Here is a 56,115-nt window from a genome sequence, read left to right on the forward strand (position 1 = left end):
GGTCGCGAGTTCGAGTCTCGTTTCCCGCTCCAAATTTCTTCTTATACCTGATTTATCCACAGCGCAATCACGCGCCGCGGATGATTTTCGTCCTGTCCAGAAAATACTGTGAACAGACTTATCCACAGGTTAATCTTTTGCCTTAATCCCGAAAAATACTTCACTATGTAAATAGTATTTATCTATATTGTTGAAATATAAGAATAAAATTTCATTTCAAAGTGTTAACTCGATCGCTTGACGAACGTCTGCATGTTGAAACGCAATGTGTTTTTATTTTTATTCACACCCTGTGAATGAATCAGGCGTCGCGCGGTAACCCTTTTTCAACCACCCTGACCAGCCGTAGCTTTTTCGGTAGTTGCACCTCAATCACATTGGCATTTCTTTTTGCAATTTGCTGCGCAATCGCCCATTCGATATGTTCGTCGAGAAGTGGGTGCTCACCCCGGCGGCTTTCCAGCGCCTGCAGGTTCGCTTCATTCCAGGGCGCATTGCCCAACGCAACGGCGATATTACGCAGCCAGCGCAGATGACCAATACGGCGAATGGCCGATCCTTCCGTCACTTTTAAAAACCAGGGCTCGCTCCAGGCGAACAGTTCTACCAGCGCCGGGGCATGCAGCGCCTGACGCGGGCTGAAATCATCTTCATCGGTTAATTGCGCGAAGCGGTTCCACGGGCAAATCAGCTGGCAGTCATCACAGCCGTATATGCGGTTACCGATCAGCGGACGAAATTCTTCCGGAATAGCGCCTTCCAGTTCGATAGTCAGATAGGAGATACAGCGCCGGGCATCAACGGTATAGGGCTCGACGATGGCGCCGGTTGGGCAGATGGTCATGCAGGCAACGCAGCGTCCGCACTCTTCTTCAACGGGCTGGTCGACGGGAAGAGGGAGATCGATAAGCAATTCGCCGAGGAAAAAGAACGAGCCGGCATCGCGGCTAAGGATGAGTGAGTGCTTACCTGTCCATCCCAGCCCCGCTTTTTCGGCTAAAGGGCGTTCAAGAATCGGCGCGGAATCGACAAAAGGTCTAAAATTGAGCGAAGCACACTGCCCCTGAATCATCTCACCTAATTTTTTCAGGCGATTACGTAACAGCTTGTGATAGTCCCGTCCAAGGGCATAACGGCTAACGTAACCCAACGCGGGATCTTTCAGGGTTCGGGCGAAAGCGGCATTAGCGGGAAGATAGTTCATCCTGACGCTAATCACGCGGAGCGTACCGGGCTGGAGTTCATGAGGTCGCGCGCGCATCATGCCATGACGCGCCATCCACTCCATTTCGCCATGGTATTGTTTATCCAGCCACGCCTGCAGTTTAGGTTCGCTGGCGCTGAGATCGGTATCGGTAATACCGACCTGCTGGAACCCCAGCTCTGTGCCCCATTGTTTGATTTGCTGCGCTAACTGATTGAGATCGAGGGGCTGTGACATGATGGACCATACGATGACGAAAAACGCTGACAGTATACCACATATCATCTGGTCGGCGGATGCGCTACGGCGGGCGGAAAAAGAGGCGGCGGATGCCCTCGGGCTGACGTTATACGAGCTGATGCGTCGTGCGGGCGAAGCGGCTTTTGAACGGGCTTACGAGTACTATCCTGAAAACCGGTGCTGGCTGATTCTCTGCGGTCACGGCAATAACGGCGGCGACGGCTACGTGGTGGCTCGCCTGGCGCAGTCGCGAGGTATTCAGGTCACGCTGGTGGCGCTGGATAGCGAGAAGCCGCTGCCGAAAGAGGCCAGTACCGCGCGTGAAGAGTGGCTCAACGCCGGCGGTACGATTCATGCCGCCGACATCGCCTGGCCAGAAGATATCACGCTAATTATTGACGGCCTGCTCGGGACCGGATTACAGAGCGCTCCACGGGAAAACGTTGCGGAGCTTATCGCGCGCGTTAATGCCCATCCGGCGCCGGTTGTGGCGCTGGATATCCCCTCAGGTCTGAATGCGCAGACGGGGACAACGCCGGGTGCGGTTATCCAGGCCGCTCATACCATCACCTTTATCGCGCTTAAGCCCGGATTGCTGACCGGCAAGGCTCGCGATGTCGTTGGCCGCTTGCATCACCACGCCCTGGGGCTTGAGGGTTGGCTGGCAGGCCAGACGACGGCGCTTAGTCGCTTCGATGCCTCGCAGCTTGCCGACTGGCTACCGCCCAGACGCCCAACGTCGCACAAAGGCGACCACGGGAAGCTGGTCATTATCGGCGGCGAACCGGGTACGGCGGGAGCCATCCGCATGAGCGGCGAGGCGGCTCTGCGCGCGGGAGCTGGCTTGGTGCGAGTCCTGACTCACCGGGACAACATTGCGCCCATTCTGACCGCCAGGCCTGAACTGATGGTCCATGAGCTGACCTCCCGCTCTCTCGAAGAGAGTCTGCAATGGGCGGATGTCGTCGCGATTGGGCCGGGTCTGGGGCAGGGCGAGTGGGGTAAAAATGCGCTGCGCCAGGTGGAGAATTTTCGCAAACCGATGGTCTGGGATGCGGATGCGCTGAACCTGCTGGCAATCAATCCCGATAAACGTCACAATCGCGTGCTGACGCCGCATCCCGGCGAAGCCGCTCGTCTGCTGAACGTGAGTGCGGCAGAAATTGAAAGCGATCGCTTACATTCTGCACAACGTCTGGTAAAACGTTATGGCGGCGTCGTTGTGCTGAAAGGCGCAGGTACGATCGTGGCGAGTGACGCTGGCGAGACGGGTATTATCGATGCCGGCAACGCCGGAATGGCCAGCGGCGGAATGGGCGATGTCCTGACCGGCATAATTGCTGCGTTGTTAGGCCAGCAGCTGACGCCGTATGATGCCGCCTGTGCCGGATGCGTTGCTCATGGCGAAGCCGCCGATCGTCTGGCGGCCAGATACGGCACCCGCGGCATGCTGGCGACCGATCTTTTTTCCACGCTCAGGCGTGTTGTTAACCCGGATGTGATTGACGTAGACCATGATTAATCGAGTGATTCCTTTACCCGACGAGCAGGCAACTCTCAGCCTTGGCAACCGCGTAGCGCAGGCATGCACTGGCGCGACGGTCATCTATTTGTACGGCGATTTAGGGGCGGGTAAGACGACCTTTAGCCGCGGTTTCCTTCAGGCTCTCGGTCACCGCGGCAACGTTAAAAGCCCGACCTATACCCTTGTCGAGCCTTATAGTCTCGATAAGTTGATGGTCTATCACTTCGATCTCTATCGCCTGGCGGACCCTGAAGAGCTCGAGTTTATGGGGATCCGCGATTATTTTACCGACGACGCCATCTGCCTGGTGGAATGGCCGCAGCAGGGTACAGGCGTACTGCCGGAACCGGATGTTGAAATTCACCTTGAATATCAGGCTCAAGGGCGTGAGGCGCGCGTAACTGCGGTCTCCTCATTGGGTGAGTCTTTATTGGCGCGTTTGGCTAATTAGCCTGAAGGACGACGGGATGATGTATCGCTTAACCAGTTGGCTGACCGCCGCACTGATGCTGTTCAGCATTCAGGCCACTGCGGCAAGTTTATCCGATATCCAGGTCTCAAATGGCGATCGGCAGGCCCGTATTACCATAAGTTTTATCGGCGACCCTGAATATTCGTTTAGCCCGCAGGGCAAACGCACCGTCGCGCTGGATATCAAACAGAGCGGCGTACTCCAGGGCTTGCCGCTGCAGTTTAGCGGCAATAATCTGGTAAAAAGCATTCGTTCCGGAGCGCCGCAGGATACCCAGTCGCTGCGTCTGTTGGTGGATTTAACCGCCGACGGCAAAACGCGCGCGGTGAAACAGCAGAACGGTTCTAACTATACCGTGGTGTTTACGATTAATGCCGATGAACCGCCTCCGCCTCCGCCACCGCGTGTCGTGGTGAAACAGGCAGAACGGCCCGTGGCGCAGCCCGTGCGTCCGAGCGAGCCGGCGCGCAACCCGTTTAAAGCCGATAACGACCGCCTGACTGCGGTGACCAGTACGACCAGCGTAACGCGTCCTGCGGCACGTACCGTTTCTAGCGACGATAAAGTGATTATCGCCATTGATGCCGGTCACGGTGGCCAGGATCCGGGAGCGATTGGTCCGAACGGCACTAAAGAGAAGAATGTGACCATTGCTATTGCGCGTAAGCTCCGCGCGCTGCTGAATGCCGATCCTCAGTTCAAACCCGTGCTGACGCGCGACGGCGATTATTTCATTTCAGTAATGGGGCGTTCTGACGTCGCGCGTAAGCAAAACGCCAATTTCCTTGTCTCGATTCACGCCGACGCTGCACCGAATCGCGATGCTACCGGAGCATCGGTTTGGGTGCTTTCCAACCGTCGCGCGAACAGCGAAATGGCCGGCTGGCTCGAGCAACATGAGAAACAATCCGAACTGCTGGGCGGTGCAGGCGATGTGCTGGCCAACAGCCAGTCGGACCCTTACCTGAGCCAGGCGGTGCTGGATTTACAGTTCGGCCATTCCCAGCGCGTCGGGTATGATGTGGCGACTAACGTGCTGAGCCAGCTGCAGCGGATCGGCGATTTACATAAGCGTCGTCCTGAACATGCCAGCCTCGGCGTACTGCGCTCGCCGGATATCCCGTCAATCCTGGTGGAAACGGGGTTTATCAGTAATAACGGCGAAGAGCGGCTGCTGGGCAGCGATGCTTATCAACAGCAGGTCGCAGAGGCCATTTATAACGGTCTGCGTAACTACTTTATGCAACATCCTCTACAATCCGCGCCGCGCGGGGCAGCCGCGCAGACTGCCAGCGCAGGTTCGTCAGATGGGACGCTGTTAAATTAAGGAGACGGCCATGCCGATTCAGGTTCTACCGCCGCAGCTCGCCAACCAGATTGCCGCAGGTGAAGTGGTGGAACGACCGGCGTCGGTGGTTAAAGAGCTGGTGGAAAATAGCCTCGATGCCGGGGCGACGCGCATCGATATTGATATTGAGCGCGGCGGCGCGAAGTTAATCCGCATCCGCGATAACGGCTGCGGCATTAAAAAAGACGAGCTGGCGCTGGCGCTGGCTCGCCACGCGACCAGTAAAATTGCTTCGCTTGATGATCTTGAAGCGATAATTAGCCTCGGTTTTCGCGGCGAAGCCCTGGCCAGTATCAGCTCAGTCGCTCGCCTGACGTTGACCTCGCGTACCGAGGATCAGCAGGAGGCCTGGCAGGCCTATGCCGAAGGACGCGATCAGGCAGTAACCGTGAAGCCGGCGGCCCACCCGGTGGGTACGACGCTGGAAGTACTAGATCTGTTTTATAACACCCCCGCCCGGCGCAAGTTTATGCGCACTGAGAAAACCGAGTTTGGCCATATCGACGAGATCGTACGGCGCATCGCGCTGGCGCGCTTTGACGTGACCATTAACCTCAGCCACAACGGAAAGGCCGTGCGCCAGTACCGGGCGGTATCGCAGGATGGCCAGCGCGAACGGCGTCTGGGCGCAATCTGCGGTTTGCCGTTTCTCGAACATGCTCTGGCTATCGAGTGGCAGCACGGCGACCTGACCCTCAGCGGCTGGGTGGCCGATCCTCTGCATACCAATCCGACGCTGGCGGAGATTCAGTATTGCTATGTCAACGGACGGATGATGCGCGATCGCCTGATTAATCACGCGATCCGTCAGGCCTGCGAAGACAAATTGGGCGCCGATCAGCAGCCCGCTTTTGTGCTGTACCTGAAGATAGACCCGCATCAGGTGGATGTGAACGTGCACCCGGCCAAGCATGAGGTGCGTTTTCATCAGTCGCGCCTGGTGCACGATTTTATCTATCAAGGCGTGCTAAGCGTTCTGCAGCAGCAGCTGAACGCTCCTCTGGCAGAAGAGGGCGCAGAACCCGCGTCGCGTCAGGTACCTGAAAACCGCATTGCGGCAGGCGGCAATCATTTTGCCCAGCCCGCCGTCGCGCGTGAAACCGCCGCTCCCCGTTATCGTGACGAGCCCGTCGCGCCGCGCTTTAATACCAGCACCGGCGGCTCGCGAGAATCCGCTGCCACGGGGTCATCTGGCGGAGCCGGCTGGCCGCATGCGCAGCCAGGTTATCAAAAACAGCAGGGGGCGCTCTATCGCCAACTGCTGGATACTCCGGCCGCGGAGCGAAAACCAAAATCTCCTGCGCCGGTAGCGGAAGGCCTGGCAGGCCATAGCCAAAGTTTTGGCCGCGTGCTGACGATCGTCGATAACGACTGTGCGCTGCTGGAGCGCGACGGTAAGCTTGCGCTGCTGGCCCTGCCGGTTGCCGAGCGCTGGCTACGCCAGGCGCAGCTAACGCCGGGCGCGGAGGCGGTCTGTGCCCAGCCGCTGCTTATCCCGCTGCGGATAAAAGTGTCCGGGGCGGAAAAGGACGCGCTTGAGCAGGCGCAGTCGGCGCTGGCAGAAGTCGGTATTGAACTGCAGTCCGATGCGCACTACGTGACGATCCGCGCAGTGCCTTTACCCTTAAGACAACAAAATTTACAAATCTTGATTCCTGAACTGATAGGCTACCTGGCGCAGCAAAAAACATGCGACGCCGACAATATTGCTCAGTGGATAGCGCGTAATCTGGCGAGCGAACATGCGCAGTGGAATATGGCGCAGGCGATTGCCGTCCTGGCGGATATCGAGCGTTTATGTCCGCAGCTGGTTAAAGCGCCGCCGGGTGGCCTGTTACAACCTGTTGATTTACATTCGGCGATGAATGCCCTGAAAGATGAGTGATGTAACCGAGGCAAGCCTGCCTAAGGCAATATTTTTAATGGGCCCGACGGCCTCTGGTAAAACCGCATTGGCTATCGCCCTGCGTAAAGTTTTGCCAGTAGAGTTGATTAGCGTTGATTCAGCCCTAATCTATCGAGAGATGGATATCGGTACGGCCAAGCCCGATGCCGCGGAGCTGAGCGCTGCGCCGCATCGCCTGCTGGATATTCTGGACCCGGCCGAGGCTTATTCCGCGGCGGATTTCCGTCGCGATGCGCTGGCAGAGATGGCTGATATCGTTGCGGCCGGGCGTATTCCGCTACTGGTTGGCGGAACAATGTTGTATTTCAAAGCGTTGCTGGAAGGATTGTCGCCTTTGCCTTCGGCAGATCCGCAGGTCAGAGCGCGGATTGAGCAACAGGCCGCAGAGCAGGGATGGAACGCGTTACACCAGCAGCTACAGGAAATAGATCCCGTTGCCGCAGCGCGTATTCATCCAAATGATCCGCAAAGACTTTCCCGAGCACTGGAAGTTTTTTTCATTTCGGGTAAAACTTTAACGGAGCTGACGCAAACGTCAGGTGATGCTCTGCCGTATAAGGTGCACCAGTTCGCCATCGCCCCGGCGAGCCGTGAACTGCTCCATCAGCGCATAGAACAGCGTTTTCATCAGATGTTGGCTTCAGGTTTTGAAGCAGAAGTGCGGGCGCTTTTTGCCCGGGGAGATTTGCATACGGATATGCCTTCCATTCGTTGTGTCGGATATCGCCAGATGTGGTCTTACCTTAATGGCGAGATCCCGTATGATGAAATGGTTTATCGAGGTGTTTGCGCCACGAGACAGTTAGCTAAACGTCAGGTTACCTGGCTGCGCGGTTGGGAAGGTATTCACTGGTTAGACAGTGAACAACCTGAACAAGCGTTCAACAAAGTATTACAGGTTGTTGGTGCTAGCCTGGACTGAACGTGTACAATTGAACGGTATCGTGCGTAATTTTTAAGAATCGTAAGGTTCTGAGTACAAAACAAGCATACATATAAGGAAAAGAGAGAATGGCTAAGGGGCAATCTTTACAAGATCCGTTCCTGAACGCTTTGCGTCGGGAACGTGTTCCGGTTTCTATTTATTTGGTGAATGGTATTAAGCTGCAAGGGCAAATTGAGTCTTTCGATCAGTTCGTGATCCTGTTGAAAAACACGGTCAGCCAGATGGTCTATAAGCACGCAATTTCTACCGTTGTCCCGTCTCGCCCGGTGTCACACCACAGCAACAATGCTGGCGGCGGTACTAACAACTATCACCACGGTGGTGGTGCGCAGGGTTCTTCTGCACCGCAGCAAGACAGCGAAGACGCCGAATAAGGCAGATGCTGTTTTTCCACGTCGGGGAGCCAGGTTTTCTGCGTTCCCCGCTGGTATTTTATAAGGGGTTTACGCTTGTTTGACCGTTATGATGCCGGTGAGCAGGCGGTACTGGTACACATCTATTTTTCGCAAGACAAAGATATGGAAGATCTCCAGGAGTTTGAAACTCTGGCCTCTTCCGCCGGTGTCGAAGCAATGCAGGTGATTACCGGTAGCCGTAAAGCACCGCACCCGAAGTATTTTGTTGGTGAAGGTAAAGCTGTCGAAATTGCGGAAGCCGTAAAAGCGACCGGTGCATCGGTCGTGCTCTTCGATCATGCCCTGAGTCCGGCGCAGGAACGAAATCTCGAACGCTTATGCGAATGTCGGGTTATCGATCGCACCGGCCTGATTTTAGATATTTTTGCCCAACGAGCGCGTACCCACGAAGGGAAACTGCAGGTTGAGCTGGCGCAGCTGCGCCACATGGCGACTCGCCTCGTTCGCGGCTGGACCCACCTTGAAAGACAGAAAGGCGGGATTGGTTTGCGCGGCCCGGGTGAAACCCAGCTCGAAACTGACCGCCGATTGCTGCGTAACCGTATTATGCAGATCCTGTCGCGACTGGAAAAAGTTGAAAAACAGCGCGAGCAAGGACGGCGGTCACGGGCCAAAGCCGATATACCCACCGTGTCGTTGGTCGGTTATACCAACGCCGGTAAATCCACGCTGTTCAATCAGATAACTGAAGCTGAGGTCTATGCAGCGAACCAGCTGTTCGCCACTCTGGATCCGACGCTGCGCCGCATCGATGTCCCTGATGTTGGTGAAACCGTGCTGGCGGATACCGTAGGTTTCATTCGTCATCTGCCGCACGATCTGGTGGCCGCGTTTAAAGCGACTCTCCAGGAGACGCGCCAGGCGACGCTGCTGCTGCATGTCATTGATGCGGCGGATGTTCGCGTGCAGGAAAATATTGACGCAGTAAATACGGTACTCGCGGAAATCGAGGCCGATGAGATCCCGGCGCTGCTGGTCATGAATAAAATCGACATGCTGGATGATTTTGAGCCGCGTATCGATCGGGATGAAGAAAACAAACCGATTCGGGTCTGGCTTTCCGCCCAGACCGGGGTTGGCGTACCGCTGCTTTTTCAGGCTTTGACGGAACGGCTCTCTGGTGAAGTGGCTCAGCATACGCTGCGCCTGCCGCCGCAGGAAGGCCGGTTGAGAAGCCGATTCTATCAGCTTCAGGCGATAGAGAAAGAGTGGATGGAGGATGACGGTAGCGTTGGTCTGCAGGTGCGCATGCCGATCGTTGACTGGCGTCGCCTCTGTAAACAAGAGCCAGCGCTGGTTGAATACGTGATTTGACCTTGCAGCTTGCCTGAAGATATTAACCCCTGTGGGGATATCAAAAACAAATATGGAGCATATACATGGCGTGGAATCAGCCCGGTAATAACGGACAGGACCGCGACCCGTGGGGAAGCAGCAATAACCAAGGCGGCAACTCTGGGGGAAATGGCAACAAAGGTGGTCGCGAGCAGGGACCTCCCGATCTGGATGATATCTTCCGTAAGCTAAGTAAAAAACTTGGCGGCCTGGGCGGCGGGAAAGGTGGACTGGGCGGCGGTAGCGGCTCACAGGGACCACGCGGGCCTATGGGCGGACGTATCGTCGGCATCGTTGCCGCCGCTGCGGTTATTATCTGGGCAGCCAGCGGTTTCTATACCATTAAAGAAGCTGAACGTGGCGTCGTCACTCGCTTTGGTAAATTTAGCCATCTGGTTGAGCCTGGCCTTAACTGGAAACCCACCTTCATTGATAACGTTCAGGCGGTTAACGTTGAGTCGGTGCGCGAACTGGCGGCCTCCGGCGTCATGCTGACGTCAGACGAAAACGTCGTGCGCGTTGAGATGAACGTACAGTACCGCGTGACCGACCCGGAACGCTATCTGTTTAGCGTGACCAGCGCTGACGACAGCCTGCGTCAGGCAACCGACAGCGCGCTGCGTGGCGTTATTGGTAAATACACGATGGACCGTATCCTGACCGAAGGGCGTACCGTCATTCGTAGCGATACCCAGCGTGAGCTGGAAGAGACGATTCGTCCGTATAACATGGGTATCACCCTGCTGGACGTCAACTTCCAGACGGCGCGTCCGCCGGAGGAAGTGAAAGCCGCATTTGATGATGCGATTGCCGCACGTGAAAACGAACAGCAGTACATTCGTGAAGCGGAAGCTTACACCAACGAAGTTCAGCCACGGGCTAACGGTCAGGCGCAGCGTATCCTTGAAGAGGCTCGTGCGTACAAGACCCAGACCGTTCTTGAAGCGCAGGGTGAAGTGGCTCGCTTTGCAAAAATTCTGCCTGAGTATAAAGCGGCTCCGGAAATCACCCGCGAGCGTCTGTATATCGAAACCATGGAAAAAGTGCTGAGCCATACTCGCAAAGTGCTGGTTAACGATAAGGGGAGCAACCTGATGGTTCTGCCTCTGGATCAGATGCTGAAAGGCGCTGGCGCGCCAGCGGCAAAGAGTGATAGCAGTGGCGCAAGCGATCTGCTGCGTCTGCCGCCTGCATCCAGCTCAAGCAGCGCCAGTAACGCTTCTACCTCTACGGGAGGCACCATTATGGACCAACGCCGCGCCAACGCGCAGCGTAACGACTACCAGCGTCAGGGGGAATAACGATGCGTAAATCTGTTATCGCGATAATTGTCATCGTGCTGGTGGTGCTCTATATGTCCATCTTTGTTGTCAAAGAGGGCGAGCGCGGTATCACGCTGCGTTTTGGTAAAGTTCTGCGCGACGATGAAAACAAACCGCTGGTGTATGCGCCTGGCCTTCACTTCAAGATTCCATTTATTGAATCCGTGAAGATGCTCGATGCGCGTATTCAGACGATGGACAATCAGGCCGACCGCTTTGTTACCAAAGAGAAAAAGGACCTGATCGTTGACTCCTATATCAAGTGGCGCATCAGCGACTTTAGCCGTTACTACCTGGCTACCGGCGGCGGTGACGTCTCCCAGGCCGAAGTACTGTTGAAGCGTAAATTCTCCGACCGTCTGCGTTCTGAAATTGGTCGTCTGGATGTGAAAGACATCGTGACCGACTCCCGCGGTCGTTTGACCCTGGAAGTGCGCGATGCCCTGAACTCAGGCTCTGCGGGCACAGAAGATGAAGTCAGTACGCCGGCTGCCGATGATGCAATTGCCAAAGCGGCGGAGCGAGTTGAAGCAGAAACGAACGGTAAGGTTCAGGTGATCAACCCGAACAGTATGGCGGCGCTGGGTATTGAAGTCGTCGACGTTCGTATTAAGCAGATCAACCTGCCTGCTGAAGTGTCTGAAGCGATCTACAACCGTATGCGCGCTGAGCGTGAAGCGGTAGCTCGTCGCCATCGCTCACAGGGCCAGGAAGAAGCTGAAAAACTGCGCGCGACTGCGGACTATGAAGTCACCAAAACGCTGGCGGAAGCCGAGCGCCAGGGGCGTATCCTGCGCGGTGAAGGCGATGCGGAATCCGCAAAACTGTTTGCTGATGCATTCAGTCAGGATCCAGGATTCTACGCCTTTATCCGTAGCCTGCGTGCGTACGAGAACAGCTTCAAGAGCAATCAGGACGTGATGGTTCTCAGTCCGGACAGTGATTTCTTCCGCTATATGAAATCTCCAGCGGCAGCGACTCGCTGATAAGCAATGAGTATGCAAAAAGGCGTCCATCAGGGCGCCTTTTTTACATGATGAAAGCGATTAATTACCGCGGTGTTTTTTATTCAATGAACGCACGGATGCTACGTTTTGCGAGAATGCTTCATTTATAAAACCAGCGCTTAATTCATTATCTTCGTTTCTGGGGTTAGTACGCTAATCGATCATTGAAATTAAGAAAAAACAGGTTGTTATGTATTTCGTTTCATAAAGCCGGTTCATAACATTGATGAAATAGCGGAGAATGTGAAGTGAGTGCAACTCAACGCGAGTGAGCGACTGGTGCTGTACTGGCTGCATTTAAATAAAGGTGAATAATGAACTCAACAATCTGGTTGGCACTGGCGCTGGTTTTAGTACTTGAAGGGCTTGGACCGCTGCTTTATCCCCGCGCATGGCGCCGTATGGTCGCCACGATGAGCCAGCTACCGGATAATTTATTACGCCGCTTTGGCGGGGGACTTGTGGTTGCCGGCATCGTCATCTACTACATGTTGAGGAAAACGATTGGCTGAGCGCAAAGTAGACTAATTTACCGTCTTTTGAGTGCAAAAAGTGCTGTAACTCTGAAAAAGCGATGGTAGAATCCATTTTTAAGCAAACGGTGATTTTGAAAAATGGGTAACAACGTCGTCGTACTGGGCACCCAATGGGGTGACGAAGGTAAAGGGAAGATCGTCGATCTCCTGACTGAACGGGCTAAATATGTTGTGCGCTATCAGGGCGGTCACAACGCCGGCCATACTCTCGTAATCAACGGTGAAAAAACCGTCCTCCATCTCATTCCATCAGGAATTCTTCGTGAGAATGTCACCAGCATCATCGGTAACGGTGTGGTGCTGTCTCCGGCTGCGCTGATGAAAGAGATGAAAGGTCTGGAAGACCGTGGTATCCCTGTTCGCGAGCGTCTGCTGCTTTCTGAAGCTTGTCCGCTTATCCTCGAATATCATGTTGCGCTGGATGTTGCGCGTGAGAAAGCGCGCGGCGCGAAAGCTATCGGTACGACCGGTCGCGGTATCGGCCCGGCTTACGAAGATAAAGTGGCTCGCCGCGGTCTGCGCGTTGGCGATCTGTTTGATAAAGCTACCTTCGCTGACAAACTGAAAGAGGTGATGGAATATCACAACTTCCAGCTGGTGAATTTCTATAAAGCTGAAGCGGTTGATTACCAGAAAGTTCTGGATGACGTGATGGCGATTGCCGACATCCTGACCTCCATGGTGGTTGATGTTTCCGATCTGCTTGACCAGGCGCGTAAGCGTGGCGATTTCGTCATGTTTGAAGGCGCGCAGGGTACGCTGCTTGATATCGACCACGGTACCTATCCATACGTAACGTCTTCCAACACCACCGCAGGTGGCGTGGCGACCGGCTCCGGTTTGGGCCCGCGTTATGTTGATTACGTTCTGGGTATTATCAAAGCCTACTCTACTCGCGTAGGCGCAGGCCCGTTCCCGACTGAGCTGTTTGATGAAACCGGCGAGTTCCTGTGTAAACAGGGTAACGAGTTTGGCGCCACCACCGGCCGTCGTCGTCGTACCGGTTGGCTGGATGCCGTTGCGGTACGTCGTGCGGTGCAGATTAACTCCCTGTCTGGTTTCTGCCTGACTAAGCTTGACGTCCTGGACGGCCTGAAAGAAGTTAAAATCTGCGTTGCCTACCGTATGCCGGATGGCCGTGAAGTGACCACCACTCCGCTGGCTGCCGACAACTGGGAAGGTATTGAGCCGGTTTATGAAACAATGCCGGGCTGGTCTGAAACCACCTTCGGTGTGAAAGAGCGCAGCGGTCTGCCGCAGGCAGCGCTGAACTACATCGCCCGCATTGAAGAGCTGACCGGCGTACCGGTTGATATTATCTCTACCGGTCCTGACCGTACCGAGACGATGATTCTGCGCGATCCTTTCGACGCATAATTATCTCCAGGGGCGCCGTTCAGGCGCCTCTTGTTTTTGCTGTTCGCCCGCCCCATTTAAATAAATTAGCGGCCTGAGCGCTGGCTGGTTTATCATCAATAGTAATTACGTCTACCGACGCACTCTGTTTTTCTTTTCCCTGAGGTTGATTGTGCAGTTAACGAGTTTCACTGATTACGGACTACGCGCGCTGATTTATATGGCGTCGCTGCCGGATGGAAGAATGACCAGTATCTCCGAAGTGACGGAGGTTTACGGCGTTTCCCGTAATCATATGGTTAAGATAATCAATCAGCTGAGCCGCGTGGGTTATGTGACGGCGGTTCGGGGAAAGAACGGCGGAATTCGTCTGGGGAAACCGGCAAATATGATTCGCGTGGGTGATGTGGTTCGCGATCTGGAGCCGCTCTCTTTAGTCAACTGCAGCAGTGAATTTTGCCATATTACGCCCGCCTGTCGTCTGAAACAGGCGCTTGCTGAAGCCGCGCAAAGTTTTCTCAAGGAACTGGATAACTACACGCTGGCCGATTTGGTTGAAAAGAATCAACCGCTTTATAAATTATTACTGGTGGAGTGACGTAAACTTCACTGGAGATGACAACGGAGGAACCGACATGTCACAAGATCCTTTCCTGGACCGCGAATCTGAAAAATACGCTAATCCAATCCCGAGCCGGGAATTTATCCTCGATCATTTAGCAAAACGTGAAAAACCGGCCAGCCGAGATGAGCTGGCAATTGAGCTGAATATTGAAGGCGAAGAACAACAAGAAGCATTGCGCCGCAGACTGCGCGCAATGGAACGCGATGGTCAACTGGTCTTTACGCGTCGTCAGTGCTATGCGCTGCCGGAACGTCTCGATCTGCTAAAGGGGACCGTTATTGGCCACCGCGACGGTTATGGCTTCCTGCGCGTTGAAGGCCGTAAAGATGACCTTTATTTGTCGTCCGAGCAGATGAAAACCTGCATTCACGGCGATCAGGTACTGGCGCAGCCGTTAGGCGCCGACCGTAAAGGCCGCCGGGAAGCGCGTATCGTCCGCGTGCTGGTGCCCAAAACCAGCCAGATTGTGGGCCGCTACTTTACCGAAGCGGGCGTAGGCTTCGTTGTGCCTGATGATAGCCGCTTGAGCTTCGATATCCTGATTCCTCCCGAAGAGATCATGGGCGCGAGGATGGGCTTTGTAGTGGTGGTTGAGCTGACCCAGCGTCCAACCCGGCGCACCAAAGCGGTCGGCAAAATTGTTGAGGTCCTCGGCGACAACATGGGTACCGGCATGGCGGTCGATATGGCTCTGCGCACCCATGAAATCCCCTACGTCTGGCCGCCAGCAGTAGAAAAACAGGTTGCTGGCCTGAAAGAGCAGGTACCGGAAGAAGCGAAAGCCGGTCGCGTGGATTTGCGTAATCTGCCGCTGGTTACTATTGATGGCGAAGATGCCCGTGACTTTGATGATGCCGTGTACTGCGAGAAGAAACGCGGCGGCGGCTGGCGTCTGTGGGTGGCGATTGCCGATGTGAGCTACTACGTGCGTCCTGGTACGCCGCTGGATGGCGAGGCGCGCAGCCGCGGCACCTCGGTCTACTTCCCGTCGCAGGTCGTTCCCATGCTGCCTGAAGTACTCTCTAACGGCCTGTGCTCACTGAATCCTCAGGTCGACAGACTCTGTATGGTTTGTGAAATGACGATTTCGGCTAAGGGTCGTCTCACCGGCTTCAAATTCTACGAAGCGGTGATGAGCTCTCATGCCCGTCTGACCTATACCAAAGTCTGGCATATGCTGCAGGGCGATCGGGATCTGCGTGAGCAGTACGCGCCTTTGGTCAAGCACATTGAAGAGCTACACAACCTCTACAAAGTGCTGGACGGCGCGCGTGAAGAGCGTGGCGGTATCTCATTTGAGAGTGAAGAAGCTAAATTCATCTTTAATGCTGAACGTCGTATTGAACGTATTGAGCAGACTCAGCGTAACGACGCGCACAAGCTGATTGAAGAGTGCATGATCCTGGCGAACATTTCCGCGGCGCGCTTCGTTGAGAAGGCCGAGGAGCCGGCGCTGTTCCGTATCCATGACAAACCAAGCACCGAAGCGATTACCGCATTCCGTTCGGTTCTTGCAGAGCTGGGGCTTGAGCTGCCTGGCGGCAACAAGCCGGAGCCGCGCGACTATGCGCAATTACTGGAGTCTATCGCCGACCGTCCTGACGCTGAGATGCTGCAAACTATGCTGCTGCGCTCGATGAAACAGGCAGTATACGATCCGGAAAACCGCGGCCACTTTGGTCTGGCGCTGCAATCTTACGCTCACTTTACTTCGCCGATTCGCCGCTATCCTGACCTGTCGCTGCATCGCGCGATCAAGTATTTACTGGCGAAAGAGCAAGGGCATAAAGGTAATAGCACTGAGACCGGCGGCTGGCACTACAGCATGGATGAGATGCTGCAACTGGGGGCGCACTGTTCGATGACCGAGCGCCGTGCTGATGAAGCGACGCGCGATGTCTCGGACTGGTTGAAGTGTGATTTCATGTTGGATCAGGTCGGTAACGTCTTTAAGGGCGTGATTGCCAGCGTGACCGGCTTTGGTTTCTTCGTACGTCTTAATGAACTATTTATCGATGGTCTGGTGCACGTCTCTTCCCTTGATAACGATTACTACCGTTTCGACCAGGTAGGACAGCGTCTGATCGGTGAATCCGGCGGTCAAACCTATCGTCTGGGCGATCGCGTTGAAGTACGCGTTGAAGCGGTGAATATGGATGAGCGTAAAATTGATTTCTCGCTTATCTCCAGCGAGCGCGCCCCGCGCAACGTCGGTAAGACCGAGCGTGAAAAGGCGAAGAAAGGGGCGGCAGGTAAAGCTTCCGGACGTCGCCGCCAGGCTGGTAAGCAGGTAAACTTCGAGCCGGATAGCGCATTCCGTAAACCGAAAGGTCAATCCCAGCCGAAGGCCGCTCAGCCAAAAGGCGAGAAGAAAGCGAAGAAGCCGTCGGCGAAAACCCAAAAGATAGCTGCTGCGACCAAAGCCAGGCGCGCGGCGAAAAAGAAAATAGCTGAGTAATGAGATTTCCTTTACCCTGGCTTCTTGCGTTATTCCGCAGTGGTCGGGGTGAAGGGAACTGATAACAGAACCTAAAACGAGTAGATAAATGAGTGAAATGATTTACGGCATCCACGCGGTGCAGGCACTGCTGGAGCGCGCACCTGAGCGTTTTCAGGAAGTCTTTATTCTGAAAGGCCGTGAGGATAAGCGCCTTATGCCGCTGATCCATGCTCTGGAAGCACAGGGCGTAGTGATTCAGGTCGCCAGCCGCCAGTTTCTCGATGAGAAAAGCGAAGGCGCCGTTCATCAGGGAATTATTGCCCGCGTGAAGCCCGGACGTCAGTATCAGGAGAACGATCTGCCGGATCTGATCGCTTCTCTCGATCAGCCATTCTTTTTGATCCTCGACGGCGTGACCGATCCGCACAACCTCGGCGCCTGTTTGCGTAGCGCTGATGCTGCAGGCGTACATGCGGTGATTGTGCCCAAAGATCGCTCCGCGCAGCTGAATGCCACGGCGAAAAAAGTCGCCTGCGGCGCGGCGGAGAACGTTCCGCTCATTCGCGTCACCAACCTGGCACGCACCATGCGTCTGCTGCAGGAAGAGAACGTCTGGATCGTCGGTACCGCGGGTGAAGCCGACCATACGCTGTTCCAGAGCAAGATGACCGGTTCGCTGGCGCTGGTGATGGGCGCGGAAGGTGAAGGCATGCGACGCCTGACCCGCGAGCACTGCGACGAATTGATCAGCATTCCGATGGCCGGCAGCGTCTCGTCGCTGAACGTATCGGTCGCCACCGGGATTTGCCTGTTTGAAGCGGTGCGTCAGCGCAGCTAATCTCTTCTTCCTGTATAAGCCATTCTCCGGGATGGCTTATCTTCGTCTTGCCTGTTCATCTTCTCGTTCCGTCTGACGGGCGATTTCCAGACCTCTTTCCACATAGTTCAATAGCTGGCTTAAGGATAACGCCTCTCCTAGTTCATCTCCCGTTTGCTCGATGAATTTAAGCTGCGCGCCCCGATTTTTTAATATCTTGATGAGATTGAGAAAATTTCCAACGGGATTCTGCTCTTCAAGGATATCGTCGCAAATTTTGCTTTCATCAAATGAGGTAACGTAGCCCGAAGCGTTCAGGTTCTGCTTGATGGCGTTAATCGCCAGATGGGGTAGATGCCGACGGATAAGCGGAATATAGGTCAGTGCGTTTTCCCGATCTTCAATAATTAAATGAATCATGAAATTCCCTTTCAGATTGTGAGAGAACTTTATAACAGAGTTCTCTGACGGAAAGTGCGCCGTTGTCCATACTTATCGGCAGAGCCATTGAAGGAGGGAAACATCATGCACTGGCAAACTCATACCGTATTTAATCAACCCGCGCCGCTGTGTAACAGCAACTTATTCCTGTCCGATACCGCCCTGCGTGAAGCCGTTGTCCGCGAAGGCGCGGGCTGGGATGGCGATCTGCTGGCGAGTATTGGCCAACAGCTGGGGACGGCAGAATCGCTGGAGCTGGGGCGTCTGGCTAACGGTAATCCGCCGGAACTATTGCGCTATGATGCGACGGGATCGCGGCTTGACGATGTTCGTTTCCATCCCGCCTGGCATCTGCTGATGCAAGGATTATGCGCTAACCGGGTGCATAACCTTGCCTGGCAGGATGACGCTCGCGAAGGCGCCTTCGTTGCCCGCGCTGCCCGCTTTATGCTGCATGCGCAGGTCGAGGCGGGAACCCTGTGCCCCGTCACGATGACCTTTGCCGCTATTCCATTGCTGCAGCGCTCCTTACCCGGGGCTTTTAGCGACTGGCTATCGCCGCTCCTAAGCGATCGCTACGATCCGCATCTGGCGCCGGGTAACCAGAAGCGAGGGCTGCTTATCGGAATGGGGATGACGGAAAAGCAGGGGGGATCCGATGTCCTGAGCAACACGACGCGTGCGGAAAAAACCGCCGAAGGCTTTTATCATCTTATCGGTCATAAATGGTTTTTCTCGGTACCGCAGAGCGATGCTCATCTGGTGCTGGCGCAGGCGCCGGCGGGACTCTCTTGCTTTTTTGTCCCGCGCCTGCTGCCGGACGGTCAGCGTAACGGCGTACGCCTGGAAAGGCTGAAAGATAAATTAGGTAACCGCGCGAACGCCAGTAGCGAGGTTGAGTTTTACAATGCTTGCGGCTGGCCGATCGGGGAAGAGGGCGATGGCATCCGTCAGATTCTTAAGATGGGGGGCCTGACCCGCTTTGACTGCGCGCTGGGCAGCCATGCGCTGATGCGCCGAGCTTATTCAGTCGCCCTGTATCATGCTCTGCAGCGCCAGGCATTTGGCAAAAATCTGGTCGATCAACCGATGATGCGTCAGGTTCTGGGGCAAATGGCGCTGCGGCTGGAAGGGCAAACCGCCTTTCTGTTCCGCCTGGCGCGTGCCTGGGACAGACGCGGTGATGCGCAGGAAGCGCTGTGGGCAAGGCTTTTCACGCCCGCGGCAAAATTTGCGGTCTGCAAATCCGGGATCGCCTTCGTCGCTGAAGCGATGGAGGTGCTGGGGGGATCGGGCTATTGCGAAGAGAGTGAACTACCGCGTTTGTACCGCGAAATGCCGGTAAACAGTATCTGGGAAGGTTCCGCTAATATTATGTGCCTGGACGTGATGCGTGTACTGATGAAGCAGCCGGCGGCGCTTGAACTACTGGCGGCGGAGTGCGCGGAAGTGAAAGGGCAAAACCGTCATTTCGATCGCGCATGGCGGCAGTTGCAGCAATGGTTGCGGCGACCTGTGGAAGCGCAGGGGCGGGAAATTACCCGGCTGGTCTATAGGCTGGGCGCTGGCGCGCAGGTATTACGCGTTGCTTCACCGCCGTTGGCGGAAGCCTGGTGCCGTATGATGCTCGACACGCGCGGCGGCATGCGTCTGGACGAGCAGACGCTGGACGACTTGCTGCTACGGGCAATGGGGCGTGGACGTCAGGCGCCTCAGGCATAGAGAATGGCCTGTACCCGCCAGTTATCCGGCTGCTGCTCTTCGTACATCTGGACGATGCGATACCAGGACGCGCCCTGCTCATCGGCCTGCAAGGCGATAGCATGTTCAACGTCCTGCTGGCTGCCGGAAATATTGTTAACGCAAATCAGGCCAATTTCGTTCAGGCCAGTCACGCAGTCAGCGCTGGCAAACTCCGCTGACTGCGCGGAGGTATTGGCCGTGACGGTGGTCAACATCAGGCTGGGTAGGGAAAAATTTCGTTTCATCGTCAGCTCCATTTCACATAGTCCTGAGGGCAGTCCGTTGCTAACGTTCTGCCAGGTTACAGCTGGCCGAACGTTATTATGCACAGGAGAACGTGAATGGGCGCAAAGCAGTGTAAAGCTGGCTTAAAGATTGACCGCTATTTACGGTACAAAATCGCCTGCGAATACCACTGGCCGGGAACCATGGTGTCATCAATCATAATGATGACGTAGTAATCCGCCTTAGCTGCTTCAGCTTTGACTTTTAGCGCAGCCTCGACATCCATCGGTGAGCCGTACTTTAAGACACTCACCGTGCCCATCTTCTGCAAGCCCATCGTCTGATTACGTTGGATCTCTTGCGGATGGTCGGTTGCTGGCGGCGGCGCTTCTGGCGTCCCTTGTAGCGCACTACAGCCGCTTAAAGCGATAGCCAATAGCCAGGGTATAAACCTACGCATAGCCATATCTCGTTTCCTGATAGTCATAGTGTAGTGGTAGCCTGAATCTCATTTCTGGGGAATGTTCCCAAATTGTTATCCGGTACGCGATTTTCGAATGAAAATATCGTGAAAGCGTAATCTGGTTCTCAAGATTATGAATCATGTGCGAACAAGAGACTCGAGTAATAACATAGCACCACACCACTATAGAGAAAGGAGACGGTAAATGATTGCACTAGAAATGCGTAACCTTGCGGGTGGGGAAGTTCTCCATGCGTGCCCGCACGGCGCTGCGGATTCACCGCTGCCTTGCATCGTCTTTTATCATGGATTTACCTCTTCTAAGCTAGTCTACAGCTACTTTGCCGTTGCTCTGGCAGAGGCCGGGTTTCGGGTCATTATGCCCGATGCGGCCGAACACGGTGCGCGCTATCAGGGAGATGAACAAGGGCGGATGCAGCGCTTCTGGCCGATCCTGATGCAAAATTTTGCTGAATTTCCGGCATTACAGGAGGCGATTCGTGCGCAGGGATGGCTTGCTGACGATAGGCTGGCGGTTGCCGGAGCATCGATGGGCGGAATGACGGCGCTGGGGATAATGACCCATCATCCAGAGCTGAAAAGCGTTGCCTGCCTGATGGGGTCTGGCTATTTCAGTACGCTCTCGCAGAGGCTTTTCCCTTCGCCTTCATTTGATGCAGCGCAGCTGGCGGATTGGGACGTCAGCCAGCAGCTGGCGACGCTTGCCAGTCGGCCGCTGCTGCTCTGGCACGGCGATGAAGATGATGTGGTGCCTCCGGAAGAGACCTTCCGTCTGCAGCAGGCGCTGCGGCAACATGAAATGACCGATAAGTTAACCTGCCTCTGGCAGAAGGGCGTCCGTCACCGCATTACGCCAGAGGCGTTAGCGGCGACGGTGGCGTTTTTTCAACGCCATCTTTAAACGCGAATCACCTGAACGCCCTGATCCTCAAGCTGCTTGAGGATCGCTTCATCCGCCTGTTTTCCGGTAATCACCAGGTCGATTTGCCCGGCCTGGCTAAACAGCATTCCGGCGCGTTCGCCAACTTTACTGCTGTCGACCAGTACCGCGAGTTTACCGACGACGTTAAGCATTTTTTGCTCCGCCATCGCTGTCAGCATATCGGTTTTATATAGCCCTTCGGCGGTGAGACCTTTGCCGCTGGTAAACATCCAGTGCCCGGCGTACAGGCTGTTTTCGCTGCCCTGCGGGCTCAGGGTGATGGAGTGGCTGCGGTTATACTGTCCGCCCATAATGATGACGCTGTCGTGTTCCTGATCGATCAGGTAATTGGCCAGCGGCAAATAGTTCGTGATGATCTGTACCGGTTTTCCGCACAGCTCTTGCCCAAGCAGGAAGGCGGTAGAGCCGCAGTTGATAACAATACTTTCGCCGGGGTTGACCAGTTGCGAAGCCGCACGTGCAATCCGCACTTTCTCGTCGTGGTTTTGCGCCTGGTGAATATTCATTGGTGACCAGCGCGGGCGCTGCTCGCTGATGGCTTCCGCGCCGTTGCGGACTTTTTTTAGTTTGCCGCTGTCGTCGAGCTTATTGATATCGCGCCGTGCCGTCGCCGGAGAAATTCCCAGTCGGGAAATCACCTGCTCCACGGTGACAAATCCCGTTTGTGCCAGCAAATCCAGTAAAATTTGATGTCTTTGCGCTTCCGTCATGAGCAAATCCGATTAAAAGTGATAAGCAAAGATGATATTTGAAATCAGGTGAAAATACTAATGCTGACGGGGATAATTTCCGGCGGGGGCTCCCGCCGGAGATGCCTTAGAGGAAGGACTTAAAGGGGAGGTCCGGTTCCATGGTGAAGCAATCGTCGAATCCGCGAGGATAGTGGTATTCGAAGTTGTCTTTATCCAGCGGCCAGGTGAACTTCCCGCCGACCTGCCAGATAAATGGCTTAAAGCCATACTTCAGGCGGTCTTTTTTCATTTCCCACAGAACGCGGATCTCCTGCGGATCGGCCTGGAAATTTGACCAGATATCGTGATGGAAAGGGATCACCACTTTGGTATTCAGCGACTCGGCCATGCGCAGGATATCGGCGCTGGTCATTTTGTCGGTAATGCCGCGCGGGTTCTCGCCATAGGAGCCCAGAGCCACGTCGATTTGGTGCTCGTTCCCGTGCTTCGCGTAGTAGTTAGAGTAGTGAGAATCGCCGCTGTGGTACAGGTTGCCGCCCGGCGTTTTAAACAAGTAGTTCACCGCGCGCTGATCCATCCCATCCGGCAGCACGCCCGCGGCTTTTTGTTCCGCGGGTAAGGTGATCAGGGCGGTACGGTCAAAGGCGTCGAGCGCGTGGATTTCAATATCTTTGATTTTAACCACATCGCCCGGTTTCATCACTATGCAGCGTTCTTTCGGAACGCCCCAGCCCATCCACAGATCGACGCAGGTTTGCGGGCCGATAAACGGTACGTCTTCGGCGCAGTTCTGCATGACCGCGGCGGCTACGTTCACATCAATATGATCGTTATGATCGTGGGTAGACAGCACGGCGTCGATCTGGCGAATGGCGAACGGATCGAGGACAAACGGAGTGGTCCGCAGGTTTGGCTGGAGCTTCTTCACACCCGCCATGCGCTGCATCTGGTGGCCCGTTTTCATCAGCGGGTTGCCGTGGCTTTGCTTGCCGGTGCCGCACCAGAAGTCGACGCAGATATTGGCTCCGCCTTCGGATTTTAGCCAGATGCCCGTACAACCCAACCACCACATGGCAAAGGTGCCCGGCGCCACCTGCTCTTGCTCAATCTCTTCGTTCAGCCAGCTGCCCCATTCCGGAAAAGTGTTCAGGATCCATGATTCGCGGGTGATGGTTTGCACTTTACTCATTTATTTTCCCCTCACATATTATCAAAAGTAATCACGTTGTGATTTGTTTTGAAGAATACTGGCATCGTTTGTTCAGGATTGCAATCCTGAATTTTGCCTGTTCTGGGGGCAATCCTAAGGGGTAAACGGAGGTTAAGACAGATTTTATGATATAAGTGGAATTATATTTTATTGATTTTAATGTGTTATTTTTTATTTTATGAAAATGAGAATTAATACGATAGCGGATTGTGTGATTATTTGCGGCGTGCGTCACATTTAATCAAATATAATCTTGTTGTGATTATTTTTGATTATTAGAGTGATCCCAACAACAAACCCTGAGCGTAGCGTGCGTTCAGAGCGTCCACCTTCTGGAGTGTGTTATGGAGATTCTCTACCACATCTTTACCGTGTTCTTTAACCAGGTAATGACTAACGCCCCGCTACTGCTGGGGATTGTGACCTGCCTGGGCTATATCCTGCTGCGTAAAAGCGCCAGCGTTATTGTTAAAGGGACGATTAAAACTATTATCGGTTTTATGCTGTTGCAGGCCGGCTCCGGCATTCTGACCAGCACCTTTAAGCCGGTAGTGGCGAAAATGTCTGAGGTTTATGGCATTAACGGGGCTATCTCCGATACCTACGCATCAATGATGGCCACGATCGAACGCATGGGAGACGCCTACAGCTGGGTGGGCTATGCCGTGCTGTTAGCTCTGGCGTTGAATATTTGTTACGTCCTGCTGCGGCGTATTACCGGTATTCGCACCATCATGCTGACCGGGCACATCATGTTCCAGCAGGCTGGGTTGATTGCCGTCTCTTTTTACATATTCGGCTACCCGATGTGGACGACCATCATCTGTACGGCGGTGCTGGTATCGCTCTATTGGGGCATTACCTCGAACATGATGTACAAGCCGACCCAGGAAGTGACCGACGGCTGCGGCTTCTCCATCGGTCACCAGCAGCAGTTCGCTTCATGGATTGCTTACAAGGTCGCTCCGTATCTGGGTAAAAAAGAGGAGAGCGTTGAAGATCTTAAGCTGCCGGGCTGGCTGAACATCTTTCACGACAACATCGTCTCCACGGCCATTGTGATGACCATTTTCTTCGGCGCGATCCTGCTCTCCTTCGGCATCGATACCGTACAGGCGATGGCGGGCAATACCCACTGGACGGTCTATATCCTGCAAACGGGCTTCTCGTTCGCCGTGGCTATTTTCATTATCACCCAGGGCGTGCGCATGTTCGTCGCCGAACTTTCCGAGGCGTTCAACGGTATCTCCCAGCGCCTGATTCCCGGCGCCGTGCTAGCCATTGACTGTGCGGCGATCTATAGCTTTGCGCCAAACGCCGTCGTCTGGGGCTTTATGTGGGGCACCATCGGCCAGCTGATCGCCGTCGGTATTCTGGTGGGCGTCGGCTCTTCCATTCTGATTATTCCGGGCTTTATCCCGATGTTCTTCTCGAACGCCACCATCGGCGTCTTTGCTAACCACTTTGGCGGCTGGCGCGCGGCGCTCAAGATTTGCCTGGTGATGGGAATGATTGAAATCTTTGGCTGCGTCTGGGCGGTGAAGCTGACCGGCATGAGCGCCTGGATGGGCATGGCGGACTGGTCAATTCTGGCGCCGCCGATGATGCAGGGCTTCGCCTCCATCGGTATCGCGTTTATGGCCGTCATCATCATTATTGCACTGGCTTATATGTTCTTCGCAGGGCGCACGCTGCGTGCTGAAGAGGACGCGGAAAAACAACTGGCAGATGCTTCTGCTCAATAAGGAGTTTTGACTATGACCGTACGTATTCTGGCTGTATGTGGCAACGGGCAAGGAAGTTCCATGATCATGAAGATGAAGGTGGACCAGTTTTTGACCCAGTCAAATATCGATCACACGGTGAACAGCTGCGCGGTGGGGGAATATAAAAGCGAACTAAACGGCGCGGACATTATCATCGCCTCCACCCATATCGCCGGTGAGATTAGCGTCTCCGGCAATAAATACGTGGTTGGCGTACGCAACATGCTCTCGCCAGCGGATTTTGGCCCAAAACTGCTGGAAGTGATCAAAGCGCACTTTCCGCAGGATGTGAAGTAAGGACGCCAAATGAAATTACGTGATTCGCTGGTGGAGAATAACTCCATCCTTTTACAGGCTGATGCCAGCACCTGGCAGGAAGCCGTCAAGCTGAGCGTTGATTTGCTGGTGAAAGCCGATGTGGTAGAGCCGCGCTACTACCAGGCCATTCTGGATGGCGTAGCTCAGCACGGCCCTTATTTTGTGATAGCTCCCGGCCTGGCGATGCCGCACGGTCGCCCGGAAGAGGGGGTCAAGAAAACTGGCTTTGCGCTGGTCACGCTGAAAACGCCGCTGGTTTTCAATCATGAGGATAACGACCCGGTCGACATCCTGATCACCATGGCGGCCGTGGATGCCAATACCCATCAGGAAGTGGGCATTATGCAGATCGTCAATCTGTTTGAAGACGAAGCCAATTTTGACCGTTTACGCGCCTGCCGCACCGCGCAGCAAGTGCTGGATTTAATTGATAACGCCACGGCGGCGGCCGTTTAAAAGGAAGAGAAAATGTCATTACCTATGTTGCAGGTTGCGCTCGATAATCAATCCATGTCTTCCGCGTATGAAACGACGCGCCTGATAGCCGATGAAGTGGATATTATTGAAGTCGGTACCATCCTTTGCGTGGCTGAAGGCGTTCGTGCCGTTCGCGACCTGAAGGCGCTCTATCCCAACAAAATCGTGCTGGCGGACGCTAAAATCGCCGATGCCGGTAAAATCCTCTCCCGCATGTGCTTTGAAGCCAACGCTGACTGGGTAACCGTGATCTGCTGTGCGGACATCAACACCACCAAAGGCGCGCTGGACGTGGCGAAAGAGTTCAACGGCGACGTTCAGATTGAACTGACCGGCTACTGGACCTGGGAGCAGGCGCAGGAGTGGCGCGAAGCGGGTATCCAGCAGGTAGTCTATCACCGCAGCCGCGACGCCCAGGCGGCCGGGGTGGCATGGGGCGAGGCGGATATTAACGCTATCAAACGCCTGTCCGATATGGGCTTTAAAGTCACCGTCACCGGCGGCCTGGCGCTGGAGGATTTGCCGCTGTTCCAGGGAATTCCGATCCACGTCTTTATCGCCGGGCGCAGCATTCGCGACGCCGCTTCGCCGGTGGAAGCCGCCCGGCAGTTCAAACGTTCTATCGCCCAACTGTGGGGCTAAGGAGCGGCTATGCTGTCGAAACATATTCCGCTCGGCATCTATGAAAAAGCGCTCCCCGCCGGGGAGTGCTGGCTGGAACGCCTGCAGCTGGCTAAGGCGCTCGGTTTTGATTTCGTCGAAATGTCGGTCGATGAAACTGACGCCCGCCTGGCCCGACTCGACTGGAGCCGGGAGCAGCGCTTCGCGCTGGTTAACGCGATTGCCGAAACCGGGGTGCGCGTGCCCTCTATGTGCCTGAGCGCCCATCGGCGCTTCCCGCTCGGTAGCGAAGACGACGCGGTACGGGCGCAGGGGCTGGAGATTATGCGCAAAGCCATTCGGTTGGCGCAGGATGTAGGCATTCGCGTTATTCAGCTGGCGGGTTACGACGTTTACTACCAGGAGGCCAACAACGAGACGCGCCGTCGTTTCCGTGACGGGCTAAAAGAGAGCGTTGAAATGGCCAGCCGCGCGCAGGTAACGCTGGCGATGGAAATCATGGACTATCCGCTGATGAACTCGATCAACAAGGTGCTGGGCTATGCTCATTATCTGAATAATCCGTGGTTCCAGCTCTATCCGGACATCGGCAACCTTTCCGCCTGGGATAACGACGTGCAGATGGAGCTGCAGGCCGGGATGGGGCATATCGTGGCGGTGCATATAAAAGATACGAAACCCGGCGTATTTAAAAACGTGCCGTTCGGCGAAGGCGTCGTCGATTTTGAACGTTGTTTCGAAACGCTCAAGCAGACGGGCTACTGCGGCCCGTATCTAATTGAAATGTGGAGCGAAACGACCGACGATCCGGCCGCCGAGGTCGCGAAAGCACGCGATTGGGTGAAGGCGAGGATGGCCAGCGCCGGTCTGGTGGAGGCAGCATAATGCAAACGCTAAAACGGCAGGTATTTGAAGCCAATATGGATTTACCGCGCTACGGCCTGGTCACTTTTACCTGGGGTAACGTCAGCGCTATCGACCGCGAACGCGGGCTGGTGGCGATTAAGCCCAGCGGCGTCGCCTACGAGGCCATGAAAGCGGACGATATGGTGGTCGTGGATCTGGAGGGGAGAGTGGTAGACGGGCGGTATCGTCCCTCTTCCGATACCGCCACGCATCTGGCGCTGTATCGCCGCTACCCGAGTCTGGGGGGCGTGGTACATACTCATTCGACGCACGCAACGGCCTGGGCGCAGGCGGGTCTGGCCATTCCCGCGCTGGGAACGACCCATGCGGACTACTTCTTTGGCGATATCCCCTGCACCCGGGCGTTGAGCCCCCGGGAAGTGGAAGAGGCTTATGAGCTGAATACCGGCCACGTGATTATCGAAACGCTGGGCGACGTTGAGCCGCTGCATACGCCGGGCGTCGTGGTCTATCAGCACGGGCCTTTTGCCTGGGGCAAAGATGCGCACGATGCGGTGCACAACGCGGTGGTGATGGAAGAAGTGGCGCGGATGGCGTGGATTGCTCGCGGGATCAACCCGCAGCTGAAGCCCATCGATAGCTGGCTGATGGACAAACACTTCATGCGCAAGCACGGGCCAAACGCCTACTACGGGCAAAAGTGAAATACGTGCTCCGGAGCATTTCATCTTTATGATGAATCAACCGGTCTGCTCCGGAGCCTTTTTTATCGTTGTTGATAAGCCGACGGCATACAGCGCATACCTATCAGCGTCACGACGCAAATTATCGCGCCAGCATAAAATGTCGAGGCGGCGCCCAACATTTCCCACAGCACGCCTGCACCGGCGCTGGCCAGCAGTAGCGCGATTCCGCTCATCAGGTTGAACATTCCGAACGCAGTGCCGCGCAGTTCAGGCGGGGCGGTATGCGCCACCATTGCCGCCAGTAGACCCTGCGTCATGCCCATATGAATACCCCACAGCGCGACGCCGGCTAAAAGCGTGCTCCAGTGGCTACTCAGCGCCAGCACGATATCGGCGGCAATCAGCACCAGCAGGCCCCACTGCAGCATTTTGCTGTGGCTCATCCTGTCCGATAATTTCCCGAAAGGATAGGCAGTCAGGCTGTAGACCAGGTTCATGGCGACCATTACTAGCGGTATGGCGAATAGCGGGATCGCCATTTGCTGGGCGCGTAGCACCAGAAAGGCTTCGCTGAAGCGGGAGAGGGTGAAAATCGAGCCAATAGCCACCACCCACCAGTAAGCGGCGGAAAGCTTCTTGAGATTCTCGCGGCGCAGGGGATTGGTGCGTTTCTGGACGACCGATGTGTTGGGTTCTTTTAACCCAAAGCCCAACAGAGCGATTGAGAGGACGGCGGGAATCGCCGCGACCCAGAAAATCGACTGGAAATCGTTATCCCAGAGAAACATCAGCGCGACGGCAAGCAGCGGGCCCAGAAACGCGCCGATGGTGTCCAGCGCCTGGCGCAGCCCGTAGGCGGCCCCGCGAATTTCCGGGGGAGTGACGTCGGCAACCAGCGCATCCCGCGGCGCGCCGCGTATTCCTTTGCCGATGCGGTCGATCATTCGTGCGCTAAACACCATGCCGGAGGTAGGGGCGATAGCAAAAAGAGGCTTACTCAGCGCTCCCAGACCATAGCCGAGCAGCGCCAGCCCTTTACGTTTGCCGACATAATCGCTGATGACGCCGGAAAACACCTTCAGCATCAGCGCGGTGGCTTCCGCCACGCCTTCGATAATGCCGATAATAATCACGCTGGCTCCCAACGTGGTGGCCATAAATAAAGGGAGCAGGCTGTGGATCATTTCTGAGGAAACATCCATCAGCAAGCTAACGCCGCCCAGCACCCAAACCCCTTTTGGGATACGGCTGAGCGTGGCAAAACGCGGAACCATGAATCACTCCAGAGAATCATGTAGTTAAAGAGAGATTAAATCAGGTTACGCGCAGGCTGATAAGTCACGAGGAAAAATAATTCTCAATTGCATTAAGCAACGCTCTCTTCCGCGACGCGGCTGACGCCTTACAAACATCAGGTTCTGTGTTTTGTGTCGAATTGAGCAACGTCAGCGGGCCGGGCAGGAGCATCGCTGACTTCCTCTGTTATTGGATGAAGTCAGCGCTCCGGAGGCGTTAGCGGTAAATGACGGCGCTGGCGTGAATTTGCCCATCGCTTCCCGGTTCATGAATAAGGATTGGCTGGAAGTATTTCGCTCCCTGAACATCGCTCTGCTGGCTAAGCGCCTGGTCAGCTTCCTGCTCGGTGGCGATGTTATGGTTGATATAGATAACGCCGAGGCTCTGCACATCATCCATATTGCGGGCCTGGCGGGCATCGATTTTAATAGCAGCCAGCGCGTTGGCGCATAACAAAAGCGCTGCCATCATGGTTATGAGGATGTATTTCATCATCTACGCTCCTTATGACAGTCCTGACGTTCACCCGCTTCCCTGGGGTATGGATTGCTTCTGATCTAATTGTAATCGCTGCCTCTCTGGCGCATCGCGACCATTTCTGATGCAGTTGTTCAAAAAATTGTCGCTTCCGTTGTTGATTAATTTTAAATCACTGGCTTAGGGTCACTTTGCGCTTAGTGCGAATTATTTGCACAATTCACTTGTCTTAAACCCCGCTCGCCCGTATTATGACGCGTCAATTTTTCAGCCGCCCTTTAACACGTTCCTTGCCTCCATGGGCCGCGGCTGACCCAGACAGGAGGCTGAATAATCCGTAAGGAGCAATTCGATGCGTCATTACGAAATCGTTTTTATGGTCCATCCTGACCAGAGCGAACAGGTTCCGGGCATGATCGAACGTTACACTGGTGCAATCACTGCAGCAGAAGGTACGATCCACCGTCTGGAAGACTGGGGCCGCCGTCAGCTGGCTTATCCGATCAACAAACTGCACAAAGCTCACTACGTTCTGCTGAACGTTGAAGCGCCGCAGGAAGCGATCGATGAGCTGGAAACTAACTTCCGCTTCAACGACGCCGTTATCCGCAGCATGGTAATGCGTACTAAGCACGCTGTTACCGAAGCATCTCCGATGGTTAAAGCGAAAGACGAGCGCCGTGAGCGTCGCGAAGATTTCGCTAACGAAACCGCAGATGATTCTGAAGCTGGGGATTCTGAAGAGTAATCCTGATGACCAATCGTCTGGAGCTGTCCGGCATTGTTTGCAGGACTCCACTTCGTAAGGTCAGCCCGTCAGGAATTCCACACTGCCAGTTCGTGCTTGAGCATCGTTCAGTGCAGGAGGAAGCCGGTTTTCACCGGCAGGCGTGGTGCCAGATGCCCGTGATAATCAGCGGACACCAGAACCAGGCCATTACTCACAGTATAACGGTCGGTAGCGCAGTAATCGTTCGAGGGTTCATCTCTTGCCACAAGGCAAAGAACGGCTTGAGCAAAATGGTTCTGCATGCCGAGCAGATTGAATTGATAGATTCTGGAGACTAGCCATATGGCACGTTATTTCCGTCGTCGCAAGTTCTGCCGTTTCACCGCGGAAGGCGTTCAAGAGATCGACTATAAAGATATCGCTACGCTGAAAAACTACATCACCGAAAGCGGTAAGATTGTCCCGAGCCGTATCACCGGTACCCGTGCAAAATATCAGCGTCAGCTGGCTCGCGCTATCAAACGCGCTCGCTACCTGTCCCTGCTGCCGTACACTGATCGTCATCAGTAATCGGTCACGGTCCATTAATACGACTTTGAGAGGATAAGGTAATGCAAGTTATTCTGCTTGATAAAGTAGCAAACCTGGGTAGCCTGGGTGATCAGGTTAACGTTAAAGCGGGCTATGCTCGTAACTTCCTGGTACCACAGGGTAAAGCTGTTCCTGCTACCAAGAAAAACGTTGAATTCTTCGAAGCACGCCGTGCTGAACTGGAAGCCAAACTGGCAGAAGTTCTGAGCGCTGCTAACGCACGTGCTGAAGCAATCAACGCACTGGGCACCGTTACCATCGCGTCTAAATCTGGCGACGAAGGTAAACTGTTCGGTTCCATCGGTACTCGCGACATCGCTGACGCTGTAACTGCAGCTGGCGTTGCCGTTGCTAAGAGCGAAGTTCGTCTGCCGAACGGCGTTCTGCGCACCACCGGTGAGCACGAAGTGGACTTCCAGGTTCACAGCGAAGTCTTCGCTAAACTGGTTGTTAACGTTGTAGCTGAGTAATTTATTACTCAACTCACGTCGAGACGCCGGCCCTGTGCCGGCGTTTTGCTTTTCTGTATTTGCTTAATCTTTTCCTGGTATGGTGGCTATTCTTAGCAACTTTCTGGATAATAAAATAAAACACTATTTTATTTCTGGTAAAGTGAATGGACGCACCCTCAATATTTTCCCGCAAGAATGTGGCTTATGCCTGCGCAACCCTCTGCTGCCTGCTGTGGGGAAGCTCCTATCCGGCGATTAAAAGCGGCTATGAACTGTTTCAGATTGCCACTGATGATGTGCCGTCAAAAATCGTTTTTGCTGGCTATCGCTTCCTGTTTGCCGGAACCCTGCTGCTGCTCTTCGCGCTGGTGCAACGTAAGCCGATTGCCCGCTTAAATCCGCGTCAGTGCGGGCAGCTGGCGATACTGGGCGTTACGCAAACGTCTATCCAGTACGTTTTCTTCTACGTGGGCCTGGCGTTTACCACCGGCGTGAAGGGCTCGATTATGAACGCTACCGGAACCTTCTTCAGCGTCCTGTTGGCGCACTTCATCTATCAGAATGACAAGCTGAGCTATAACAAGGCCATCGGCTGCATTCTCGGTTTTGCCGGCGTCATGCTGGTGAACTTTAATCATTCATTGAGCGATTTTAGCTTTGTCTGGCAAGGAGATGGTTTTGTGGTGCTGGCGGCTTTTATTCTGTCGGCGGCGACGCTATATGGTAAACGCATTTCACAAACGGTTGACCCAACGGTGATGACCGGCTGGCAGCTGGCGTTTGGCGGTCTGGTGCTGGTTGGCGGCGGTTACCTGACCGGCGGAACCCTCGAGGTTCACAGCTCCGCAGCGGTGCTGGTTCTGGCTTATTTGACGCTGCTCTCCTCCATCGCTTTTGCTTTGTGGAGCGTGCTGCTGAAGCATAACCGCGTGAGCATGATTGCGCCGTTCAACTTTGTCATCCCGGTAGCCGGAACCGTGCTGTCGGCCATCTTCCTTGGCGAGAATATTTTTGAACCGAAATATGCGGTTGCGCTGGTGCTGGTGTGCGCCGGGATCTGGTGGGTAAATAAGCCGGGGGCAACATCCGGAAAATCTTCACAGCAGGCCGGGTAAGCTACCCGGCCGGAACGCTTAACGGACGCGAATAAAGCTACCGTTCGACTGGCGGGTAAACAGCACCTGCTGCCCGCCGCCGGTATCGATAGTCAGCCCGGTGACCACGCCGCTGGCATTCTGGCGGATCTGTACCGTCTGCCCGGTTTGCAGCGAGCTTAGCGGCTTACCGGCACCTTCAACCTGGGCCATGGCGTAAACGTCGGTCGGCGGCAGGTTGTGGTCGCGGAACAGCTGCGCGAGGGTTTTGCCGGATTCAATACGGTAGGTCCGCCACTGCTGCTCAATGCCGGGAGTCGACTGCGGCTCCTGATAAGGCTGGGAAGCGGTCTGCTGCTGCGGTTGATCCGGCTGCTCATCCTGAATGGGCTCCGGCGCGACCGGCGCCACCTGATCGGCATCGTTGACCGGCGGCGTGTTGGTGATGGGCGGCAGTGGGACGGCCTGATTACCTGAAGACTGCGGCTGCGACTGAGATTGCAGGTCGAGATTCGCCTCGCGGCTGGCCTGAACTGAACTGCCGTTATCCTCTGAAGGGAGCAGAACGCCGATAACCACCAGCAGCGCTCCGGCAATAATACCGCGGCGGTGCATCGGCGGTAGCGGATCCATGAGGCGAAAATGATCCGGGGCATGCCAGATCTTCTCCAGGGTAGATTTCAGTTCAAAGCGCCCGGGCATGGCTTTCCTCCTGCTCCGCATATTTTTATCCTGCTGTCTCTAGAGTATAGATGGCTAACTTTCTGAAGGACGAGACAAAGATATGTTTCGTGAGGTTAACCTTATCTCTCTATTGTTTCTGTTTCCGTCAGATTTGTCATCATCCTGCCGACAAAGTTTTACCCGTCGTGCTGTGGCTGATATGCTGCCCACCTCTTTATACCCGTCATACTTCAGGTTGCAGATGCGTTGGCTGCAGCTCGAATTATTTAGGGTATATGTTCCGGCTTTTCTGCTTATGCTGCGTGAAGCCGTGGAATATGAAATTCTCACCCAAAAAAGGAACAAAGATGGCAACCCCTACTTTTGACACGATTGAAGCACAGGCAAGTTACGGTATCGGCTTGCAGGTTGGACAACAGCTGAGCGAATCTGGCCTGCAGGGGCTGCTGCCGGAAGCGCTGGTCGCGGGTATTGCTGACGCGCTGGAAGGTAAACAGCCGCAGGTGCCGGTGGAAGCCGTTCACCGCGCGCTGCGTGAAATTCACGAACGCGCTGACGCCGTGCGTCGCGAACGTTTCCAGGAAATGGCCGCGGATGGCGAGAAATACCTGGAAGAAAACCGCGAGCGCGAAGGCGTGAACAGCACCGAATCTGGCCTGCAGTTCCGCGTACTGACTCAGGGTGAAGGCCCGATCCCGGCGCGTACTGACCGCGTTCGCGTTCACTACACCGGCAAACTGATCGATGGCACCGTCTTCGATAGCTCCGTTGCGCGCGGCGAACCGGCTGAGTTCCCGGTGACCGGCGTGATCGGTGGCTGGATTGAAGCGCTGACCCTGATGCCGGTAGGCTCTAAATGGGAACTGACGATTCCGCACAACCTGGCCTACGGCGAGCGCGGCACGGGCGCATCCATTCCTCCGTTCAGTACCCTGATTTTTGAAGTTGAACTGCTGGACATTATTTAAATAGCTGGTGCTTCCTCTTCCGTATGGGGGAGGGAGCCGCTTTAAATAGTGTAAAACCCTTAAGTTGAGCATTTGCTGGAGCTTTATATTGCATATCTGCTGAATGGGTGTATTTTTGTGAGCTGTTTCGCGTAACCGGAGTGATATAACACTCACTTTAAACATAAAATTAACATTATCTCTAAATCATAGTATTCATCCCTCCGATTCTTACCTAATATCGATAAACCCTCGTTCCGGGGTTAATACGAATGAAGGGCCAATAGAGCCCGAACAACACAGACAGGTACAACAGGAAAAATCACATGGTAGATCAGGTAAAAGTCGTTGCCGACGAACAGGCGCCGACTGAACAATCGCTGCGGCGAAATCTCACTAACCGGCATATTCAGCTTATCGCTATCGGTGGTGCGATAGGCACCGGGCTGTTTATGGGGTCAGGCAAAACCATCAGCCTTGCCGGGCCGTCAATTATTTTTGTTTATATGATCATCGGTTTCATGCTGTTTTTCGTCATGCGCGCCATGGGTGAATTACTGCTGTCGAATCTCGAATACAAGTCATTCAGCGATTTTGCCGCCGACCTGCTGGGCCCCTGGGCAGGTTATTTCACCGGCTGGACCTACTGGTTCTGCTGGGTGGTGACCGGGATGGCGGACGTGGTGGCGATCACCGCCTACGCGCAGTTCTGGTTCCCGGGACTCTCCGACTGGGTCGCCTCGCTGGCGGTCATCCTGCTGCTGCTGGGTCTTAACCTCGCCACCGTGAAGATGTTCGGTGAGATGGAGTTCTGGTTTGCGATGATCAAAATTGTCGCTATCGTGGCGCTGATCGTGGTCGGCCTGGTGATGGTGCTGATGCACTTCCAGTCACCGACCGGCGTGGAAGCCTCTTTCGCCCATCTGTGGAATGACGGCGGCTGGTTCCCGAAAGGCATCAGCGGATTCTTTGCCGGCTTCCAGATCGCCGTTTTCGCCTTCGTGGGCATCGAACTGGTGGGAACCACGGCGGCGGAAACGAAAGATCCTGAGAAATCCCTGCCGCGGGCGATTAACTCGATTCCCATTCGTATCATTATGTTCTACGTCTTTGCGCTGATCGTCATTATGTCGGTGACTCCGTGGAGCTCAGTCGTGCCGTCAAAGAGCCCGTTCGTCGAGCTGTTTGTGCTGGTCGGGCTGCCGGCGGCGGCGAGCCTGATCAACTTCGTGGTGCTGACCTCGGCGGCCTCTTCCGCTAACAGCGGCGTATTCTCTACCAGCCGTATGCTGTTTGGTCTGGCGCAGGACGGGCAGGCGCCGAAAATGTTCGCCAAGCTGTCGAAACGCGCGGTACCGGCGAAAGGCCTGACCTTCTCCTGTATGTGTCTGCTGGGCGGCGTGGTCATGCTGATGGTCAATCCAAGCGTCATTGCGGCGTTTACCATGATTACTACGGTGTCGGCGATCCTGTTTATGTTCGTCTGGACAATTATCCTGTGCTCGTATCTGGCCTATCGCAGGAAACGTCCGCAGCTGCATGAGCAGTCCAAATATAAGATGCCGCTGGGCAAACTGATGTGCTGGGTGTGCATGGCATTCTTCGTCTTTGTGCTGGTGCTGCTGACGCTGGAAGCCGATACCCGCGAAGCGCTGATGGTGACCCCGCTGTGGTTTGTACTGCTCGGCGCGGGCTGGCTTTTTGCCGGCAAGAAGCGTCTGGCGAAATAAAAAATCCTCGGGAGAGATGTTTAACGTTGCTTGCAACGGCCCGAAGGGGGCAGGGCGCCCGTCATAAAAAAGGCCACCCGGGGTGGCCAATAAGACTGACAATGTCGAGGGCGCCTTCGGGCGCCTTTTTTATTACTTGCTATTTACCTGCGAGGGCACGCGGGAACAGCACGTTATTTTCAAGGCTGATGTGCTCCATCAAGTCATCAATCAGCTCGTTGATACCGTTGTACATCGCTTTCCAGGTGGTGCAGGCTTCCGCCGGCGGCGTCACGTTCTGCGTGATGTGCTTAATCACCTCCAGCAGCTCGCCCGCTTCATCATGCTCGCTTTCCATCACGCTGATAGGACCGCCGGCCTGCGTTCCCATGCCCTGTTTGATCATCGGGAACAGAATCTGCTCCTCTTTCATCATATGGCTGGAAAGCTCCTGGTGCAGCATGGTCAGATACTTGGTTAAGCCTTTCGGAACGTTGGGCTTGTCGGCGTGAACGCGCTCGACTTTAGTGGCCTGTAAAATCAGCTCCGGCAGCTGCTCGCGATGCCTGTCGTGATAGCGAACGATAATGTGATCGATAATTTCCGCATAGGGCGCAACCCGCCAGTCGCGCTCTACCGGCTCTTCCGCCAGTTTTGCCAGCTCGGCTTCAATCACCGCGACGTCCAGCTCTTTGCGAGATGCCGCGCGTTCCAGCGTCTGTTTGCCGCCGCAGCAGTAGTCCATATCGTACTTACGGAACAGCGCGGAGGCGCGCGGAATCGTCAGCGCCAGCTCGCCTAAAGGTTGGTCACGGAAAGCCATAGCAGTTACCTCGTCATCAAGAATATAAGTTGTATTTTAAATGCATCTTATGTTCCAGGGAATACCCCTTTAGGGTACCAGGCTATTTTTTCTCGCTGACCAGTTTCTGCAGCACGGGTTTTTCCGGACGAGCACGCACGGCAGACACCACGCCGAGCACCAGCAGCAGAATACCGCTTAGGGTCAGAAGCGGGGGCAGACTCTGGCGCAGAATAAAGGTATACAGCAGTCCGGCAAGGGTTTCGAAGACGATCAGCGGCCCGAGGATCACCGTTGGCAGACGCTGGCTGGCAACGTTCCAGCACCACGCCCCAACCCATGAACAGAAGATAGCGATCGCCAGCATCAGGGTGACGAACACCGCCGGGCGCGGGCCGAAGGGGAGCGGGAAGTCCGGGTGCTGTCCATGCAGCCACCCGCAGGCGATAAGGTATCCGACCAGCGATACCGGCAGGGTCACCAGCGCCTGCGCGGTAGCCCACATCATCGGCGGTTTATCCGGGTTTTCCCGCAGCCAACGGGCGTTGCGCAGCGCGTACCAGGCCCAGCACACCACCGAGATCAACGCCAGCAAGATACCGGAGCCGTAGCGCCACGGGCTGAAATCGGGTAAGCCCTGATGCAGTTCAGCGATATTGACGCATGCCAGGCCGAAGGCAATACAGACCAGCGCCGGGAACAGTCGCCGCCACGGCAGCTTTCCATCGCGCTGGCTATAGAGCAGGTTGGCGAAAACCGGCAGCACGACCGGCAGAGTGCCGATAATCATGGTCGACACCGGCGCGCCGGTACGCTGAATCGCGCTGGCCAGGCAGACGTAATAGATTAAGTTGCCCATCAGGGTCAGTCCCAGCGCCGTCCACCAGTCTTTCCTGGCGAGCTGGCGCAGCCGTGCGCGGCCCAGCCAGGCCAGCGGCAGGGCGATCAGCCCCAGCGCCAGATAGCGCCCCATCGACTGTAAAACAGCCGGGTATTCCGGCACCAGTAAAGGGCCCACGAATATCAATCCCCACATCAGCCCTGCCAGCAGGGCGTACAGCACACCACTAATCATCATGCTTTCCATTACTCTTTTTGTTGGCGACAGTGTAGGAGAGGCTTTAGCGGGAATATTGTATGAGGTTGCGCATTAGCGCGGGAGAACCTGCTTTTGATAACGTACCGGGGTAATGCCGTAACGGCGGGTAAACGCGCGGGTCAGGTGCGACTGGTCGGTCAGTCCGGCGGCGAGAGCGACGTCGGCAGCGGGCATACCGTGGGTGAGAAACGCTTTGGCGCGCCACAGGCGAATGGCCATTAACATCTGGTGCGGCGTAACGTGGAAGTGCGCTTTGAACTGGCGCTGGAAATGGTACGGGCTCAGCGCCGCCACCTGCGCCAGCTCATCGAGGGTCACCGTACGCATATAGTTATCATGCAGATAGTCTCGTACCCGCTCGAAGCGGTGGCGAGCTTCGGGCAGCGCAGCGGCGTGGTGAGCGAATGGCCGGAAGGTATCGATTAAATCCAGCAGCAGACCCTGCTGCGCGAGCGGATCGTCAGTATGCCACAGGCCGTAGATGAGATTGCCGATTTGCCGGGAGCGAAGCGGGTCCTGACGCACCACTTCGCTGAACCACCAGTGGCGCACGCCGGTCACCTTTTCCAGCGTATCCGGGTCGAGATAAATCATCCGATAGCGCCAGCCGTCGGCAGTCTCCGCCTCGCCGGTATGCAGTTCATCGGGATTCATGGTGACGATAGAGTTAACCGTAGCTACATGCTGGCTGCCGCGATAGCGAAAACGCTCGGCGCCGAGCTCTATCGCGCCGATACCAAAGGCTTCATGGGTGTGCGGTTCAAAGGCGTAGCGGGAGATGTGGGCATGATACAGCTCAACGCCGGGCAGCTGCGCCAGATGGCGAAAGCGCGCGCTGTCTCTTTCATCATTAAACTGTTCCGGTACGCCTTGCATGCGATAACTCCCGACGGACATCCGTACATTATTGAGGATGGTCCGCCGGGATGCTACAAAAATTAACCAGCCTGTAACTTTTACAGGATGCCTTTGATGCTATCAGCGAGGGTGGTGGTCGGGCGGCCAATCAGCGCGCTCAGGGTGCGGCTATCGTCGAACAGCCCGCCTTTGGAGGCGCCGGTATCAGAATTCGCCAGCATATCAGCCAGGCCTGCGGGCAGGCCGACGCCCTTCAGCGCGGCGGCGAAGTCGGCTTCGCTGAGGTTTTGATACACCACGTTTTTACCGCTTTGTTTGCTCAGCTCAGCGGCGAGTTCGCTCAAAGTCCACGCCTCATCGCCCGCCAGTTCATACACTTTTCCGGCGTGGCCCTCTTCGGCGATAACGCGAGCGGCAGCGGCGGCGTAATCCGCGCGGGTAGCAGAGGCGATTTTGCCGTTACCGGCAGCGCCGATAAACACGCCGTGCTCAATCGCCGGCGGCGCGCTGGCGAGATAGTTTTCGGTGTACCAGCCGTTGCGCAGCAGGGCATATGCAATGCCGGAGTCGGCGAGCATCTGCTCGGTGGCGATATGTTCATCCGCCAGCCCCAGCGGGGAGGTATCGGCGTGCAGCAGGCTGGTATAGGCGATAAATTTCACGCCGGCAGCTTTCGCTGCATTAATCACGTTGCGGTGCTGGACGGCGCGCTGACCGACCTCGCTGGAAGAGATTAGCAACAGTTTGTCCACGCCCTGGAGGGCGGCGGTCAGGGCCGCTTCATCGCTGTAGTCGGCCTGACGAACCCCTATGCCCCTTTGGCTCAGCGATTCGGCTTTTGCCGGGTTGCGCACGATAGCCACAACCTGGCCCGCGGGGACGGTTTTTAACAGGTTTTCCAGGACGTGTTGGCCAAGCTGGCCGGTTGCGCCGGTAATTGCGATCATGGGTCTTCTCCTTCGTGTTCATTGGCAGTTATGGTAAGCTAACACCTTAACTAACTTTTAGTAAGTACGTACAAAAAGGTAAGTATGAATATGGCGAATCTGACGCTGAGCGAGCAGCTACGTAACGGCAACCTGTTTGCCGAACAGTGCCCCTCGCGGGAAGTGCTCAAACACGTGACCAGCCGCTGGGGCGTACTGATTTTGGTGTCCCTGCGCGATGGCACCCATCGGTTTAGCGATCTGCGGCGTAAGATCGGCGGCGTCAGCGAAAAGATGCTGGCCCAGTCGCTCCAGGCGCTGGAACAGGACGGCTTTCTTAACCGCGTGTCGTATCCGGTGGTGCCGCCGCACGTTGAATATAGTCTGACCCCGCTCGGTGAGCAGGTGAGCGAGAAGGTGGCGGCGCTGGCGGACTGGATTGAACTGAACCTGCCCGCGGTTCTGGCGAACCACGAACAGGTAGCCTGAGGTTGATGTCAATGTAGCCCCGGTAAGCGCAGCACAACCGGGGAACCGGCAATTATTTACTCAAATCCAGCTGATAAATAGCAAAGCCGATATCGTCGGTAGCCACCTGGCGCATCGGGTATTGCGCTTTCTCTTTGATAAATGCCGCGGCCTTGTCGCCCGGTGAGGTTTCAAAGCGAATATCCAGCGGTACTGTGCTGTGGATCGGCGCCAGGCGCCAGTTGTTATCCGCCGCCGGATGGATCTCGCCGTTTTTCTTCGACTCCGCGCCAATCCAGGCCGCCAGCACCGAGCGGTTTTCATCCGGTGAAGCGAACGCGATATGATCCTCGCCGGTGCCCTGGAATTTACCGCCGTAAGCACGATAGTTGTTGGTCGCGACGAGGAAAGTGGCGTTCGGATCGATTGGCTTGCCGTTAAAGGTCAGATGCTTAATTCGCTCGGCCTGCGGATTCACGCTGTTGCATTCGCCGTCGTAGCGCGCCGGCTGGGTGATATCGATCTGGTAGTTCACGCCGTCAATCACGTCGAAGTTGTAGGTGCGGAAGCCGTCCCAGTTAATCAGCGACTGCGGCTTGCTGCTGGCGGGATCAATTTGATTGAACTGTCCGGCGGAGCACTCCAGCCACTCTTTAACCTCTTTACCGCTGACTTTCATCACCACCAGGGTGTTGGGATACAGGTAGAGGTCGGCGGCGTTGCGGAAGGTGAGCTGCCCTTTTTCCACTTCAACAAAGCTGGCCGGGTCATTTTTACGTCCGCCGACTTTAAACGGCGCGGCGGCGGAGAGTACCGGCAGCTTCGCCAGATCCGGGTCGCCCTGAATGTAGTGCTCAACGTAGGCCTTCTGGGCCATATTGACCACCTGTACGGTTGGGTCGTCCTGCACCAGCGCCAGGTAGCTGTACATATTATCCGAGGATTTACCAATCGGTTTGCCGACAAACTCGCGGGTGGCGTCATGGTCGGCTTTTAATACCGCCACCATGTTGCTGTCTTCTGCCGCCAGCGATTTCTTCGCCACCGAGTCGTAGATCGGCCGCGCTTCGGCTTTCGCTGCGCTGACCTGCCATTTGCCGCTGTCGTTGTTCAGGACCAGATCGACCACCCCAAGGTGATCGCCCCACATGCCCGGCATCACTGCCGGTACGCCGTTCAGCGTACCTTTCGCGATATCCGCGCCTTTGATACCGGCAAAATCTTTGCTCGGGAAGACGGCGTGAGCGTGGCCGAACATAATGGCATCGACCCCAGGCACCTGGCTTAAATAGTAAACGGAGTTCTCCGCCATGGCCTGATACGGGTCGGCGGAGAGGCCGGAGTGGGCAATGACCACCACCACGTCCGCGCCTTTTTCGCGCATTTCCGGGACAAACTTGCGTGCGGTTGCGGTAATGTCGTTAACGGTCACCTTACCGCTAAGATTGGCTTTATCCCAGGTCATTATCTGCGGTGGTACGAAGCCGATATAGCCAATGCGCAGCGTCTGCGTTTTGCCGTCGCTATCCTTCACCTGGGTATCCTGAATCAGATAAGGCGTAAACATCGGTTTGCCGGTTTTGACGTCGATAATATTGGCGTTCACGTAGGGGAACTTCGCCCCTGCCAGCGCTTTATGCAGGAAGTCGAGCCCGTAGTTAAACTCGTGGTTGCCGAGGTTGCCCACGACATAATTCAGGGTATTCATCGCCTTGTAGACCGGGTGAACATCGCCCTCTTTCAGACCCTTTGCGGCCATATAGTCACCCAGCGGGCTGCCCTGAATAACATCGCCGTTATCGACCAGTACGCTATTGCTGACTTCCTGACGCGCTTTCTCAATCAAGGTTGCGGTACGCACCAGGCCAAATTTTTCCGTGGCGGCATCTTTGTAATAGTCAAAGTCCATCATATTACTGTGCAGATCGGTGGTTTCCATGATCCGCAAATCGACCGTTGCCGCATTTACGCTGGCGGCGATCAGCGTGGCCAGTAGCGTTGCGCTAAACTTAATCATCAGTGGCGTCCTTTTTATATGAGCAGTGGCACAGAAGAAAATGTATTTACATTCTGTTGCTTACAGAAATGTGAATCATGCCAGAAAAGCGGTGAAGGAAACCGCCATCGTTATCACAGATAGCGGAACTCACAATGATGCGATATAAATAAAACAACGAGTTAACGCCACTGTAACCAGACGAGGTGGAGAATGTTAGAACAAGTATGTCAGCTTGCACGGAATGCGGGCGATGCCATCATGGAAGTTTACGATGGAAAACAGCCGATGGACGTTACCAGCAAGAAGGACGATTCTCCGGTCACGGCCGCGGATATTGCGGCGCACAAGGTGATTATCAGCGGCCTGCTGGCCCTGACGCCCGATATTCCGGTTCTGTCGGAAGAGGATCCGCCGGCCTGGGAGGTACGTCAGCACTGGCAGCGCTACTGGCTGGTGGACCCGCTGGACGGCACCAAAGAGTTTATCAAGCGCAACGGCGAGTTTACCGTCAATATCGCCTTGATTGAAAACGGTAAACCGACCCTGGGCGTGGTCTACGCGCCGGTGATGAAGGTGATGTACAGTGCGGAAAAGGGTAAAGCATGGAAAGAGGAGTGCGGCGTTCGCAAACAGATTCAGGTCCGCGATGCGCGTCCGCCGCTGGTGGTGATTAGCCGTTCACACGGCAATGACCCGGAGCTGCAGGAGTATCTTGAGCAGCTTGGTGAACACCAGACTACCTCAATTGGTTCGTCGCTGAAGTTCTGTCTGGTCGCTGAAGGGCAGGCCCAGCTTTACCCACGCTTCGGGCCGACAAGTACCTGGGACACCGCGGCCGGTCATGCGGTCGCCAGCGCCGCCGGGGCGCACGTTCACGACTGGCAGGGGCGTACTCTTGATTACACGCCGCGTGAATCGTTCCTCAACCCCGGCTTCCGGGTCTCTATTTATTAAGCAACTTGTGCAGCAGGCCCACTACCTGCTGCACCTCCTGCTGGCTGAGCGCGCCGTCTTTAGCCCACTGCACGCGACCCTCTTTGTCCAGCACCACGATGGCTGAACTCTCTTCTTCGAGCTGCCACGCTTTGCGCACCGCGCCGTTGCTGTCGACGATGAACTGTGACCAGGGGTAGAGCTGCTTATTGTTCTCGATACTGCTGCGGACAAACATTCCCGAGCCTGGGATAGCGTCATCGGTATTGACGATAGTCGTCGTTTGGTAGCGGTTGTGCGGCAGCTTCGCGCTTTTAATGGCTTCAATTAAGGTCGCGTTTTTTTCTTTTGCCGACGAGCGACCGGCAATGTGCATCACGACGCGCACTTTTCCCGCCAGCTGCGCGCTATTCCAGCTTTTATAGCTAAATTTATCGTTATCCAGCACCAGTTCTCCCCGATCCGCTACGCCGACCGGCGCAACGCGCTGACCGTCGACAAAGTTATGCGCCGAGGCCAACAGTGGGAACAGGAGACATGAAACGGCCAGTAATCTACGTAGGGTCATGGTGTTTCCTTTTATTATCTTTGCAGGTGATCCGACCACTTGGTCTGCTTTAATCATAAGTGCGATTTATCGGCATTACCCGCAATGATGGTGCCAGTTTGCGTGTTGACGCACAATTCCGTCTAAAATCGGCGACTTATACTACCTTCATCGGATGCCTGAAACGAAAACTCTGAATTATTGTCATCATAAGGTAAATAAACTTATACAAACTGGGTATCACTCAGATTCTGGACTATAGTTTCAGGGCATTAAAATTTGCGATTCCGGTACGTGGGCTAACTGTGGCACCACAGGAGCGTAACCCTGGCAGGAGACAACAATGAAAATTTTCCAACGCTACAACCCGCTACAAGTAGCGAAGTACGTGAAGATCCTGTTCCGTGGACGTTTGTATATCAAGGACGTTGGCGCTTTTGAGTTTGATAAGGGCAAAATCCTTATCCCGAAGGTTAAGGACAAGCTGCATTTGTCAGTGATGTCCGAAGTCAACCGCCAGGTCAGCCGTCTACAAACAGAGATGGCATAACCTGAAAAGTGGTATGACTACACGGTAAAAAGGCGGCTCCCCCAGGGAGCCGTTGATGTTTCTGGACCCGGCATCAGCCCCAGATTGGTCGGCATACGCAGACTTAAGTGTATATCGATGGGCAATGCGTAATCTGATGAGATTGCGATCTTTATTGGCCGGGCAAGGCGTTAGCCGCCGCCCGGCAACAGGGGGGAAGAACAGTGTTCGCGAGAAAGCGTTACGCTGACTCTTTATCACTGTTCGCCGCGTCCGGCAGCTTGGGCACCAGCACCGTCGGCTTATTGTCGATGCGGGTCACCAGCAGCTGATCGATGCGGTAGTTGTCGATATCCACCACCTCGAATTTATAGCCGGAGAACTTCACCGCGTCGGTCCGCTTGGGAATTTTACGCAGCATAAACATCATAAAGCCGCCAATAGTCTCGTAATTTCCGGACTGTGGGAAGTCATCGATATCCAGCACCCGCATTACGTCGTCGATCGGCGTGCCGCCGTCAATCAGCCAGGAGTTCTCATCGCGTGCGACGATCTGCTCTTCCAGCCCCTGGCCGACCAGATCGCCCATCAGAGTGGTCATCACGTCGTTAAGGGTGATAATCCCGACGACCAGCGCATACTCGTTCATGATCACGGCGAAGTCTTCACCGGCGGTTTTAAAGCTTTCCAGCGCTTCAGACAGCGTCAGGGTATCCGGGACAATCAGCGTATTGCGAATCTGCACGCCGCCGGTCAGCACCAGGCTTTGGTTCGCCAGCACGCGGTTCAGCAGGTCTTTGGAGTCAACGTAGCCGATGATGTGGTCGATATCTTCGTTACACACCAGGAACTTAGAGTGCGGATGCTCTGCAACCTTATTCTTCAGGCTCTGTTCATCTTCATGGAGATCGAACCAGATGACGTTTTCACGCGAAGTCATGGACGAAGGCACGGTGCGCGACTCCAGCTCAAACACGTTCTCAATCAGCTCATGTTCCTGCTTACGCAGCACCCCGGCCAGCGCGCCGGCTTCCACTACGGCGTAAATATCATCGGAGGTAATGTCGTCTTTACGCACCATCGGAATTTTGAACAGGCGGAAGATGTTGTTGGCCATGCCGTTGAACAACCACACCAGCGGGCGGAAGAGAAACAGGCAGAAGCGCATCGGGTTGATGATGCGTAAAGCGACGGCTTCAGGCGCAATCATACCGATGCGTTTCGGGGTCAGGTCAGCAAACAGAATGAACAGGCTGGTGACCAGGGTAAAGGAGATAATAAAGCTCAGCTGCTCGGAGAGCTCGGGGGACATATAGCGACTAAAGAGGCCGTGAAACGCCGGCGAAAATGCAGCATCGCCGACGATACCGCCGAGAATCGCTACCGCGTTGAGGCCGATTTGCACCACGGTAAAGAACATACCGGGGTTTTCCTGCATCTTCAGCACGCGTTGAGCGTTGACGTTGCCGTCATCGGCCAGCAGCTTGAGTTTGATTTTACGTGATGCGGCCAGCGAGATTTCCGATATCGAAAAGAACGCACTGACGGCTATCAGACAAAGTATTACTAAAATACTGTTTAACATATCTTATCTGACCGTTGAGATCAGATCCTCGGAAGGGAAGTGGATAACGCTAAGTGGAATTCACAAAAAGCCGGTCCGAAGGCTCTGGACCGGCGATAACACGGCGTAGTATAGCGTAAGGTACTGTAAAGCCGCCAGAGCGTAAATTATTCAATCCGGCAGCCTGCTATTACGGGTCAACGGCATCAGGGCTGCGGCGGTAAACAAACCCCAATCCCGCCGATACCGCAGTATCCGTAGGGGTTTTTATGCAGATACTGCTGATGATCGTCTTCCGCATAATAGAACGGCTTTGCCGTGGCGATCTCGGTGGTGATAGCGCGCGGGTCGTTGGCTTCCTTCATTGCCGCCTGGAAACGCGCGAGGCTGGCTTTCGCGGCTTCGCTCTGTTCCGGCGTCAGCGGATAAATAGCGGAACGATACTGCGTGCCGCGGTCGTTACCCTGCTGCATGCCCTGCGCCGGGTCGTGATTTTCCCAGAAGACCTGAAGCAGCTGCTCATAGCTGATAACCTGCGGATCGTAGACCACGCGCACGGCCTCAGCATGGCCCGTCTCGCCGCTGCAAACTTCACGATAGGTGGGGTTTGGCGTGTAGCCGCCGGTGTAACCTGCGGCGGTGCTATAAACGCCGGGCAGTTGCCAGAACAGGCGTTCGACGCCCCAGAAACAGCCCATGGCGAACAGAGCGACTTCCATTCCGGCGGGGACGTTGGTCATCGAATGGCCATTGACGGCGTGGAGCGTAGCCACCGGCATCGGCGTATTGCGTCCCGGCAGCGCGTCCGCTTGGGCGACAAGATGCGTTTTATCAAATAGACTCACGGTGGGCCTCTCTAACTGAAAATGTGGTTAAGGTTGTAACCAAGCGTGACTTTTAACACAATAACCACGCTTAATACGTCTAGATTTAAACATAAGAATTATTTGGGTTAACGTCTATTTTTCAACCCTTAGTTGTTAGGGTTTTGTTAAGCCGTGGAGCGGCACTTTCGTTTCCTTCGGGGGGAAACAAGGATATTCAGGAGAAAACGTGCTACAAATCCGCCAGTTATGTATCACCAGCCTTTTGCTGGTCAGCGGGGTCGCCAGCGCAGCGAACGTGCGTTTGCAGGTTGAGGGGTTATCCGGGGAACTGGAAAAAAACGTCCGCGCCCAACTCTCTACGATCCAGAGCGATGAAGTTACGCCGGACCGGCGCTTTCGCGCGCGCGTGGATGATGCTATCCGCGAAGGTCTGAAAGCGCTCGGCTACTATGAGCCCACCATCGATTTTGATTTACGTCCGCCGCCGGCGAAGGGGCGCCAGGTACTGATCGCCAAAGTCACGCCCGGCGAACCGGTGCGCATTGGTGGTACGGAAGTCATTTTACGCGGCGGAGCCCGAACCGATCGCGACTATCTGGATTTGTTAAACACGCGACCGGCCATCGGTACCATCCTCAATCACGGTGATTATGACAGCTTTAAAAGCTCTCTGACCCGGGTCGCGCTGCGTAAGGGCTACTTCGATAGCGAGTTTAATAAAAGCCAGCTTGGGGTTTCTCTTGACCGTCATCAGGCCTTCTGGGATATCGACTACAACAGCGGCGAGCGCTACCGCTTTGGCCCGGTGACCTTTGAGGGCTCGCAAATTCGCGACGAATATCTGCAAAATCTGGTGCCGTTTAAGCAGGGCGACTATTACACCTCGCAGGATCTCGCCGAACTCAACCGCCGCCTGGCGGCGACCGGCTGGTTCAGTTCCGTCGTCGTGGCGCCGCAGTTTGAGAAGTCCCGCCAGACGAAAGTGTTGCCTTTGCAGGGCGTGGTTTCTCCGCGCAAAGAGAATACTGTTGAGACCGGGGTCGGCTACTCAACCGACGTCGGGCCGCGCGTCAAAGGGACCTGGAGAAAGCCGTGGATGAACTCCTACGGCCACAGCCTGACCTCCAGCCTCAGCCTGTCCGCTCCTGAACAGCAGCTTGATTTCAGCTACAAGGTACCGCTGCTAAAAAGCCCGCTTGAACAGTACTACCTGATGCAGGGCGGCTTTAAGCGTACCGATCTCAATGATACCCAGGCGGATTCTACCACCCTGGCCGTGTCGCGCTATTGGGAGATGTCGAGCGGCTGGCAGCGCGCGCTGAACCTGCGCTGGAGTCTCGACCACTTTACCCAGGCCAACGTCACCAATACCACGATGCTGATCTATCCCGGCGTGTCGGTGAACCGGACCCGTTCTCGCGGCGGCCTGATGCCGACCTGGGGCGATTCACAGCGCTATTCGGTGGACTACTCCAACACCATGTGGGGCTCGGATATTAACTTTATCGTGATGCAGGCGCAGGACGTCTGGATCCGCACCCTTTATGACCGCCACCGCTTCGTGGTACGCGGCAACCTTGGCTGGATTGAGGCCGATAACTTCAGCAAAGTCCCGCCGGATCTGCGTTTCTTCGCCGGTGGCGACCGCAGCATTCGCGGTTATAAATACAAATCTATCTCGCCAAAAGATGATGACGGCAAGCTGATGGGGGCTTCGAAGCTGGCCACCGGCTCGCTGGAGTATCAGTACAACGTGAGCGGCAAATGGTGGGGCGCGGTGTTCGTCGATAGCGGCGAAGCGGTGAGCGATATCCGCGAAAGCAACTTTAAAACCGGCGCTGGCCTCGGCGTACGCTGGCAGTCCCCGGTCGGTCCAATCAAGCTGGATATCGCCAGACCGATCGGTGACAAAGAAGAACACGGTTTACAGTTTTATATCGGCCTGGGGCCTGAATTATGAGTTTATGGAAGAAGATAAGCCTCGGCGTACTGATTTTTCTGGTGCTGCTGCTGGGGACGGTAGGTTTCCTGGTGGGGACGACGACTGGCCTGCATCTGGTTATCAAAGCCGCCGATCGCTGGGTCCCTGGGCTGGAAATTGGCAAAGCCACCGGCGGCTGGCGCGATCTGACGCTGGAGAACGTGCGCTTTGAGCAGCCGGGCGTGGCGGTCACCGCCGGGCAGTTCCACCTTGGCGTTAAGCTACGCTGCCTGTGGGACAGTAGCCTGTGCGTCAACGATATTTCTCTGCGCGATATCTATGTGGCGATCGATACCAGCAAAATGCCGCCAGCGGCGCCGGTTGAAGAAGAAGATAGCGGACCGCTGAATCTCTCCACGCCTTACCCCATCACCCTGAGTCGGGTGGCGCTGCATAACGTCAACGTGAAAATTGACGATACGGCCGTTTCGCTGCGCGATTTTTCCACGGGGCTTAACTGGCAAGAGAAAAACCTGACCCTGACGCCGACCTCGCTGCAGGGGCTGCTTATCGCGCTGCCGAAGGTGGCGAAAGTGGCCCAGGAGCAGGTCGTTGAGCCGAAAATTGACAATCCGCAGCCGGAAGAAAAGCCGCTCGGCGAGACGATGAAAGACCTGTTCTCGAAGCCGGTGCTGCCGGAAATGACCGATGTCCATCTGCCGTTGAATCTCAATATTCAGGAGTTTCGCGGCGAGCAGCTGCGTCTGACCGGCGATACCGATATGACCATCTACTCGCTGCTGCTCAAAGTCAGCAGCATTGATGGGCAGATGAAGCTGGACGCGCTGGACGTGGATTCTGACCAGGGCAAAGTGACGGCTTCCGGTAATGCACAACTGCAGGATAACTGGCCGGTCGATATCACCCTCAACGGTACGCTGAATGTAGACCCGCTCAAGGGCGAGAAAGTGCAGCTCAAAGTGGGCGGCGAAGTGCGTAAAAAGCTCACGCTCGGCGTGGATCTGAACGGCCCTGTCGCCATGACGCTGCGCGCCGAAACGCAGCTGGCGGAGGCCGGCCTGCCGCTGGATATGGAGGTGAAAAGCAAGCAGCTTTACTGGCCATTTACCGGCGAGAAAGCGTATCAGGCTGACGACCTACTGCTGAAATTTAACGGCAAGATGACCGACTACACGCTGGCCTTCAGCACCGCGGTGAAAGGGCAGTCGCTGCCGCCAGCGAAAATTAGCCTGAACGCGAAGGGCAACGAGCAGCAGGTGAATCTCGACAAGCTCACCGTCGCCGCCCTCGAAGGAAAAACCGAGTTGAAAGCGCTGCTCGACTGGCAGCAGGCGATCAGCTGGCGCGGCGAACTGACGCTTAACGGTATCAACACCGCTAAAGAGGTACCGGACTGGCCGTCGAAGCTCAACGGACTGATTAAGACCCAGGGCAGCCTGTACGGCGGCAGCTGGCAGATGTCGGTACCGGAGCTGAAAATCACCGGTAACGTGAAGCAAAACAAAGTCGACGTGAGCGGTTCGCTGCAGGGCAACAGCTATATGCAGTGGAAAATCCCCGGCCTGCATCTGGCTCTGGGCCCCAACAGCGCCGACGTGAAAGGCGAGCTGGGAGTTAAAGATCTTAACCTCGACGCCACCATTGACGCGCCGCATCTCGATAACGCCCTGCCGGGCCTGGGCGGGACGGCGAAGGGATTAGTAAAAGTTCGCGGCACCGTCGATGCGCCGCAGCTGCTGGCGGATATCACCGCCCGGGCGCTGCGCTGGCAGGAGCTATCGGTGGCTCAGGTGAACGTGAAGGGCGATGTGAAATCCACCGACCAGATTGGCGGTCATCTTGACGTACGCGTGGACCGCATTAGCCAGCCGGGCGTGAATATCAGCCTGGTGCAGCTCAATGCGAAGGGCAACGAGAAACAGCACGACCTGCAGCTGCGGGTGCAGGGCGATCCGGTTTCCGGACAGCTGTCGCTGGCAGGCAGTTTTGACCGCAAAGAGGAGCGCTGGAAAGGCACGCTGAGCAATACCCGCTTCCAGACGCCGGTAGGGCCGGTGGCGCTGACGCGCAACATCGCGCTGGATTACCGTAACCTCGAGCAGAAAATCAGCATTGGACCGCACTGCTGGACTAACCCGAATGCCGAACTGTGCGTACCGCAGACCATTGACGCCGGCGCGAGCGGGCGCGCGGTAGTGAATCTCAACCGTTTCGACCTGGCGATGCTGAAGCCGTTTATGCCGGAAGAGACGCAGGCCAGCGGCGTGTTTAGCGGCAATGCCGACGTGAGCTGGGACACCACCAAAGAGGGGCTACCGCAGGGCAAGGTCACCCTGAGCGGACGTAACGTGAAGGTGACCCAGACGGTCAACGACGCGCCGCTGCCGGTGGCGTTCGATACCCTGAATCTTACGGCCGATCTGCACAACAATCGCGCCCAGCTGGGCTGGCTGATTCGCCTGACCAACAATGGTCAACTGGATGGGCAGGTGCAGGTCACCGATCCGCAGGGCCGACGTAATCTGGGCGGGAACGTGAATATCAGCAACTTCTCGCTGGCGATGATCAACCCTATCTTCTCGCGCGGTGAAAAGGCGGAAGGGCGGCTCAATGCGCGTCTGACGCTGGGCGGCAACGTACAGAGCCCGCAGCTGTACGGCCAGATGCAGCTGAATGGCGTGGATATTGACGGCAACTTTATGCCGTTCGATATGCAGCCGAGCCAGCTGGCGATGAATTTCACCGGTACCCGCTCGACCCTACAAGGGACGGTGAATACCAGCCAGGGCCATATTGCGCTCAGCGGTAACGCCGACTGGACGCAGATTGACAACTGGCGCGCGCAGATTGCCGCGAAGGGCAGCCGGGTGCGGATAACCGTGCCGCCGATGGTGCGCCTGGATGTTTCGCCAGATGTCGTCTTTACCGCCACGCCAAGCCTGTTTAACCTGGATGGTAGCGTTGACGTGCCCTGGGCAAGAATCGTCGTCAATGAAGTGCCGGAAAGCGCCGTTGGGGTCTCTTCTGACGAAGTCATGCTGGATAAAAATCTGCAGCCGATTAAGCAGCAGAGCGCCGGTATTCCGATTAACAGCAACCTGACGATTCATGTAGGCAACAACGTTCGCCTCGACGCCTTTGGTCTGAAAGCGCGTCTGACCGGCGATTTGAAAGTGGCTCAGGATAAACAGGGGCTGGGCCTCAACGGGCAGATTAATATCCCGGAAGGCCGCTTCCATGCCTACGGCCAGGATCTGATCGTGCGTAAAGGCGAACTGCTGTTCTCCGGACCGCCGGATCAGCCGCTGCTGAACATCGAAGCCATTCGTAATCCGGATGCCACGGAAGACGACGTGATCGCCGGCGTTCGCGTGACCGGTTCGGCCGATCAGCCGAAAGCGGAAATTTTCTCCGATCCGGCCATGTCGCAGCAGGAAGCGCTCTCTTACCTGCTGCGCGGGCAGGGTTTGGGCAGCGGACAGAGCGATAGTGCGGCAATGACCTCCATGCTTATTGGTATGGGGGTTGCACAAAGTGGTCAGGTTGTGGGTAAAATCGGCGAGACGTTTGGCGTAAGTAATCTGGCGCTGGATACCGAAGGGGTGGGCGACTCCTCCCAGGTGGTGGTCAGCGGCTACGTGCTGCCGGGTCTGCAGGTAAAATATGGGGTAGGGATCTTTGACTCCCTGGCGACGTTGACGTTACGTTATCGCCTGATGCCTAAGCTATATATGGAAGCCGTGTCTGGCGTAGACCAGGCTCTCGATTTGCTCTATCAGTTTGAGTTTTAGCAATGCGAATATTTGTTTACGGCAGTTTACGACGCAAACAAGGCAACAGCCACTGGATGACCAACGCTCAGTGGCTGGGCGATCATAGTGTCAATGATTATCAACTGTACAGCCTGGGCCACTATCCAGGCGCGGTGCCCGGCGATGGCACGGTACATGGTGAGGTCTATCGTATTGACGCATCGACGCTGGCTGAATTGGATGCGCTGCGTACTAAAGGCGGCGAGTATGCTCGTCACCTGATCCAGACGCCCTACGGTAGCGCCTGGATGTATGTCTATCAGCGCCCCGTTGAGGGCTTCACGCTGATAGAAAGCGGCAACTGGTTGGACAAAGACCAGTATTAATAACGATAACGCCACCTTCGGGTGGCGTTGTTTTTTATGGGGGGATGTTGTCGGCCCGCTAAGGCATCAGCCGCCGCTCAGCAATAGAGCAACGCCCAAAAAAAACACCGCCGGAGGCGGTGTTTTTGCGAACCTGAGTGCGGCAGAATTACTTCTTAGCGCGCTCGAAGGAAGCCACGATTTCGGCTTTCGCCGCTTCAGCGTTGTCCCAGCCGTCAACTTTAACCCATTTGCCTGCTTCGAGGTCTTTATAGTGCTCGAAGAAGTGGGTGATCTGCGCTTTCAGCAGTTCCGGCAGGTCGTTCACATCTTTGATGTGATCGTATTCTTTGCTCAGCTTGGTGTGCGGTACCGCAACCAGTTTCGCATCTTCACCGGATTCGTCGGTCATTTTCAGTACGCCAACCGGACGGCAGCGGATAACGGAACCCGGCTGCAGCGGGTACGGCGTCGGGACCAGAACGTCAACCGGGTCGCCGTCCAGGGACAGGGTGTGGTTGATGTAGCCGTAGTTGCACGGATAGAACATCGCCGTGGACATGAAACGGTCAACGAACAGTGCACCGCTCTCTTTGTCGACTTCGTATTTGATAGGATCTGCGTTCGCCGGGATCTCGATCACGACGTAGATGTCTTCCGGCAGATCTTTGCCCGCAGGTACGTTGAGTAAGCTCATGTCTGTTTCCTTTAAAATGTATGGCAAACAAGTGCCCGGTATTATAGCCAACTCACATCGAATGTCTTCGCTTCTTTTTCCCCAGAACGGGTGGGTGGAGTCCGAATTTTTCGGCGTAATACAGCCTGAAAATCCATAAACATAGCCGCATACTGAATAAAATTATGTAACCGTTTTCATTGCATATGCTTGATATCTCAAAGCGCGCAAAATTTCGTCATAAACGGCGAAGCTCGCGCGGGTCGCGAAGCCTCACCGGCTCTCCGCTGAAGAGTAACGCACCGATTAACATCTAATTAACTTTTTTGAAGTGTGATGTAACGCATTCAGTTACATCTCCGATTGTCTATAGTTTGTCCGCTGGTGAGGCTTTATCCAACAATAACCCTACGAGGATCCTCTTATGTGGAAGCGCTTACTTCTTGTCACCGCAGTTTCCGCAGCTATGTCGTCTATGGCCATGGCTGCCCCTCTGACCGTGGGTTTTTCACAGGTCGGCTCTGAATCTGGCTGGCGTGCGGCAGAAACCAACGTCGCGAAGGAGGAAGCCGCGAAGCGCGGTATCACTCTGAAGATTGCCGATGCGCAGCAAAAACAGGAAAACCAGATTAAAGCCGTCCGCTCTTTCATCGCTCAGGGCGTCGATGCCATCTTCATCGCTCCGGTGGTGGCGACCGGCTGGGAACCGGTACTGAAAGAAGCGAAAGAGGCCAAAATCCCGGTATTCCTGCTCGACCGCTCCATTGATGTTAAAGATAAAGACCTCTACATGACCACCGTGACCGCCAACAACGTGCTGGAAGGCCAGCTGATCGGCGAGTGGCTGGTGAAAACCGTCGATGGCAAACCGTGTAACGTTGTTGAGCTGCAGGGGACCGTAGGCGCCAGCGTGGCGATTGACCGTAAGAAAGGCTTCGCCGAAGCCATTTCTAAAGCCTCTAATATCAAAATTATCCGTTCCCAGTCCGGCGACTTTACCCGCAGTAAGGGCAAAGAAGTGATGGAAAGCTTTATCAAAGCGGAGAACAACGGCAAGAACATCTGCATGGTTTACGCCCATAACGACGACATGGTGATTGGCGCTATTCAGGCGATTAAAGAAGCCGGACTGAAGCCGGGCAAAGATATCCTCACCGGCTCTATCGACGGCGTGCCGGATATCTATAAAGCGATGATGGCCGGTGAAGCTAACGCCAGCGTCGAGCTGACGCCGAATATGGCCGGCCCGGCGTTCGATGCGCTGGAGAAATACAAAAAAGACGGCACCCTGCCTGAAAAAGTCACCATCACTCAATCGACGCTCTACCTGCCGGATACGGCGAAAGAAGAGTTAGAGAAGAAGAAAAATATGGGCTACTGAGTCGTAGCTAAGAACAGGCCACGTTCCCGGTGGTGCTACGCTGACCGGGCTACAGTTTCACCGCCGTCTGCGGAGCGGGTAGCCCGGACAGGCGCGCAGCGCCGCCTCCGGGATTTCCCCGGTCGCTATAGCACGGCTGATTTCCCTCTCCTCCCCTCGGGGAGAGGGCAAAGGTGAGGGGGGAGCATGAACGGCGAATCGCATCAGGAAATCCTTCGTACGGAAGGGCTCAGCAAGTTTTTCCCCGGCGTGAAAGCGCTGGATAACGTTAATTTCAGCCTGCGCCGGGGCGAAATCATGGCTCTGCTAGGCGAAAACGGCGCGGGTAAATCTACTCTGATTAAAGCGCTGACCGGCGTATATCACGCCGACCGCGGGACAATCTGGCTGGAAGGCCAGGCGATTTCGCCGAAAAACACCGCCCATGCTCAACAGCTGGGGATTGGTACCGTCTATCAGGAAGTGAACCTGCTGCCTAACATGTCGGTGGCGGACAATCTGTTTATCGGCCGTGAGCCCCGGCGTTTTGGCCTGCTGCGGCGTAAAGAGATGGAAAAGCGCGCCACCGCGCTGATGGCATCCTACGGTTTTTCCCTTGATGTACGCGAGCCGCTGAACCGCTTTTCAGTGGCGATGCAGCAGATTGTCGCCATCTGCCGGGCGATCGACCTGTCAGCAAAAGTATTAATTCTTGATGAACCGACCGCCAGCCTGGATACCCAGGAGGTGGAGATGCTCTTCACCTTGATGCGCCAGCTGCGCGATAGCGGGGTCAGCCTGATTTTCGTCACCCATTTCCTCGACCAGGTTTACGCCGTCAGCGATCGTATCACCGTGCTGCGCAACGGCGGTTTTGTCGGCTGCCGGGAAACCCGCGAGCTGCCGCAAATTGAGCTGGTGAAGATGATGCTGGGCCGCGAGCTGGAGCATAACGCCTTGCAACGCGCGGGCCGCACCCTGCTCAGCGATAAGCCGGTGGCCGCCTTCGAAGATTTTGGCAAAAAAGGCACCATTGCACCGTTTAGTCTGCAGGTCCGTCCCGGTGAAATCGTCGGCCTGGCGGGTCTGTTAGGCTCGGGGCGCACGGAAACGGCGGAGGGTATCTTCGGCATTAAACCCGCCGACAGCGGCAAAGCGTGGATCAAAGGCAAGCCGCAAACCCTGCGCTCGCCGCATCAGGCATCCTGCCTCGGGATCGGCTTCTGCCCGGAGGACCGCAAAACCGACGGCATTATCGCCGCCGCCTCGGTGCGGGAAAATATTGTTCTCGCGCTACAGGCGCAGCGCGGCTGGCTGCGGCCGATTGGGCGGCGCGAACAAAATGAGATTGCCGAACGTTTTATTCGTCAGCTGGGTATTCGTACCCCCAGCGCCGAACAGCCGATCGAATTTCTCTCCGGCGGTAATCAGCAAAAGGTACTGCTCTCCCGCTGGCTGCTGACGAAACCGCAGTTCCTGATCCTCGATGAACCCACCCGCGGTATTGACGTGGGTGCCCA

55 protein-coding genes and 1 tRNA gene (2 of these 56 cut by a window edge) are annotated in these 56,115 nt (G+C 55.6%); 38 read left to right on the forward strand and 18 right to left on the reverse strand.

The window, feature by feature from the left end; translation table 11 throughout:
* A tRNA-OTHER gene (locus HMPREF3178_RS09915) sits at positions 1–32 on the forward strand (it extends 52 nt beyond the left edge of the window).
* 269 nt (positions 33–301) lie between these two features.
* Here HMPREF3178_RS09915 and queG read toward each other — a convergent pair.
* On the reverse strand, positions 302–1,441 hold the full coding sequence (queG, locus tag HMPREF3178_RS09920; RefSeq protein WP_004109161.1) for a tRNA epoxyqueuosine(34) reductase QueG: 1,140 nt from the start codon (positions 1,439–1,441) through the stop codon (positions 302–304).
* Positions 1,442–1,454: 13 nt separating this feature from the next.
* Here queG and nnr point away from each other — a divergent pair, with 13 nt between their 5' ends.
* From nnr to rlmB, 14 genes are all read left to right on the forward strand, one after another.
* Positions 1,455–2,966, forward strand: a complete 1,512-nt coding sequence (nnr, locus tag HMPREF3178_RS09925) for a bifunctional ADP-dependent NAD(P)H-hydrate dehydratase/NAD(P)H-hydrate epimerase (protein WP_162098319.1) — start codon at positions 1,455–1,457, stop codon at positions 2,964–2,966.
* Positions 2,959–3,420: a tRNA (adenosine(37)-N6)-threonylcarbamoyltransferase complex ATPase subunit type 1 TsaE gene (gene tsaE / locus HMPREF3178_RS09930; protein WP_004109155.1), complete on the forward strand. Its 462-nt coding sequence runs from the start codon at positions 2,959–2,961 to the stop codon at positions 3,418–3,420. Before nnr ends, tsaE begins: the two co-directional genes overlap by 8 nt.
* Positions 3,421–3,436: 16 nt before the next feature.
* Positions 3,437–4,768 (forward strand): N-acetylmuramoyl-L-alanine amidase AmiB, encoded by a 1,332-nt coding sequence (gene amiB, locus HMPREF3178_RS09935; protein ID WP_016809368.1) that lies wholly within the window; start codon positions 3,437–3,439, stop codon positions 4,766–4,768.
* A 10-nt stretch (positions 4,769–4,778) separates the two neighbouring features.
* Entirely contained in the window at positions 4,779–6,674 is a 1,896-nt protein-coding gene (mutL, locus tag HMPREF3178_RS09940) for a DNA mismatch repair endonuclease MutL (protein ID WP_017145086.1), read from the forward strand.
* Positions 6,667–7,617: a tRNA (adenosine(37)-N6)-dimethylallyltransferase MiaA gene (gene miaA, locus HMPREF3178_RS09945; RefSeq protein ID WP_017145085.1), complete on the forward strand. Its 951-nt coding sequence runs from the start codon at positions 6,667–6,669 to the stop codon at positions 7,615–7,617. Before mutL ends, miaA begins: the two co-directional genes overlap by 8 nt.
* A gap of 89 nt (positions 7,618–7,706) precedes the next feature.
* Positions 7,707–8,015 carry an RNA chaperone Hfq gene (gene hfq, locus HMPREF3178_RS09950; RefSeq protein WP_004097968.1) on the forward strand — a complete coding sequence of 103 codons (309 nt, stop codon included), beginning with the start codon at positions 7,707–7,709 and terminating at the stop codon, positions 8,013–8,015.
* 75 nt (positions 8,016–8,090) lie between these two features.
* A complete protein-coding gene (hflX, locus tag HMPREF3178_RS09955) occupies positions 8,091–9,371 on the forward strand; it encodes a ribosome rescue GTPase HflX (protein WP_004109143.1) in 1,281 nt (426 codons plus the stop codon).
* Between the two features lie 65 nt (positions 9,372–9,436).
* A complete protein-coding gene (gene hflK, locus HMPREF3178_RS09960; RefSeq protein ID WP_004109140.1) occupies positions 9,437–10,693 on the forward strand; it encodes an FtsH protease activity modulator HflK in 1,257 nt (418 codons plus the stop codon).
* Positions 10,694–10,695: 2 nt separating this feature from the next.
* Positions 10,696–11,700 carry a protease modulator HflC gene (hflC, locus tag HMPREF3178_RS09965; protein WP_004109137.1) on the forward strand — a complete coding sequence of 335 codons (1,005 nt, stop codon included), beginning with the start codon at positions 10,696–10,698 and terminating at the stop codon, positions 11,698–11,700.
* 335 nt (positions 11,701–12,035) lie between these two features.
* Positions 12,036–12,233: a DUF2065 domain-containing protein gene (locus HMPREF3178_RS09970; protein WP_004097978.1), complete on the forward strand. Its 198-nt coding sequence runs from the start codon at positions 12,036–12,038 to the stop codon at positions 12,231–12,233.
* Between the two features lie 102 nt (positions 12,234–12,335).
* A complete protein-coding gene (locus tag HMPREF3178_RS09975) occupies positions 12,336–13,634 on the forward strand; it encodes an adenylosuccinate synthase (RefSeq protein WP_004109135.1) in 1,299 nt (432 codons plus the stop codon).
* Positions 13,635–13,785: 151 nt separating this feature from the next.
* Positions 13,786–14,211: a nitric oxide-sensing transcriptional repressor NsrR gene (gene nsrR, locus HMPREF3178_RS09980; RefSeq protein ID WP_004097980.1), complete on the forward strand. Its 426-nt coding sequence runs from the start codon at positions 13,786–13,788 to the stop codon at positions 14,209–14,211.
* 37 nt (positions 14,212–14,248) lie between these two features.
* Complete coding sequence (rnr, locus tag HMPREF3178_RS09985) at positions 14,249–16,696, forward strand: ribonuclease R (protein WP_016809365.1); 2,448 nt, start codon at positions 14,249–14,251, stop codon at positions 16,694–16,696.
* An 88-nt stretch (positions 16,697–16,784) separates the two neighbouring features.
* Complete coding sequence (gene rlmB / locus HMPREF3178_RS09990; protein ID WP_004109129.1) at positions 16,785–17,516, forward strand: 23S rRNA (guanosine(2251)-2'-O)-methyltransferase RlmB; 732 nt, start codon at positions 16,785–16,787, stop codon at positions 17,514–17,516.
* Between the two features lie 36 nt (positions 17,517–17,552).
* On the opposite strand, the gene HMPREF3178_RS09995 is transcribed toward rlmB, so the two are convergent.
* Positions 17,553–17,915: a hypothetical protein gene (locus tag HMPREF3178_RS09995; RefSeq protein WP_017145084.1), complete on the reverse strand. Its 363-nt coding sequence runs from the start codon at positions 17,913–17,915 to the stop codon at positions 17,553–17,555.
* A gap of 105 nt (positions 17,916–18,020) precedes the next feature.
* Between HMPREF3178_RS09995 and HMPREF3178_RS10000 the strand changes: the two genes are divergently transcribed.
* Positions 18,021–19,658, forward strand: a complete 1,638-nt coding sequence (locus tag HMPREF3178_RS10000) for an isovaleryl-CoA dehydrogenase (RefSeq protein ID WP_017145083.1) — start codon at positions 18,021–18,023, stop codon at positions 19,656–19,658.
* On the opposite strand, the gene yjfN is transcribed toward HMPREF3178_RS10000, so the two are convergent.
* Positions 19,649–19,924 carry a DUF1471 family protease activator YjfN gene (gene yjfN, locus HMPREF3178_RS10005; RefSeq protein WP_026055994.1) on the reverse strand — a complete coding sequence of 92 codons (276 nt, stop codon included), beginning with the start codon at positions 19,922–19,924 and terminating at the stop codon, positions 19,649–19,651. The two genes, HMPREF3178_RS10000 and yjfN, sit on opposite strands and share 10 nt — an antisense overlap.
* Positions 19,925–20,061: 137 nt before the next feature.
* Entirely contained in the window at positions 20,062–20,370 is a 309-nt protein-coding gene (gene bsmA, locus HMPREF3178_RS10010; protein ID WP_004109119.1) for a biofilm peroxide resistance protein BsmA, read from the reverse strand.
* 202 nt (positions 20,371–20,572) lie between these two features.
* On the opposite strand from bsmA, the gene yjfP reads away from it, so the two are divergent.
* Positions 20,573–21,289: an esterase gene (gene yjfP / locus HMPREF3178_RS10015; protein WP_004109116.1), complete on the forward strand. Its 717-nt coding sequence runs from the start codon at positions 20,573–20,575 to the stop codon at positions 21,287–21,289.
* Here yjfP and ulaR read toward each other — a convergent pair.
* Positions 21,286–22,041 carry an HTH-type transcriptional regulator UlaR gene (ulaR, locus tag HMPREF3178_RS10020; RefSeq protein ID WP_004109113.1) on the reverse strand — a complete coding sequence of 252 codons (756 nt, stop codon included), beginning with the start codon at positions 22,039–22,041 and terminating at the stop codon, positions 21,286–21,288. The two genes, yjfP and ulaR, sit on opposite strands and share 4 nt — an antisense overlap.
* A 106-nt stretch (positions 22,042–22,147) precedes the next feature.
* The gene (gene ulaG / locus HMPREF3178_RS10025; protein WP_017145082.1) at positions 22,148–23,212 is read right to left on the reverse strand and encodes an L-ascorbate 6-phosphate lactonase; all 1,065 of its coding nucleotides are present in this window, start codon (positions 23,210–23,212) and stop codon (positions 22,148–22,150) included.
* Positions 23,213–23,577: 365 nt separating this feature from the next.
* Between ulaG and ulaA the strand changes: the two genes are divergently transcribed.
* The 6 genes from ulaA to HMPREF3178_RS10055 are packed head-to-tail and all read left to right on the forward strand — an operon-like array spanning position 23,578 to position 27,986.
* Entirely contained in the window at positions 23,578–24,978 is a 1,401-nt protein-coding gene (gene ulaA, locus HMPREF3178_RS10030) for a PTS ascorbate transporter subunit IIC (RefSeq protein WP_004109094.1), read from the forward strand.
* A 12-nt stretch (positions 24,979–24,990) separates the two neighbouring features.
* Positions 24,991–25,296, forward strand: coding sequence for a PTS ascorbate transporter subunit IIB (ulaB, locus tag HMPREF3178_RS10035; RefSeq protein ID WP_004109091.1), 306 nt, complete (start codon positions 24,991–24,993; stop codon positions 25,294–25,296).
* 9 nt (positions 25,297–25,305) lie between these two features.
* Positions 25,306–25,773: a PTS ascorbate transporter subunit IIA gene (gene ulaC / locus HMPREF3178_RS10040; RefSeq protein WP_004109090.1), complete on the forward strand. Its 468-nt coding sequence runs from the start codon at positions 25,306–25,308 to the stop codon at positions 25,771–25,773.
* Between the two features lie 12 nt (positions 25,774–25,785).
* The gene (gene ulaD, locus HMPREF3178_RS10045; RefSeq protein ID WP_004109088.1) at positions 25,786–26,436 is read left to right on the forward strand and encodes a 3-keto-L-gulonate-6-phosphate decarboxylase UlaD; all 651 of its coding nucleotides are present in this window, start codon (positions 25,786–25,788) and stop codon (positions 26,434–26,436) included.
* Positions 26,437–26,445: 9 nt separating this feature from the next.
* On the forward strand, positions 26,446–27,300 hold the full coding sequence (locus HMPREF3178_RS10050) for an L-ribulose-5-phosphate 3-epimerase (protein ID WP_070585149.1): 855 nt from the start codon (positions 26,446–26,448) through the stop codon (positions 27,298–27,300).
* On the forward strand, positions 27,300–27,986 hold the full coding sequence (locus tag HMPREF3178_RS10055; protein WP_017145080.1) for an L-ribulose-5-phosphate 4-epimerase: 687 nt from the start codon (positions 27,300–27,302) through the stop codon (positions 27,984–27,986). Before HMPREF3178_RS10050 ends, HMPREF3178_RS10055 begins: the two co-directional genes overlap by 1 nt.
* 62 nt (positions 27,987–28,048) lie before the next feature.
* Here HMPREF3178_RS10055 and HMPREF3178_RS10060 read toward each other — a convergent pair whose 3' ends face one another.
* Together HMPREF3178_RS10060 and HMPREF3178_RS10065 are read right to left on the reverse strand one after the other, a co-directional pair.
* Complete coding sequence (locus HMPREF3178_RS10060) at positions 28,049–29,242, reverse strand: MFS transporter (protein ID WP_004109072.1); 1,194 nt, start codon at positions 29,240–29,242, stop codon at positions 28,049–28,051.
* Between the two features lie 238 nt (positions 29,243–29,480).
* Positions 29,481–29,756: a YdgH/BhsA/McbA family protein gene (locus HMPREF3178_RS10065; protein ID WP_004109070.1), complete on the reverse strand. Its 276-nt coding sequence runs from the start codon at positions 29,754–29,756 to the stop codon at positions 29,481–29,483.
* 337 nt (positions 29,757–30,093) lie between these two features.
* Here HMPREF3178_RS10065 and rpsF point away from each other — a divergent pair, with 337 nt between their 5' ends.
* The 5 genes from rpsF to HMPREF3178_RS10090 all read left to right on the forward strand — a co-directional run bounded on the left by rpsF (position 30,094) and on the right by HMPREF3178_RS10090 (position 32,629).
* Positions 30,094–30,489, forward strand: a complete 396-nt coding sequence (gene rpsF, locus HMPREF3178_RS10070) for a 30S ribosomal protein S6 (RefSeq protein WP_004098001.1) — start codon at positions 30,094–30,096, stop codon at positions 30,487–30,489.
* A 5-nt stretch (positions 30,490–30,494) separates the two neighbouring features.
* Positions 30,495–30,809, forward strand: a complete 315-nt coding sequence (gene priB, locus HMPREF3178_RS10075) for a primosomal replication protein N (protein WP_004098002.1) — start codon at positions 30,495–30,497, stop codon at positions 30,807–30,809.
* A gap of 4 nt (positions 30,810–30,813) precedes the next feature.
* Entirely contained in the window at positions 30,814–31,041 is a 228-nt protein-coding gene (gene rpsR / locus HMPREF3178_RS10080) for a 30S ribosomal protein S18 (protein ID WP_000135199.1), read from the forward strand.
* Between the two features lie 41 nt (positions 31,042–31,082).
* Positions 31,083–31,532, forward strand: a complete 450-nt coding sequence (rplI, locus tag HMPREF3178_RS10085; RefSeq protein WP_004109068.1) for a 50S ribosomal protein L9 — start codon at positions 31,083–31,085, stop codon at positions 31,530–31,532.
* 146 nt (positions 31,533–31,678) lie between these two features.
* Positions 31,679–32,629: a DMT family transporter gene (locus HMPREF3178_RS10090; RefSeq protein WP_004109067.1), complete on the forward strand. Its 951-nt coding sequence runs from the start codon at positions 31,679–31,681 to the stop codon at positions 32,627–32,629.
* 18 nt (positions 32,630–32,647) lie between these two features.
* Here HMPREF3178_RS10090 and HMPREF3178_RS10095 read toward each other — a convergent pair whose 3' ends face one another.
* Complete coding sequence (locus HMPREF3178_RS10095; RefSeq protein ID WP_004117442.1) at positions 32,648–33,310, reverse strand: LysM-like peptidoglycan-binding domain-containing protein; 663 nt, start codon at positions 33,308–33,310, stop codon at positions 32,648–32,650.
* A gap of 329 nt (positions 33,311–33,639) precedes the next feature.
* On the opposite strand from HMPREF3178_RS10095, the gene fklB reads away from it, so the two are divergent.
* Together fklB and cycA are read left to right on the forward strand one after the other, a co-directional pair.
* Positions 33,640–34,260, forward strand: coding sequence for an FKBP-type peptidyl-prolyl cis-trans isomerase (fklB, locus tag HMPREF3178_RS10105; RefSeq protein ID WP_017145079.1), 621 nt, complete (start codon positions 33,640–33,642; stop codon positions 34,258–34,260).
* 305 nt (positions 34,261–34,565) lie between these two features.
* Positions 34,566–35,969: a D-serine/D-alanine/glycine transporter gene (gene cycA / locus HMPREF3178_RS10110; protein WP_004109063.1), complete on the forward strand. Its 1,404-nt coding sequence runs from the start codon at positions 34,566–34,568 to the stop codon at positions 35,967–35,969.
* Positions 35,970–36,108: 139 nt separating this feature from the next.
* On the opposite strand, the gene ytfE is transcribed toward cycA, so the two are convergent.
* From ytfE to HMPREF3178_RS10130, 4 genes are all read right to left on the reverse strand, one after another.
* Positions 36,109–36,771 carry an iron-sulfur cluster repair protein YtfE gene (gene ytfE / locus HMPREF3178_RS10115; RefSeq protein WP_017145078.1) on the reverse strand — a complete coding sequence of 221 codons (663 nt, stop codon included), beginning with the start codon at positions 36,769–36,771 and terminating at the stop codon, positions 36,109–36,111.
* An 82-nt stretch (positions 36,772–36,853) separates the two neighbouring features.
* Complete coding sequence (locus HMPREF3178_RS10120) at positions 36,854–37,825, reverse strand: DMT family transporter (RefSeq protein WP_004109061.1); 972 nt, start codon at positions 37,823–37,825, stop codon at positions 36,854–36,856.
* Between the two features lie 75 nt (positions 37,826–37,900).
* The gene (locus HMPREF3178_RS10125) at positions 37,901–38,725 is read right to left on the reverse strand and encodes an AraC family transcriptional regulator (RefSeq protein ID WP_017145077.1); all 825 of its coding nucleotides are present in this window, start codon (positions 38,723–38,725) and stop codon (positions 37,901–37,903) included.
* Positions 38,726–38,805: 80 nt separating this feature from the next.
* Entirely contained in the window at positions 38,806–39,654 is an 849-nt protein-coding gene (locus HMPREF3178_RS10130; RefSeq protein ID WP_004117450.1) for an SDR family oxidoreductase, read from the reverse strand.
* A gap of 90 nt (positions 39,655–39,744) precedes the next feature.
* On the opposite strand from HMPREF3178_RS10130, the gene HMPREF3178_RS10135 reads away from it, so the two are divergent.
* Entirely contained in the window at positions 39,745–40,122 is a 378-nt protein-coding gene (locus tag HMPREF3178_RS10135) for a winged helix-turn-helix transcriptional regulator (protein ID WP_004098015.1), read from the forward strand.
* A 52-nt stretch (positions 40,123–40,174) separates the two neighbouring features.
* Here the strand turns inward: HMPREF3178_RS10135 and HMPREF3178_RS10140 are convergent, their stop codons facing one another.
* Positions 40,175–42,118, reverse strand: coding sequence for a bifunctional 2',3'-cyclic-nucleotide 2'-phosphodiesterase/3'-nucleotidase (locus HMPREF3178_RS10140; protein ID WP_017145076.1), 1,944 nt, complete (start codon positions 42,116–42,118; stop codon positions 40,175–40,177).
* A 192-nt stretch (positions 42,119–42,310) separates the two neighbouring features.
* Between HMPREF3178_RS10140 and cysQ the strand changes: the two genes are divergently transcribed.
* Positions 42,311–43,054 (forward strand): 3'(2'),5'-bisphosphate nucleotidase CysQ, encoded by a 744-nt coding sequence (gene cysQ / locus HMPREF3178_RS10145; RefSeq protein ID WP_004109048.1) that lies wholly within the window; start codon positions 42,311–42,313, stop codon positions 43,052–43,054.
* Here the strand turns inward: cysQ and HMPREF3178_RS10150 are convergent.
* A complete protein-coding gene (locus tag HMPREF3178_RS10150; protein WP_004109045.1) occupies positions 43,044–43,601 on the reverse strand; it encodes a YtfJ family protein in 558 nt (185 codons plus the stop codon). The genes cysQ and HMPREF3178_RS10150 overlap by 11 nt on opposite strands.
* Before the next feature lie 322 nt (positions 43,602–43,923).
* Here HMPREF3178_RS10150 and HMPREF3178_RS10155 point away from each other — a divergent pair, with 322 nt between their 5' ends.
* Complete coding sequence (locus HMPREF3178_RS10155) at positions 43,924–44,130, forward strand: DUF1107 domain-containing protein (RefSeq protein ID WP_004098023.1); 207 nt, start codon at positions 43,924–43,926, stop codon at positions 44,128–44,130.
* Positions 44,131–44,350: 220 nt separating this feature from the next.
* Here the strand turns inward: HMPREF3178_RS10155 and HMPREF3178_RS10160 are convergent, their stop codons facing one another.
* Both HMPREF3178_RS10160 and msrA read right to left on the reverse strand, forming a co-directional pair.
* Positions 44,351–45,694, reverse strand: a complete 1,344-nt coding sequence (locus tag HMPREF3178_RS10160) for a polyamine export protein PaeA (RefSeq protein ID WP_004109043.1) — start codon at positions 45,692–45,694, stop codon at positions 44,351–44,353.
* Positions 45,695–45,879: 185 nt separating this feature from the next.
* Complete coding sequence (gene msrA / locus HMPREF3178_RS10165; RefSeq protein WP_004109039.1) at positions 45,880–46,518, reverse strand: peptide-methionine (S)-S-oxide reductase MsrA; 639 nt, start codon at positions 46,516–46,518, stop codon at positions 45,880–45,882.
* 208 nt (positions 46,519–46,726) lie between these two features.
* Between msrA and tamA the strand changes: the two genes are divergently transcribed.
* From tamA to HMPREF3178_RS10180, 3 genes are read left to right on the forward strand one after another with little or no spacing between them, the layout of a single operon-like run.
* The gene (gene tamA / locus HMPREF3178_RS10170; protein WP_004109036.1) at positions 46,727–48,460 is read left to right on the forward strand and encodes an autotransporter assembly complex protein TamA; all 1,734 of its coding nucleotides are present in this window, start codon (positions 46,727–46,729) and stop codon (positions 48,458–48,460) included.
* Positions 48,457–52,233 carry an autotransporter assembly complex protein TamB gene (tamB, locus tag HMPREF3178_RS10175; protein WP_004109028.1) on the forward strand — a complete coding sequence of 1,259 codons (3,777 nt, stop codon included), beginning with the start codon at positions 48,457–48,459 and terminating at the stop codon, positions 52,231–52,233. The genes tamA and tamB overlap by 4 nt, the downstream gene beginning before the upstream one ends.
* A gap of 2 nt (positions 52,234–52,235) precedes the next feature.
* Complete coding sequence (locus HMPREF3178_RS10180) at positions 52,236–52,580, forward strand: gamma-glutamylcyclotransferase family protein (protein ID WP_004098039.1); 345 nt, start codon at positions 52,236–52,238, stop codon at positions 52,578–52,580.
* Positions 52,581–52,728: 148 nt separating this feature from the next.
* Here the strand turns inward: HMPREF3178_RS10180 and ppa are convergent, their stop codons facing one another.
* Positions 52,729–53,256 carry an inorganic diphosphatase gene (gene ppa, locus HMPREF3178_RS10185; protein WP_004109025.1) on the reverse strand — a complete coding sequence of 176 codons (528 nt, stop codon included), beginning with the start codon at positions 53,254–53,256 and terminating at the stop codon, positions 52,729–52,731.
* Positions 53,257–53,659: 403 nt separating this feature from the next.
* Here ppa and ytfQ point away from each other — a divergent pair, with 403 nt between their 5' ends.
* Together ytfQ and ytfR are read left to right on the forward strand one after the other, a co-directional pair.
* Entirely contained in the window at positions 53,660–54,616 is a 957-nt protein-coding gene (gene ytfQ, locus HMPREF3178_RS10190) for a galactofuranose ABC transporter, galactofuranose-binding protein YtfQ (protein ID WP_004117462.1), read from the forward strand.
* Between the two features lie 186 nt (positions 54,617–54,802).
* Positions 54,803–56,115: the 5' portion of a galactofuranose ABC transporter, ATP-binding protein YtfR gene (gene ytfR / locus HMPREF3178_RS10195; RefSeq protein ID WP_070585151.1), read on the forward strand. It continues 190 nt past the right edge of the window; the window shows 1,313 of its 1,503 coding nt (coding positions 1–1,313); it begins with the start codon at positions 54,803–54,805; its stop codon lies beyond the right edge, outside the window.

Source organism: Klebsiella sp. HMSC09D12 (assembly GCF_001808475.1).
GTDB classification, from domain to species: Bacteria; Pseudomonadota; Gammaproteobacteria; order Enterobacterales; family Enterobacteriaceae; genus Klebsiella; species Klebsiella oxytoca.

Coding starts and splice junctions, on each gene's coding strand:
- ulaD (WP_004109088.1), top strand. CDS start 25,786: ATGTCATTACCTATGTTGCAGGTTGCGCTCGATAATCAATCCATGTCT.
- yjfP (WP_004109116.1), top strand. CDS start 20,573: ATGATTGCACTAGAAATGCGTAACCTTGCGGGTGGGGAAGTTCTCCAT.
- priB (WP_004098002.1), top strand. CDS start 30,495: ATGACCAATCGTCTGGAGCTGTCCGGCATTGTTTGCAGGACTCCACTT.
- HMPREF3178_RS10060 (WP_004109072.1), bottom strand. CDS start 29,242: ATGGTTCCGCGTTTTGCCACGCTCAGCCGTATCCCAAAAGGGGTTTGG.
- nnr (WP_162098319.1), top strand. CDS start 1,455: ATGACGAAAAACGCTGACAGTATACCACATATCATCTGGTCGGCGGAT.
- rnr (WP_016809365.1), top strand. CDS start 14,249: ATGTCACAAGATCCTTTCCTGGACCGCGAATCTGAAAAATACGCTAAT.
- HMPREF3178_RS10120 (WP_004109061.1), bottom strand. CDS start 37,825: ATGATTAGTGGTGTGCTGTACGCCCTGCTGGCAGGGCTGATGTGGGGA.
- HMPREF3178_RS09975 (WP_004109135.1), top strand. CDS start 12,336: ATGGGTAACAACGTCGTCGTACTGGGCACCCAATGGGGTGACGAAGGT.
- tsaE (WP_004109155.1), top strand. CDS start 2,959: ATGATTAATCGAGTGATTCCTTTACCCGACGAGCAGGCAACTCTCAGC.
- queG (WP_004109161.1), bottom strand. CDS start 1,441: ATGTCACAGCCCCTCGATCTCAATCAGTTAGCGCAGCAAATCAAACAA.
- tamB (WP_004109028.1), top strand. CDS start 48,457: ATGAGTTTATGGAAGAAGATAAGCCTCGGCGTACTGATTTTTCTGGTG.
- miaA (WP_017145085.1), top strand. CDS start 6,667: ATGAGTGATGTAACCGAGGCAAGCCTGCCTAAGGCAATATTTTTAATG.
- cycA (WP_004109063.1), top strand. CDS start 34,566: ATGGTAGATCAGGTAAAAGTCGTTGCCGACGAACAGGCGCCGACTGAA.
- ulaR (WP_004109113.1), bottom strand. CDS start 22,041: ATGACGGAAGCGCAAAGACATCAAATTTTACTGGATTTGCTGGCACAA.
- HMPREF3178_RS10150 (WP_004109045.1), bottom strand. CDS start 43,601: ATGACCCTACGTAGATTACTGGCCGTTTCATGTCTCCTGTTCCCACTG.
- rpsF (WP_004098001.1), top strand. CDS start 30,094: ATGCGTCATTACGAAATCGTTTTTATGGTCCATCCTGACCAGAGCGAA.
- HMPREF3178_RS10160 (WP_004109043.1), bottom strand. CDS start 45,694: ATGTTAAACAGTATTTTAGTAATACTTTGTCTGATAGCCGTCAGTGCG.
- HMPREF3178_RS10065 (WP_004109070.1), bottom strand. CDS start 29,756: ATGAAATACATCCTCATAACCATGATGGCAGCGCTTTTGTTATGCGCC.
- HMPREF3178_RS10090 (WP_004109067.1), top strand. CDS start 31,679: ATGGACGCACCCTCAATATTTTCCCGCAAGAATGTGGCTTATGCCTGC.
- HMPREF3178_RS10000 (WP_017145083.1), top strand. CDS start 18,021: ATGCACTGGCAAACTCATACCGTATTTAATCAACCCGCGCCGCTGTGT.
- bsmA (WP_004109119.1), bottom strand. CDS start 20,370: ATGGCTATGCGTAGGTTTATACCCTGGCTATTGGCTATCGCTTTAAGC.
- rplI (WP_004109068.1), top strand. CDS start 31,083: ATGCAAGTTATTCTGCTTGATAAAGTAGCAAACCTGGGTAGCCTGGGT.
- HMPREF3178_RS10180 (WP_004098039.1), top strand. CDS start 52,236: ATGCGAATATTTGTTTACGGCAGTTTACGACGCAAACAAGGCAACAGC.
- HMPREF3178_RS10125 (WP_017145077.1), bottom strand. CDS start 38,725: ATGCAAGGCGTACCGGAACAGTTTAATGATGAAAGAGACAGCGCGCGC.
- ytfE (WP_017145078.1), bottom strand. CDS start 36,771: ATGGCTTTCCGTGACCAACCTTTAGGCGAGCTGGCGCTGACGATTCCG.
- HMPREF3178_RS10140 (WP_017145076.1), bottom strand. CDS start 42,118: ATGATTAAGTTTAGCGCAACGCTACTGGCCACGCTGATCGCCGCCAGC.
- hfq (WP_004097968.1), top strand. CDS start 7,707: ATGGCTAAGGGGCAATCTTTACAAGATCCGTTCCTGAACGCTTTGCGT.
- ulaC (WP_004109090.1), top strand. CDS start 25,306: ATGAAATTACGTGATTCGCTGGTGGAGAATAACTCCATCCTTTTACAG.
- rpsR (WP_000135199.1), top strand. CDS start 30,814: ATGGCACGTTATTTCCGTCGTCGCAAGTTCTGCCGTTTCACCGCGGAA.
- HMPREF3178_RS10155 (WP_004098023.1), top strand. CDS start 43,924: ATGAAAATTTTCCAACGCTACAACCCGCTACAAGTAGCGAAGTACGTG.
- ppa (WP_004109025.1), bottom strand. CDS start 53,256: ATGAGCTTACTCAACGTACCTGCGGGCAAAGATCTGCCGGAAGACATC.
- HMPREF3178_RS10135 (WP_004098015.1), top strand. CDS start 39,745: ATGGCGAATCTGACGCTGAGCGAGCAGCTACGTAACGGCAACCTGTTT.
- HMPREF3178_RS10095 (WP_004117442.1), bottom strand. CDS start 33,310: ATGCCCGGGCGCTTTGAACTGAAATCTACCCTGGAGAAGATCTGGCAT.
- amiB (WP_016809368.1), top strand. CDS start 3,437: ATGATGTATCGCTTAACCAGTTGGCTGACCGCCGCACTGATGCTGTTC.
- hflC (WP_004109137.1), top strand. CDS start 10,696: ATGCGTAAATCTGTTATCGCGATAATTGTCATCGTGCTGGTGGTGCTC.
- cysQ (WP_004109048.1), top strand. CDS start 42,311: ATGTTAGAACAAGTATGTCAGCTTGCACGGAATGCGGGCGATGCCATC.
- HMPREF3178_RS10130 (WP_004117450.1), bottom strand. CDS start 39,654: ATGATCGCAATTACCGGCGCAACCGGCCAGCTTGGCCAACACGTCCTG.
- ulaG (WP_017145082.1), bottom strand. CDS start 23,212: ATGAGTAAAGTGCAAACCATCACCCGCGAATCATGGATCCTGAACACT.
- yjfN (WP_026055994.1), bottom strand. CDS start 19,924: ATGAAACGAAATTTTTCCCTACCCAGCCTGATGTTGACCACCGTCACG.
- HMPREF3178_RS10055 (WP_017145080.1), top strand. CDS start 27,300: ATGCAAACGCTAAAACGGCAGGTATTTGAAGCCAATATGGATTTACCG.
- hflK (WP_004109140.1), top strand. CDS start 9,437: ATGGCGTGGAATCAGCCCGGTAATAACGGACAGGACCGCGACCCGTGG.
- ulaB (WP_004109091.1), top strand. CDS start 24,991: ATGACCGTACGTATTCTGGCTGTATGTGGCAACGGGCAAGGAAGTTCC.
- fklB (WP_017145079.1), top strand. CDS start 33,640: ATGGCAACCCCTACTTTTGACACGATTGAAGCACAGGCAAGTTACGGT.
- HMPREF3178_RS10050 (WP_070585149.1), top strand. CDS start 26,446: ATGCTGTCGAAACATATTCCGCTCGGCATCTATGAAAAAGCGCTCCCC.
- mutL (WP_017145086.1), top strand. CDS start 4,779: ATGCCGATTCAGGTTCTACCGCCGCAGCTCGCCAACCAGATTGCCGCA.
- rlmB (WP_004109129.1), top strand. CDS start 16,785: ATGAGTGAAATGATTTACGGCATCCACGCGGTGCAGGCACTGCTGGAG.
- HMPREF3178_RS09995 (WP_017145084.1), bottom strand. CDS start 17,915: ATGATTCATTTAATTATTGAAGATCGGGAAAACGCACTGACCTATATT.
- HMPREF3178_RS09970 (WP_004097978.1), top strand. CDS start 12,036: ATGAACTCAACAATCTGGTTGGCACTGGCGCTGGTTTTAGTACTTGAA.
- ytfQ (WP_004117462.1), top strand. CDS start 53,660: ATGTGGAAGCGCTTACTTCTTGTCACCGCAGTTTCCGCAGCTATGTCG.
- ulaA (WP_004109094.1), top strand. CDS start 23,578: ATGGAGATTCTCTACCACATCTTTACCGTGTTCTTTAACCAGGTAATG.